This window comes from Bacillus sp. SORGH_AS_0510, assembly GCF_030818775.1.
Taxonomy (GTDB): Bacteria; Bacillota; Bacilli; order Bacillales; family Cytobacillaceae; genus Neobacillus.
Genome location: NZ_JAUTAU010000001.1, coordinates 484,450 through 540,612, shown reverse-complemented (window position 1 = coordinate 540,612; position 56,163 = coordinate 484,450). Strand labels below are relative to the sequence as shown.

Genomic DNA, 56,163 nt, shown 5'->3' with positions numbered 1-56,163 from the left:
CTGTCCTCTGTCAGTATCCGCCCCTTATTCGTAGGCAACCTCATAGTCAGGTAATTCCTTATTTGCAATTTTCATTATTAGCAACTCCTATAGAGTAATTTCCTCCTGCGAATACCATTTCAGAAACGCATCTTTCTCGATCACATTCAAAATACACGGCGCCTTTACAAGTGCTTCTAATTTCGCATGTTCCTCCGGAAACTCCGCTTGCACGTCTAATCTCATGTACGGCAGCTTTTCCTGTGCTTTTTGCGAGCGGATATTGGCTAATTTCGCCCCGGCAAATACGTATTCTAAATCCAAATCCCCAAATGCTGTAAATAAAATCTCTGCCTTCGCCGCAGCATTATAGCCTTTGCCCCAATACGGATGCCCGATCCACGTCCCGATATGACTCGTTTTATTGGTCTTATCAATATCCTTCAGTGTGATTACCCCAATGACTTCATCCTTCTCATTTAAAATAACCCTTGAATATTGCTGCCCCTGCCTTTCTTGTTCCAAAATAAATTCAATAAACCCTATCGTTCCCTCAACAGAAGTTTGGCTGTCCGTCAGTCCCAGTGCATCTTTTACTTGCGGTTCCGAAGATAGAGCAGACATGGCTTCCGCAAACTCTCTTTGATGTGGGACTAATCTAACACGTTTCATACAAATCCCTCCTAACTGTCAATGAATTCCATAATTCGATTCAAATGAAAAAATTCCTTCTTTTTTAGAAAAAGTTCAGGCACACCAGGCATAGCCAATCTTAATTCAATACCCACTTTCAGCCAGATGCCTTAACAGTTCCTTCTGTATCCGCAGCAATGATTGAATGTCTTTTTCTGGCATTTTTTCTAAGGCCGCCAGCATTGCTTGATAGGAAAGCGAATTTCTGCTTATTTCCTTAGATACTTTTTCCCCTTCCATGGTAAGGGCTAGCTTAACTTCTCTCCGGTCCGCCTCGGAAAGCTTGCGTTCCACTAATCCCATTTTTACTAACTTATCCACGCTCACACTAATCGTACTCTTTGATGAGATTAGCCTTTCCGTCAATTCTTGCTGCGACAATCCCGGAAAGGACAGTAACGTATTTAGGATGGACAACTGTTGCAAAGTAAGACCAAAGCTCTCCGCGTTCTTTTTCGTTAATTGCGCTGTCGTTTTGTTAATCGCCCATAATGATTGGTAGACTTCCATTACCTGCTGCACTTTTGTGTCATTAAAATTTAAGGCCATTTAAGTCACTCCCTAAAAATAGTTCATTTATGAACTGTTTAATTATGAACTATTATACTTTAGAAGACTCCAAAAATAAACTTTTACGGAGTAGGGCATAATTTAAGTGAACATTTATTGGGACTGAAAATGGAGGAACCCTATGAATCATGAGCTCGTGAAATTTCTCCCCTTACTTTTATCCATCATCCTTCTTGGGCTAGCAGTAAAATTCGTCGATTGGAAAAAACGGGAGACCTATGCCCGAACGGTACTATTTGCTATTTGTGTGGACTTTTTTATCTCTATCTTGACCTATAAGCACTCACTCTGGTATTTCCACCCGGCATTTTTAATCCCTAATCATACCATCGCTGATTTTATGATCGCATTTACCAACATCCCGTTGATTGTTTTACTTTTTCTATCACATTACCCATACGGCAATTCCATACTTAAACAAAGTGCATATATTACCCTTTGGAGTGTCCTATTTACCATCATCGAAACTATCTTTTTATTTACAAATCTTTTGTCTTACCACAACGGATGGACCTCTTGGTGGTCGTTCATAGTATGGATTTTCACTTTTATAAGTCTCATCCTGCATCAGAAAAAACCAATCATTGTCTGGGCCCTTTGTTTTTCCTGTACAATCTTTCTGATTCTTTACTTCCATTTACCTGTTTTAAAAATGAAATGACCGTTTTGGGAATTTATCAGCGGATTTCGGCTATTTATCAGCGAATTTTCGATTTTATCAGCGAATCGGCAAGCTTTATCAGCGATTTTTAACTTTTATCAGCGAATCCAACCATTAGCCATTATTCATTCACTTTTTTTAAAACTTGGTAAACCTTATCTTCATTCCTTTTAAGATATTCTTTTACTGTTTCAACATCCTTTGAGATTTTGAGTATTTTAATTGTAATAAACATGAACCAAATTAATATCCCTATTAAAAAAACATATAATAACATTGTCTATGTACTCCTGTTTAAGAAATAGTAGTTGTTGCCTTTTTTCTTACTTGGATCCCGGTAAATGTACATACAATAAAAATAATCCACATGATGACTGTGAGAGGTAAGATCATCATTCCCACTCCATAATTATCATCTTCCATTGGAAAATAGGTGCGGATAGGGGTTGTGTAAATGGCCATAAGATACAGGATTTCGTTAATAAATGGAATGAAGAATACGTATTTCCAGCGGCCAAATTCAAAGTGACGAGCAATCAAGTAGCATGCTGGCCCATAAGCCAGGAAAGAAATACTCGTAATCGTTGCTGAAAAAAGCGTCCCATGGTCTAGACTGAACATGGCCCCTTCATTAAATATTGTGTATATCAGCGTTGTCATTACTAGATGGAAAATCGTTCTTATCAAATTTCTCATCATGATTTCACCTTTTTACTATTTTTATAGTTATATAGAAAATTCTACTCTCAAGAACGACATTCCTGTTTTTACTAAAAAATGATATTTTTCAATTAAGTAAACTTAATATACACTTTAGTTAACTAATAATCATCAAACTGGGGGGTTAGACGATGTATAAATTACGCGGACATCATCTGTTTTGCCTGTTGGGCTATCGGGGAATGGGGTATTCCGAGGAATATGTGGAGAATATGACGCGGTTGCATCAGAATTTGCGGCACAACCCAGAGACACTGATTGAGCTTGTTAAGGGGCCAGATCAATTGTGTGAAAAGTACCCGAACTCTGGTGATTACCACTGTCAGGACGCCAACCTCTATGAGAGGGATGCGGTTATTTTAGAAAAAATGGACCTTCATATCGGGCAAACCCTGAAATGGAAGGACATTGAGTCCCGCATTAAAAAGCACGTCATCCCCACCGATATTCAAACCGTCTGCGAAACCTGCCACTGGCGTACCTACGGGGTTTGTGAGGAAGGCATTCAAGAGATTATAGACGGGAAGGGCTTGAGAGAAGTGAAATAAGCCCTTCTTGTTTTTTTATGTTCGCTCCCTTATTCAAACACTTCCACTCTTGTAAGTTATATTAAACCCCTCATTTAAATTTCCTTTTTCCAAATGTTTCATTTTATGATTTTCCTTTTTAAAAAGTTTCATAGTCTTAAGTAAAAACTTGTTGACTTGAGAATCATTTTCAATTAAATTTAAATTAATTGAAAATGATTCTCATAATCAACAGGAGGTATGAAGATGCTAGATAGTTTATTTCTGTCTCTTCGGGAAGGGCTCGAAGCTGCACTTATTATTGGAATTATCCTTGCTCACCTAGTACGAATTGGACGAACGGATTTAAAGAAAGTTGTATATATAGGGGCAATCGCAGGAATTGTCATTAGTGCGGTGGTAGGCACAATTGGGTTCAGCGAAGCCAAAGAGGCCGAAGAAGCGGGAGAAGAACTAATCGAAGGCATCATGATGTTGCTTTCTGCTGGATTGATTGCCTATTTCATCCTATGGATTCATAGAAACCAAGGCAGTACAGCAGCGGTTACACAAAAGGTAACTAAAAACACGAGTGCCATCGGGCTGTTAGTATTATCGTTTCTATCGGTTGTCCGTGAGGGAATAGAACTGATGGTGTTTAATATGACAAAGATTTCAGAAAGTGCCTTCACTGTAGCATCAGGTAGTATCATCGGGATTCTACTCGCTGTATTGATTGCCTTCGCTGTATTTAAAACGTCTGTTAAACTTAACCTATCATTAATCTTTAAACTATTAGGCGTTGTCCTTATCTTTGTTGGTGGAGAACTATTTGGCGAAGGCTTGGTTAAGCTGTTTGAGGGTGGAGAACTCCTCGAAGAAGTCGGAATGGCTACATTTATCCTCGTTGCTCTTTTCGTATTTTTAAAGAACGATATCCAGAAGTTCCGTAAGCAACGCGTTGTGCCTAAACCATAAGTTATTAAAAAGAGTCGGCTCCTTTTAAAAGGGACCGACTCTTTTTACATTTAAATCCATGGGACGGATCCTGTGGATTTCTAACCTTTCTATTATTTCCCCTTTGCCTCCAGGATTTCAATTCTATAGGTAATTACCCTCACCAATAGGAATGCTCCTATTAAAAAGAAGATGGACCCAGACACTCCAATGTGCTTGACCAATGAGCCCGTTATAATCCCCACACATACAAAGGGTGACAATCTCCATTTCAAAAATTTTTCTAACAATTTAATAGCCTCCAATATTTGCTCTGTCTTTCTAGATTGATCCCGGTTCCTCAGCAATTTTTTTCAAGGCTTCGGCACGGGAAATAATAAATTTCTTCATATATTTTTCCAAGAATAGCTTGTCAGCCGCCATCCCAATTAAACCGAATGGTGACTTATACTGGAAATGATCGATCATTAGGGTTCCGCCAGCTTCTTCGACAAAATGATGTGTATGAGTGAAGGAATGAAAGGCTCCCTTCACCATAATATCTTCAAACATATTCGGTTTCTCCATTCGTGTCACTTTGGCGGTCAGCCTTTGCTTTAGACCGAAATGAACAGCTTCCCACGTCACCGTATCCCCTACCACTAAAAGCCCTTTCGTCACTCCACTAATGGCTTTTTCCTTAGTTTTAGAGGTCGTTTGCGTATGGACTTCGACATTCCTCGCCAGGTCAAAACATACTTCAATAGGTGCTTTAATAAACTGCTGATGCACAATAACTGGCATTTCCCTTCTCCTTGAAAAATTTTCTTAAATAGCTATTGGCAAACGCCTAACGGATTACAGTCCGGGTCATAGAACGTAAAAAACTTCTTCGTTCCTTTCCCATCCATCGCACTTACTTTAACATTTTTTTCAAGTAAATACTTGTGGGTTTGTTATATATCGTGTGGGATAAAGTTATAATATTTCCCCACCCCAAATTTATTTTCAGGAAACTTCATTGGTTGATGATCGACTGTTCGCACTAGGCATACCACGGTTTGAGCACCTTCTTCAATCCGCATAACTGCCGCCTCTTCTTCGATATAAATGAGTGTAAAACCAAGGATCTCTTCATACCATTTTGCTGACAATTTAGGGTCTTTCACCGGAATAAATACCGCTTCCATTCCTTTTAAAAGTGGTTTAGTCATTTATTTTCTCCATGTAAAATTTGTATTATATTTACAATTCTACAATTCCCCCGACAATTCCTTGCTTACGCTGGAAAAACAAGGCCAACAAAAAATCACCGTTTCACACAACGTGAACGGTGATTTTTTTCAAGAAGGTTTATTTAATGGATATCAATCTTTCTGAAATTGCCGCCCTTTACTTCGGCTACGTCATACACGGTAACGAAAGCCTTCGGGTCAATTTCATTAATGATTTCTTTCAGCTTGGTTTCTTCCAAGCGGTTAATCACGCAGGTGATTTCTTTAAACATTTCATTGGTGAATCCGCCGTACGCTTCCTTATACGTTGCCCCACGGCCCAGGCGGTCACGGATGGTCTCGATCATGGCTTCAGGATGAGTGGTGATAATTTGGAAGGTTTTCGAGCCGCTTAAACCTTCTTCGACAATATGTATGACTTTCGAAGCGATAAAGTAGGCAATAGCCGATAGAATGGCGCCTTGGAGACCGAACACGGTGGAAACGAAGATAAATACAAAGGTATTTAAGAAAAGAATGAGATCACTTGTCCCAAACGGCAATTTGCGCGAGAGCAGGACGGCCAGCATATCAATTCCATCTAAGGCACCGCCATTACGCAGGGCAAGACCCATCCCAAAACCGAGGATAATCCCTCCAACAACGGTAATGAGCAAGGTATCCCCTTCAATAATCGCCGGGGTATGGTGCATAAGGCTTGTCCCCACTGCTAAGGATATGATTCCTAACACCGAAAAAATCGCGAAGCTTTTACCAATTTGTTTGTAGCCTAACCATACAAAGGGCAGGTTCAGCAAGGCAATGAGAATGCCTAGTGGTAAACCAAACAGCTCGGAACCAACGATACTAAGACCCGTCACGCCCCCATCCGATACATTGTTTGGAATTAAAACCGTCTCGAGTCCATAGGCCGCAATAAATCCACCGAGGATGACCATCAATCCTTTTAAAATCAGTCTTGGTTTTTTCGTCTTGTTCTTTTTAATTTCTCCCATCAAATTCCTCACTTTATTTGTTTATTTATTTTAGTTTACCATAAAATTCTGTTTTCATGACTTTGGGTGGCCTCCGCCTTTTTAAAATCTCCAACACAAAAAGGACCGCTGCTCTGCGATCCTGGTCCATGCTATTGGGAATCTACTATTGTTGTAATGCTTTTTTATTTCTAAAAAATGTAAACAAAGCCACAATGATTAAAACTGGAATTGCATATATTTGTCCGACAAACAATTTCCAGCCTACTGTATTATAGCCTTCAGATGCAGGAAGGAAGATGGCTATTAGACAAACAACCAAATAGGCTATTAGTGGAGGCATTATTTTTTTCATTTGTGCACCACCTTATTATAGATCTAACTACATAATTATCTTACCAATTATTTTTAATATTGTAAATATTACCATTATACCCAATTTATATTACCTACTATGAAAAAGCTGCCGAGGCGTCTCAGCAGCTTTTAGGATTCGTTCAGTATAAGTTGTTCGCGTTTTTGTCTTCGAGTATAGACCATTTTTGAAAGTAACACACTGATTTCAAAAATAAGAATAAGTGGGATGGCAACGGAAATGTGCGAAATAAATTCTGGCGGTGAAATCATCGAGGCGATGATGACCAGAATCAGATATGCATACTTTCTAAGTTTCACCAATGTAAAAGGATTGACCACTCCGAGAGTCGTTAGAAGCATGATAACTAGCGGTAATTCAAATGCGACCCCAAACGGCAACGTCATGTCCAATAGAAAACTAAAATATTTTTCCGCTGTGAACGAGGTTTCGATTAATCCGTTCCCCAAATGCGTGAGAAATCTCATCACGTTCGGAAAGATGAAGAAATAACCGAATGACATTCCCCCCAAAAAAAGCAAAAACAGCGCTGGTATGTATGCTAAAGTTACTTTTCTTTCCACCGGCTTTAACGCTGGCTTGATAAACAACCAAATTTGCCAAGCCGCTACGGGAATGGTCCCCACTGCAGCAACCACCGTGGCCAAATGGAAATAAATCCACATGATATCACTTGGCCCCAACACCATTAACTTATATCCCAGGTTCCCCATAAAGAAAAGATAGATTTGCTTGTCATAAATTAATCCTACTACTAGAAAAAGCAGGAATGCTATCGCTATAAAAATTAATCGTTTTCGTAATTCATTCAGATGCTCACTTAAGTGAAGTTCCTTCTCTCTCAACTAGCCCCGCCTGCCTATCAATAATGTTGTAATGACCATCACTCTCGCCATTATACCTCTTTGGCAGGATAAAATCAGCCTTTTGACAATGTTGCTAGGTTTTCTGCCATCTCTGTCCGAAGTTTCCTCACCTTCTGACAATGTTACCTCTTTTTCCGTCTACTCTGTCAGAAGTACCTCGGTCTTCTGACAATGTTACTTGCTTTTCAGCCACCTTTGTCCGAAGTTCCCTCACCTTCTGACAATGTTGCTTGCTTTTCATCTATCTCTGTCCGAAGTTCCTCAGTCTTCTGACAATGTTGCTCGCTTTTCCTCCGACTCTGTCCGAAGTTCCTTCGCCTTCTGACAATGTTACCTCTTTTTCCGCCTACTCTGTCAGAAGGCCGCCTGTCTTCTGACAATGTTGCTCGCTTTCCTCCGACTCTGTCCGAAGTTTCCTCACCTTCTGACAATGTTACCTCTTTTTCCGCCTACTCTGTCAGAAGTACCTCGGTCTTCTGACAATGTTGCTAGGTTTTCAACCATCTCTGTCCGAAGTTCCCTCACCTTCTGACAATGTTACCTCTTTTTCCGCCTGCCTACTCTGTCCGAAGTTGCTCGGTCTTCTGACAATGTTACTTGTTTTTCATGCCACTCTGTCCGAAATTCCCCCGCCTTCCGCCAATCTCACCCGCTTCTCAGCCAAGACAAGACAAACCCACTCTTATAAAATCAAAACAATCGTCCCAGCCGTGATCAGCGCTCCGCCTACAATCTTATGCTTGGCCAATCTTTCTTTTAAAATAATAAAGCTCAACACCATCGTGAGCACGACACTAAATTTGTCAATGGGAGCGACGACAGAAACATCGCCCAATGCGATCGCGGCAAAATAGCATAGCCAGGACAAACCCGTGGCCATCCCTGATAGGACGAGAAAAAAATAGCCTTTCTTGGAAATCCCCTTTAATTCCTTCACCCTGCCCTGGAAAACGACAATCCCCCATGCAAAAAATAGGATCACAATGGTTCGCAAAAAGGTACCCAGGTTCGAATCAACGCCTTCCAGACCAATTTTTGCTAAAATTGCCGTTAGCGCCGCAAACACAGCCCCTATAATCGCGTGCACAACATAGCGTTGCGACCCGGAAAATCGTTTCTTCTCTTCACTTTTTCCAATTAAAATAAACGTCCCAATGGAAATAATCGTTCCACCTGCAATCACTAGGGGTTTCGCGGGTTCCCCCAAAACAAGTACAGACAAAATGATGGTCAGCACAATACTCGCCTTATCAATGGCCACCACCTTCGACACTTCCCCAATGGCCAACGCCCTGAAAAAAAACAGCCATGACAAGCACGTGGCCACCCCCGAAAGCCCTATAAACAGCAGGGCTTTATGGGTAATCGAAGAGATTGTATGAAGCTGACCGGTCACAAGGACAACGATAAAAGCCATCACCACCACAACGATGGTGCGGACCGCCGTGGCTAAGTTAGAATTGACATTCTCCATGCCGATCTTGGCTAAAATCCCGGTAATTGCCGCAAACAGAGCTGCTAATAATGCTAAGACGATACTCATTTTGGTATCCCTTCTTTTCCTTAAAAATACGTCTAATCAATAGGGTTTCACCTAATCTATACTATTAAACATTTCTGCGTGTTCACCCTCCTCATCCATACAAAATATAGTAAAATAGCAGGTAAGCATACGCATGCAAATTTTAGCAAAAGGGGTGACTACCCTTGCCAGATTGGTCGTACCATACCCTATTCAAGCCGATTCTTCACAAACTGCCCCCGTCCTTTAGCCGGGAGTTTATTCACCGCGGGATTAGCCTGTTATCTTCTTCCTTCATCGGCGAAAAAGTAATCGAATTTCTCGGCCACATGACCCCTTCGAAAAAACTGGAGAGGCACCTATTCGGTACACACTTTCCTTCGCCAGTTGGTCTAAGCGGAAAAATTGATCCGCAATTATCTGGGCTCCAAGCCTTTCAAAACCTTGGGTTCGGTTTCATCGAAATTGGTCCGGTAACCCTTCACGGTTCAACCAGCGCGGAAGAACTGTACATAGATCAGAAGCAAGAACTGATACAAGGTACGGCCGATTACACTATCAAACTATCAACCGTTAAGGATAAACTTCATTCTTTGAAAAAAAAGAAAGTACCATTTTTTATAAGGGCCGAGGGTACATTGCCGGAACTCACGCAGATTTGCGAAGAACTCCACCCTTTCAGCGCTGGGTTTATCATCGACGGGCAAGCATTTGAAACAGCGGGCCAGTATCAACTTTTTCAAAAGGCAGTAAATAAACCCGTTATATTAGTTTATTCAGCTGAAAACATAACTAAGCTAGAAAACTTGCAACAACAACCTAGCGGAATCCTCCTTGAGGAACCTCGCTTGCTCGAATCTCTTGCTGTAGCAAGGAAATTGCTTGGTGATGGCGTCCCCATCCTTACGTCAGGTGGAATCCGTGAACCAATAGACGGAGTTGCCTTACTGGAGAACGGCGCTTCGCTTGTCCTATTAGGCTATGAGTATGTTTTTTCCGGGCCTGGTCTACCCAAGCGGATTAACGAGGCCTACAGCGATAAGCTCCCAAAGGAGTCCGTAAAGATTGAGGGCTGGCTGTGGTATTGGCTGTTCGGCCTGGCCATTTTTGTCGCCGGATTCATCGCCTTATTTTTCAGCATGACGTCAATTATTCTTCCATACGACGAATCGTTTTTAGGCTTACTCCGAAACGACCTTCTCGTGTTCAATCCGGCCATTCTTTACTTCATGGCCCATGACCGGATGACCCTTTCCGGAACCATGATCTCGGGCGGAATCATCTACATGCAGCTGGCGAAGTACGGGGTGCGGTATGGACTCCATTGGGCCAGGAAAGCCATAAATATCGCGGGAACGGTTGGGTTCCTGGGGATTTTCCTATTCATCGGTTACGGCTATTTCGATTGGCTCCACGGCTTGTTTTGGCTGATTTTACTACCGTTATTTATTTTGGGTTTTGTAAAAACAAGAGCCGCCATCGATACTCCGTCAAGTATCAACCGAACGAATCATCGGCAGTGGAAATGGAGTCTGATTGCGCAATTGTCTTTTGTCTTATTAGGGTTCGCTTTAACTGCTGGTGGAGTCGTTATCTCGGTCGTTGGCGCGTCGACTGTTTTTGTCCCGACCGACCTTACTTATTTATGTCTCACACCAGACATACTCAACGAGTTTAACGACCGCTTAATCCCAGTGATTGCCCATGACCGGGCTGGGTTTGGCAGCGCCTTGCTAAGTGTCGGCTTACTTGTGTTGATGCTGGCGTTATGGGGGATTCGCGAAGGGGAACGCTGGGTCTGGTGGACGTTCACGCTCGGCGCCATTCCGGCGTTTTTATCCGGACTTGTCACTCATTTCGTAATTTCCTATACGGATTTTGTGCACCTACTACCTGCCTATTTTGCCGTCGTCCTTTACCTAATCGGCGTCATCGGCACGGCTCCATATTTATCTAAAAAGCCAGGCGTTTAGCCTGGCTTAAGTATTCTCCTTGAAGTACGGGGGACAGTCCCCCATTCAAGTAATGCTTCACCGCGCCAGGGGACTGTCCCCCAATCAGCTAATGCATCACCGCGCCAGGGGACTGTCCCCCAATCAGGTAATGCTTCACCGCGACGGGGGACTGTCCCCCCAGGCATTCTTTAACAACCGAATACCCTCATCAATTTCTTTTTCCGATAAGCCGCCAAAACCTAACAAAACGCTAGGCTGCTGCCCACTCGCCATTTCCCCGTCACAATAAATGGATAACGGGTACACTTTTACCCCCACATGCAAGGCCCTTTCGATTAACTCCGTTTCGGTCAGAGCGGTCTCCACCTTCAAAACGATGTGCAGTCCGGAATTTTCGCCGATCACTTCAACCTTGCTGCCGAAATATTTTTTAATAGAGGCCAGTAAAGCCGCGTGCTTTTTCCGGTATAAGGTTCTCATCTTATTCAAATGACTTTGCCAATGCCCTTCCTTCATAAACCGGTACAGCGTATCTTGATGCAGGCGGGAAACCGTCTGCTTATAAATCGTGAACTTTTCCTGGTACCTCTTCAATAGCGACGGCGGCAGCACCATATAACTTATTCGAAGCGACGGAATCAACGACTTGGAAAACGTCCCTAGGTAAATCACCGTGCCGTTCGTATCCAGCCCCTGTAACGATGGGATCGGCTGCCCTTTATAACGGTATTCACCGTCATAATCGTCTTCAATAATGTAGCCTCCCGTTTCTTCCGCCCAACCCAACAATTCCATTCTGCGGGAAATCGGCATAATCATTCCATTTGGGAACTGATGCGACGGTGTAACATACACCACTTTGGCCACACTATTTTTTAATGGAGTCATTTCAACGCCATCTTCATCGAGTGAGATAGAAACCGTATCGACACCTAAATCATGCAACACCGCTTTTGTCCGGTGGTAGCCCGGATTCTCAAGCGCGTAGCTGTGCTCCTTACCGATGACCAAACATAGTAACCCCATCAACACTTGCGAACCTGCCCCGATGATGATTTGGTCGGCCGAGCATCGAACACCCCTGGAGGCATAGAGGTGAGAGGAAATTTCCTCTCGTAAAAGCCGCTCACCTTGGGGATCGCCGATATTAAACAAGTCCCCCTGGTCCTCATATAACGCTTGAACGGTTAATTTCCGCCATTGGGCATAGGGAAAAAGCGCTAAATCTATCTTCCCCGAATTAAAATCGATCGTTACCTTTTCCTTCTCCAACACCGCCTCACGCTTTGCCCCTACATTCGGCGGACCCACTTGCATCGTTAAGGACCGGTCATCCTCCAAAGTGGTCACAAATAACCCTTTACGCGGCTTGCTTTCTACATACCCTTCCGCACTTAACTGTTCATAGGCAGACTGAATCGTATTTAAGCTCAAGCGAAGGTAATCGGCTAATTTTCGCTTGGAAGGCAATTTTTCGCCGGGCTTCATTTTTCCCGCTAAAATTTCCTCCTTAATGTAGTTGGCTAACTGAATATACAGCGGCGTGTGATCTTTGTTGTTTAAAATGGGGGTCATTTCAATCATACGCTTCTCCTTCTGGTACCATTAAATTTAGCAAATCTGATACTTTTGATTATACCAGTTTGTGATTAAATGAAAGTATACTTTTTCAAGGAGATGACGAAATGGAAATCAAGCTGCTGGAAAATCAAACGGACTGGAAGGAAGCCTTCTCTGTCATGAAGCAATTACGCACACATTTGTCTGAGGATGCGTATCTGCAATTAGTGGAGGAAGCCGCAGAAAAGGAGCATTATCAAATGGCCGCATTGTATGACAATGGAAAAATCGTGGCCGTGACCGGATTTATGCCGATGATTACGCTATATAACGGCCGGTCCGTTTGGGTCTCTGACTTAGTGACCGATGGTGAAAACCGCTCGAAAGGATATGGTCAAGTTCTACTCGAGTTTGTCCATACCTGGTCCAAGGAAAACGGGTACGACCTCGTTTCACTCTCATCTGGAGTTCAAAGAGTAGATGCGCACCGTTTTTATGAGGAAAAAATGAAATACGACCGAGTGAGCCATGTTTTTTTAAAAAAGGTGTAACTTTAATAAGAGTAAAGGACCTTACAAGAGGTCCTTTACTCACCCAAATCATAAAAGAGTTGCATTAAATCTTTTTGCAAGAGTGAGAGAGGCTTCTTCAGGGTTCAGGTCATACACCAGCAGCTCTTCCTCATTCGGTTTTGCCGATAACAATCTTTCACCCGAAGGCGATATGAGGGCAGTTGTACTTTTTTGATTTTCTAATGCGTAGTTGACACTTGCGAAAAAAATGGAATTTTCCAAGCTTCGACAAACCATGGCATAGTTATAAAAATCCGGATTGCTCACATCACCCGTAAATTGGGGATGGAACACAATACGCGCCTCTTTTCTGGCCGCCCAACGAACTGTTTCAGGATATCTCCAGCCTTCATGGCAAATGACGACTCCAAACTTGACCCCTTCCGCTTCAAATAACGTTCTCCCTTTCCCAGGGATGTAACCGAAGCAGTCCTCCTCCGGGTCGATTTGATTTTTCGTCTGATAACCCACGATTTCCCCCATCTTATTGATCACAAATGCCAATAGATGCATGCCCTCACTGCTTTTCCACTCCATAGGTAAAATCACATGAAGCCCCAACCTATTTGCCCATTTACATACTTTATTTAGAGCTTCTTTTTGCACAAGGTGATCGTATCCCTCGATTTCATAACCTACCCCTCTAAGACCCGGAATAATGGACTCAGGGAAACAAATGAGGTCACACTTTGCGGTACTTGCTTTCACCATCATGCTCTCCACGACTTGCAATCCTTCTGAGACCTTCGTGGAGAACCTTGTTTGCGCTAAACCAATTCTCATCTTTCTCTCCTCTAAACATGTAATTCTAAAAACTCATCCGTCTCCTGAAAACCAAACTTTTTATAGACGGGTCTCCCTAATTCTGAGGCTGCCAGCCACATCTTCGTTATCCCTCTAGTTTTCGTTTCCTCTACCAATTTTGTTAACAGATTCGTAGCAATCCCTTTTCCACGGTACGTTTCTCTCGTATACATATTGGCAATATACGCCTTTTTACCAGACTTATTCGTGAAGCTTGGCGGAAAATCGTAAAAAATGACGGCCCCGCACGCGATAATCTCTTCCTGATCTTCTACGAGCCATTGAATCAAACTGCCATCCGTTAGTTTATTTTTAAAAAAGGCTTGTAGTTCCAAATCAATATCGATAGTGGGCTCCAATCCCTCATCAACTAATTGCTTTTTCCGTAGACGGACCAATTGCTTAACATCATCGGTTGTTGCCATTCGATAGTTCAGCATTACACCACTCCATTAGTTTTTAAATCAACTATTCTTTGAAGGTTCGCCTTAAAATAAGTCGTAAAGTACCAATCTTGGTAGGCTTCAGGGACAGCAATATCCTCGATGCTCCCGTTCGTTTGGAGCGCCTCCTCCACCAATGCCATGATGTGCTGTATGTACCCTTTCACCTCATGCAGTTCTGCCATAGAGCAAACCTCCCCGTGCCCCGGGACAATCGTTTCAATCTCCAGCTGCTCCACCCGCTCCAAAATCGCTAACCATTCCTCTGGATTCGCAGTGAACAAGACAGGATGATGCTTCGAAAGCACCAAATCGCCCATGATGGCTATTTTTTCTGTGGGAAGGTACACGAATGTGTCACTTTGCGTGTGTCCTCCCCCATATGAGTGGAGCTGCACGATCCGATTTTCCCCGTAAATCGTCAGTTGTTGTTCAAAAGTAATGGTTGGCAGCGTATTGACCAAGTCAGGAAGCGTCTCCATATAAGCACGGTCACTCGCAATCTCCCACTCTATTTCTTGCTTTAACTTTTCGTCCGTCTCTTGCTGCAGCTTCCCCTCTGCCTCTGCAATCATCTGATACACCGGTTCCGGATCCGCTTTAAACTCTTCCATCCTGTCATTTACAATGGTCGCCATTAATTCGCGCGTTGTCGAGGTGGAAATAATCTGCGCTTCAGGGGCAAATACTTGATTCCCGCTAATATGGTCACTGTGCCAATGGGTATTAATTACATAAGCGACCGATTTTCCAGTGAGTTGTGTCGCGGCAGCCTTTAAATCCTCTGCAGCCTGGATGGTCGTGAAGGTATCGACCACTAGGGTAGAATCCCCTAAATCAATGATAGCTGCGTTCCCCACCGAACCCGTGCCCGGTTCGGAGATGGCCGCAAACACACCCTCAGCCACGCGTACCATCTTAAAATGCTTCGATTCAGTTAATGTATCTAATTGACTTTTCATATACTCCCTCTCATTCTATTAAAATGTTACTTACCTATAGACAATAGACGATATTAAGGTGGGTTGGTTTCACTTAGTTTAAGAGATAGATTGTCCTTCCTGTGGCCTGGCCGGCTGAAAGACAAAATTACATCGTTTATCAGATATATTGTCCTTCATCAAGTAACCCCCAACAAATCAAAAAAAGGTTACCGCAGTAACCCTCTTTTACCAAACAAACGGAATGATTCTCGCTGTCTTTTGAATGTACCCAGGATATTCCTCAGGGAAGTTTTCGGACAAGGCCTTTTCTTCTACACGAATACGGTAACTAAACACCACGATGAAAAAGACCACCATAATGAGAGAGCCCACCCAAGTATTAAACGCAAGACCCATCCCTGCAAAAGCTAAAAATAAACCGGTATAGGAAGGATGACGCAGCACTCGATACGGACCACGCTGAATCAGCTTCTGCTTGGAGTCAACAGAGACAACCAAAGAGAAATGCCTGCCTAACACCGCAACCGCCCAAAGTCGAATAGCTACTCCAACGATCATTAACACTGAACCCACATTCGAAAAGGTGGAATCGACGTAGCCGAGCTTCATCGAATTACACACCTGATTCACGAACACACAAGCAAATATGCCAATCGTAATCAACCAAAAAGATCCCTTATCTTTATTCTCCGCATCCACATTTTTCCGCTGGCGCTTCGATACGATAAATATTCCAATCTCCGAAAACAACCATAAATAAAAAGCAACCTCTGCAAACGAACCTATATCCATCTTCATTTTATCTTCCCCCTCTACTCTCCCATTGCCCTATCTGTTTCTTATTCTAATCCGAAGAAATTTCATTTATATTAACCAAACCTTACGAAATTCTTAAGAAAGTTAATGGGGGACTAATGGGGGACAGTCCCCCGGCTGGGCAAAGCGTTAATGCACCGGGGGTCTGTCCCCCAGAGGGGCAAAGCATTAAATCACCGGGGGTCTGTCCCCCAGTGGAGTTAAGCGTTAAAGCGCCGGGGGTCTGTCCCCCAGTGGAGTTAAGCGTTAAAGCGCCGGGGGTCTGTCCCCACCACTTATGTGTAGGATTTCGTATAGGGTTATGCCGCTCACGGGGGTGATTTCTGGTTTGTTTTTATAGAAGCTGAAGTGGCTGTATCCCCATTTGTCGGGGTTATAGATTAAGAAATCGCCTAGTTTTTGTTCTGCATTATTAACGTATTGGTCCGCCCTAGTGAATGTAACATCGGTTAATGATTTCTGTTCCGGAATGCTCCCAGCGTATTCAACTGCGTAGCTACTTTTTACAAACTCCTCTTCCAATGACACACTCAAAGGGACGCCAATGTTAATATGCTGCCAGCCAAATGAAGCTAATATGTTGTCATAATAACCATCAAATACAAACGAATTCATTCCTTCTGCTGTATTCCAGATATATAAAGGTGCATAGGAATTGTTCAGGCCTCCGTTTTTCCCGGTTTCTGTAGTTAAATAGGCTTTAAACAACAATCCTGGAAATCCATCGGTCTTATGTCCGTTTTCATGTACTCGCCGTCTAATAATCTCCATATCATAATCTGTTGGTAAAATAATCTTATATTGCATTCCTATCATACGTTCCACTCCTCTTACACTCTATAAAATAATGGTAACTTTTGGTTTCTATAATGTAAAATAGGTGTTAGTGATTGTTGGTATCATTTTAAATGATGGGGGAAGGGAAGTTACATGGAGTTAAACGATCTGGTTATTTTTAAAACAGTAGTAGATGAGGGATCCATTTCGAAAGCCGCTAAGGCATTAGGATATGTGCAACCAAATGTATCGGAAAGAATCAAAAAACTCGAAGATGAGCTAGCGACCCCCTTATTGCATAGGAATAACAAGGGCATTTCGGTACTTCCATCTGGAGAGATCCTGCTGGAGTATTCGAAGCGAATATTACATTTAGTAGAAGAAGCCAAACGTGAAATTACAATGAGCAGCGAGACGTATCGGATTGGCACATCCCAATCAATCTTGTCCTCCTTTTTAAAGAATCGCATCGAAGAAGATTTTATGAAGTATCAACTCATTATTGATCAAAGTAGCCATTTGCTGCCATTGTTACGTCAACAAAAAGCCGATATGATCATTACCTACACGAACCATTCGGATCCTGCCCTCGAAGAAGTGTATCGTACCCACCTTTCGATGAGCTTACAAAAGGCAGCTGGCAAAGCTGTTCATGATTATTCCAGTGAGTATTTCTTCGTTAGTCATGACCCGCATTGTCCTTTTCGCAGTCATACCGTTACCTTTTTAGAGAAGCATGGACTCTCCCTGCGAAAACTCCATCATGTGGATTCCTATTCACTGATTAAGGAGTATGTCACGCAAGGAAAAGGATTAGCCTTCCTGCCCAGTCCCACTATGGCTGATGATGCTATTGATGAGTTATGGACTGGCGACCTTCTCATCTATTTTTATATAAATCGTTCTTCACAGAAACGAATTCCTAGTGAAATGTTTGAAAAAATTTAATAAAAAGGGCTGCCAACAAGGCAGCCTTTTTTATAGATCTTTCTGGTCCACATTCAATTCAATCAGATTGCCATCGGGGTCGGCGCAGAAAATCTGAGCGAAGCCGCTTTTGGAGGTTGGTTTTTCAAGGACTTCTACTTCGTTCTGTTTTAACCACTGAAGCGTGTCTTTGTAGTTCGCGACTCTTAGCGCAAAGTGGCCTTCTCGGCTGGACAACCGTTTATCCTGGCGAATCGTCTGTGAAGAAGGGTCGACGATTAAGTGAAGCTGTTGTCCCTCGATTTCGTACCAGGCACCGGGAAAATCAAAATCGGGCCGCTGGATTTCCTTTAAACATAAAATCCCACTATAAAACGCTTTTGCTTTTTCCAAATCAGTTACTGTCAAACTTACATGATGGAGGCATTTGTAGGTAATCAAATCCAGCCCTTCTTTCGTTAGGATGTGGGCTCGAATGGTAAGCTGCTCAATTGCACTTTCTTATTGGCAATTTCCTTTAAGCCCCTGCGAATCATGAGAAAAACTACAACCCATGATACGAGCATCAGGAAGATTTGTCCAACAGGAAACATTCCTGGTATAGGAGTGTCCCATAAAGCATGCATCAACACAACAAGTGCGAAGACACGGATAAACCTTGGTTTGAACAGCATGTTCATTTCAAAGGTTTGGTTCCCTTGTACTCGGCAGAAGGCAGCCCCCGTTAATGCCGCCCAAGCAACATGCCCGCCGGGAGCCAGGAAACTGCGCACCAGAATGGTGGAATACAGACCAGGAAAACTGCCCGATAACAAGGCTCTTAGCGAATAACCCGCCGTTTCGAACGCCGCAAATCCCGCTCCCACCGCAGCCCCTAACAAGAGTCCATTGAGAATATAGCGATATTTTCTCGTTCGCACGAAAAAAATGACGACGAGCGCTTTGGCCAGCTCTTCCACAATCCCAATTGTAATCGGATTAATGTTGTTTTTTAGAATGTTAAAAAACACTAGGGCAACCAGCATCGAGAGGATCCCGCCGATGAAAACTACATAAATGATTCGATAAATAGCAATATTCTGCGGAGCGTTCATTTCCCAAAAGAAGATGAGTGTTGAAATGGGCACCGCAAACGCGCCGACAATGATTAGCCCCGGAATAAAGTTGATATTTTTAAAATAGTTCACCCCTACGTACAAGCCTACGAATGCAAGCAAAGCAAATAGAAAGACTCTGGCAAACAACCAGGGTTTGGGCCATGTTTCCTTCACTTCGCCAATTTTAGGCGTGGTAAGCGCCGTTCCGACGATAAACAGCCGTTCTGCCTCTAGCTCACTATGCTTACGGAACACGCGTGAGAAAATATTTTGGAATTTCGGCTCCACCGAACGCAGCTGTTTCGGAACCGCATCCACATAGGTGGCAAATTCATAAAAAAGGCTGCTTGAATCTTGTTGCGTTTCACCTTCCTTTATATAGGTGTGGCCGCAATTGATACAGTAGCGCCCCTCATTCTGACTGACATAATCACATTCCGGGCATTTCATTTTGGATTCCCCTCTTTTCAAAAAACAATTTATCCTTTACTTTCCCCTTTTTGCCGTTGTTATATTAGGTTTTTGTTGATTCGCTGATAAAAGTAAAAATTCGCTGATAAATTGCCAGATTCGCTGATAAAACGGAAAATTCGCTGATAAGTATCCAAAATTCGCTGATATTTACCCAACAACGTTAAATCAAGGTGTAATTTTACACTAAAATCATGCAACTGTGCGTTTGAAACCATAAAATGAAGGGTACTTTACTACTGAAACTGATATAAGGAGTGATTGTAATGGGTAAACGAATTGCTGTTGTGGTAACGGATCATTTCGAGGACTCCGAGTATTCAGATCCGGTGCAGGCCTTTCAGGAGAAGGGCCATACTATCACTGTCATCGAAATGGAAAAAGGGAAAACGGTGAAGGGCAAGCAGGGACAGAGTGAAGTCACCATTGATGAAAGCATTGATGATGTCTCTCCAGAGGACTTTGATGCCCTCTTCATTCCAGGTGGATTTTCACCGGACATTCTCCGGGCGGATGAGCGTTTTGTCACTTTCGCCAAGTCGTTCATGGATGCGAAAAAACCGGTGTTAGCGATTTGCCACGGACCACAGCTGCTGATTACAGCAGAAACACTTCAAGGACGCGATGTCACAGGCTATAAATCGATTCATGTAGATTTAAAGAATGCAGGCGGGAATTTGCATGACAAGGAAGTCGTCGTCTGTCAGAATCAGCTGGTCACCAGCCGACAACCGGAAGATATACCGGATTTTGTCGAAGAGAGCTTGCGAATATTAGGTTAGTATAGAGGCAGTGGGAATAAAAATTCCCTCTGCCTTTTCTATTTTTATACATAATTGAATTATTTTAAAAAAAGTTTCGTCTAAATCAAAGGACTCCACGTCAAATAGTGTAGAGAAAGAAAAAGGGGTGGAAAATGGTGAATTCGCAGCAAAATGAAGAGGTCTTAGATGAGGAACGGTTTATCCGTTTATTTGAAACACATAAAGCTTCCATCTATCGGATGGCGTATTTCTATGCAAAAAATCAAGCGGACGCATTGGACATTGTGCAAGAGGTCGCCTATCGAGCGTTTAAAAGCAGGAAATCTTTGAAGGAATTGAATTATTTTAAAACCTGGATTATTAAAATTACGATCAACGCTTCGATCGATTTTCTTAGAAAGGCCAAAAAAGTAGTCGAATTAAGCCTTAACGAGGAATGGATCACCGGGCACAAGGAAGAAAAGTACGCCAGTTTATTTTTACAAGAGCTAATGACTATGTTAAATGAAGAGGAAAAGAAGTTAATTTGCCTAAAGTATTACCAAGAATATACCTTCCAGGAGGTTGCGGACATTCTCGAATCCCCTATCAGTTCAGTGAAATCTAAGATTTACCGAGCGTTAGAGAAAATCAGATACGAGTATCGTAAGGAGGAATTGTCATGAATCCAATCAAACAAGAATTTGAGAATATTCCTGTTCCGGATGAAGTAATGGCTGCGATGTATAAGGGAATCCAACAAGCCAAAAAAGAAGAAAATGTAACCGAAATGAACCCGGTAGTGAAAAAGAAACGCAAGAAACTAATCGGCACACTCGCAGGCCTTGCAGCGGTTGGCACCCTCCTGTTCGGATCAACCTTTGTCACTCCTGCAATGGCTAAAATGGCGGAAAAAATTCCATTTTTAAAAGATGTGTTCCTTAAAACAGAGACTCAACCATTAGGCACACTTCCAGAAAAAAATCAGAAACCTGTCTTTGAAACCTTAAGGGAGGAAGCTCTGAAAATGGGGATTAACATCCAAACTATGGGCATGGGCTGGGAACAAATCGGCGATGATCCCGATACCGTCGTCATCCAATTAGAAGACACGAGCTACAACTTAGAAAATAAAACAAAAGTGGAAAAGCTTTTAAATGACATCCTAGATGAAAAAGGATACTATGCAAAATCAATCGAAACCATTCCTGTTAATGAAGATTTATATAAATCGATGATTCGGATCAACCTGATCATAAAACAACAAGCGAAAGAAATGGAAAAGCTAATTAAAGAAAAAGGATATCAGGTGGACTTCGTAGGAATGAACAGACAAATGAAAGAAATTTTCGTGATCCTTCCTGAAACAGAAACACACGTAAATGAGATTCGTGCGATTATTCAAAGCTATCAAAAAGAAAATTACAATGAGTTTCCTCTGGATATTCGCACACAGATGGATGCCGACACCAAGCTAAAACGTGATCTTTATACCATTTTTGAAGACTTGGTTTCCAAAAAAGACTATCAAGTAGAATATTTTAAATTCTCAACTGAGGGTCAACTCGTAATAACTATCAAAGCATCGATTGACACCTTTGATAAGGAGCAGTTGAAAAAAGCTACCCAGATTCGAAATGAGGTCAAAGCCGCGCTGGATAAGGAATATGCACAACCATACACCCTTCAGATTTTAGGCATAAATGACGAACAAATTAAATAGATCTGCACCTCCCTAGGAAGCACGCGCCCACGTGCTTCCTTTCCATTTCTATTCTCAGTATAATTTTTCACAAAATTGCGATACTAATTTCGAAATTATTTGTCAAAAGTAGGCTATAATAAAAGATGGTGCTACATACTTGACAATGCAATAAGTACTGTATAATAATAGTTATTGAATTAGAATTATTCTAATCAACAGAATAGCCTTGCAGGTTATTCATTCAAACTATTAAAAAACAAAACCAAGCAAATTTTAGGAGGAAAAAATCATGGCATTAATCGGTAAACAAGTCCTACCATTCACAGCACAAGCTTTCCACAACGGAGATTTCATCACTGTTAGCGAAGAAAACTTAAAAGGTAAATGGAGTGTTGTTTGCTTCTATCCAGCAGATTTCACATTCGTATGCCCTACTGAATTAGAAGACCTTCAAAACGAATATGCAACTCTAAAAGAGCTTGGCGCTGAAGTATATTCTGTTTCAACTGATACTCACTTCACACATAAAGCATGGCATGACCATTCAGAAGCTATCAGCAAAATCGAGTACGTAATGATTGGTGACCCATCACAACGTATCTCTCGTAACTTCGACGTATTAAACGAAGAAGATGGCCTTGCTGAGCGCGGAACATTCATCATCGATCCAGACGGTATCATTCAAACTGTTGAAATCAACGCAGGCGGCATCGGCCGTGACGCTAGCACTGTTGTTAGCAAGCTTAAAGCTGCTCAATATGTACGTAACAACCCAGGTGAAGTTTGCCCAGCGAAATGGAAAGAAGGCGCTGCAACACTTAAGCCAAGCCTTGATCTTGTAGGTAAAATTTAAGGAGTTTTTCATATGTTATTAGATGCAGATATAAAAGCCCAATTAGCACAGTATCTTCAACTGTTGGAAGGCGATATTTTACTAAAAGTAAGCTCAAGTGACGATGAAGTCTCTCGTGACATGACCGCTTTAGTAAACGAATTGGCTTCAATGTCTTCCCACATTAAAGTTGAGCATGCCACATTAGACCGGACGCCTAGCTTTAGCGTGAACCGTCTCGGTGAAGATACAGGAATCACTTTTGCCGGTGTTCCACTAGGACACGAGTTTACTTCGTTAGTGCTTGCTCTCCTTCAGGTGAGCGGAAGAGCGCCAAAGGTTGATCAGAAAGTCATTGACCAGGTGAAAAGCATTAAGGGTACCTATCACTTCGAGTCATATATCAGCCTAAGCTGCCATAACTGTCCTGATGTTGTACAAGCATTGAACGTGATGAGTGTCCTCAATCCTGGCATTTCTCATACCATGATTGACGGTGCTGCTTTCAAAGATGAAGTCGAAAGCAAAGAAATCATGGCTGTACCTACTGTATTCCTGAACGGTGAAGCTTTTGGCAGCGGCCGTATGTCCCTTGAAGAGATTCTTGCTAAGATGGGCACTGGTCCTGATGCATCGGAATTTGCTGATAAAGATCCGTACGATGTCCTTGTTGTCGGAGGCGGACCAGCCGGTGCAAGTGCAGCCATCTATGCAGCTCGTAAAGGAATTCGTACGGGTATTGTTGCTGAGCGGTTTGGCGGTCAAGTGATGGACACTTTAGGTATTGAAAACTTCATCAGTGTGAAGCATACCGAAGGCCCTAAGCTTGTAGCCAGCCTTGAGGAACATGTAAAGGACTATGGCATTGATGTCATGAATTTACAACGTGCCAAAGGTCTGCAAAAGAAAGACCTAATTGAAGTGGAACTCGAGAATGGTGCAGTGTTAAAGAGTAAGACTGTTATCCTTTCAACAGGTGCCCGCTGGCGTAATGTCGGTGTCCTTGGTGAAGCCGAGTTCAAAAACAAAGGTGTTGCTTACTGTCCACATTGTGACGGTCCATTGTTCGCAGGTAAAGACGTTGCCGTTATCGGCGGAGGGAACTCTGGTGTCGAAGCCGCGATTGACCTTGCAGGGATCGTGAATCATGTGACCTTGCTTGAATTCAATCCTGAGCTGAAGGCGGATGCTGTCCTTCAAGACCGTCTGCACAGCCTGCCTAACGCGACTGTCCTAACCAACGTTCAAACGAAAGAAATTACCGGTACCGATAAAGTAAACGGCATTTCTTACGTTGACCGCGCGACAGGTGAAGAGCATCACGTAGAATTACAAGGTGTCTTTGTTCAGATCGGCCTTGTACCAAACACAGAATGGTTAGGTGAAACGCTTGAGCGCACTCGCTTCGGTGAGATTATCGTTGATAAGCATGGCGCGACCGACCTACCTGGCGTGTTTGCTGCCGGTGACTGTACGAACAGCCCATATAAGCAGATCATTATCTCGATGGGATCAGGTGCAACCGCCGCATTAGGTGCGTTTGATTACCTCATCCGAAATTAATGACTAAGAAAGTCGCTATTTAAGCGGCTTTCTTTTTTTGTAAAAAAGCTACTTCCCACCCTGTATAAAAGTCTTCTTTGATGAAAAAAATACCATTAACTATGGTTTTCAGGAGTTGTTATACAGATGGCATTTGAGGACGGAATCGCTCTATCAGAAAAAGCGTATCATCAATTAACAGAAGTCAGTTCGTTGTTTGCAAAAGCAGTGAGAGAGGATTTCCTTTCCACCTGGCAATGGTGGTTTGGATTGGCCTTATTTATTGTCCCTTGGATTGCGTGGTTCATTTTCAGGGATAAGGAGCGAACGGCACGTCTTCTTTTAGGAGGATTATTAACCGTCATCTTGTCGCTGACGATTGATCTTGCAGCATTGTCTCTTGGGCTGTGGTCGTATCCCATGACGATTATTCCCCTAGCCCCTTTTCTTTTTTTACCTTATCACTTTTCTCTAGCACCCGTTGGCGTCATGTTTGCCCTACAACTCTTTCCAAAGATGAATACCTTTTTAAAAGGGGTTATCTTTTCAATCCTAGCCGCTTTTGGTGGCATGAAATTTTTTGCCGCCATCGATTTTTATGACCCGAAGCATTGGTCGTCTTTTTATGATTTTATTATCTTCCTCACTCTTTATTATTTAGCCTTTTGGATTTCAAAGGTTAAGGGGTATGAACCAGTAGGGAAACGTTCTAGCTAAGAGACTTTTTTTTTTCAAAAAGATTGGGCCATAAATAAGATTCGCTGATAAAATTGTGGATTCGCTGATAAACAGCTGAAATTCGCTGATAAAATTAAAAATTCGCTGATAAACAGCTGAAATTCGCTGATAAATTCTTAGTAGCGTCAAAATGAGTGTAATCTTCACCAGTTTACATACTTTAAAATTCACAGTTTAGGTAAAGAAGCAATTCTAAGCATAAAAACTAGTCATTATCCCAGACATTTGTGGGTAAACAATCATAGTCTACTGTTAGAACGAATGAAAGGATGATCATTTTGTATTATTACATCATCCATCATTACCATCCCCACTATCATCCATGGCACAACGCCATGATGGTTCCGATTATCCCCCCACCACCGGTACCACCGGCCGCTGTGACGTACCGGCGGAATGGATTTTGGTTCTCTATCCAATGAAAAAGCCTTCCAACCGGAAGGCTTTTCTTTTTGAATTGGTGATAATTCTACAAAATGGGGTGGAATTCTACAATAGTTGGAAAATAAATTCTATTTTCACTTTAAAATGACTCATTTCCAGAAGAATTCTACAAAATAAGGAGCGAATTCTACAAAGTGTTAATTTATTCTACAAAATCAAGGGCGAATTCTACAAAAGTTGGAAACAAACTTCCAATCCGACTGCTCATAAAAAACGACTGCTCATACCGCAATCGCCTAGTTCATTCCCTATTGCTCGTGTAACAATTTTTCATACTCGTTTAACACACGGTTTAGCTCCTGACTTAATGATAAAACTTCTTGATCCAGGAAATCTAAATCCTTTTCCGAAGCAACTCTAACCATTTCTTCACGCAGGTGTTTGATTTTATCCCAAAGTTCTCGCTCTGTATCCAGCTTCTTATTCATTTCCACACCAACTCTATGATTAATTATTCATATTACCAGTATGTCAATGATTGCTAGTGTTTATGTATAGATTCCTTCTCTCATGCTGTAAAAGCCATTCCTTCCGCCAAAGCCCTCCGGCATAACCCGTCAATTTTCCATTAGAGCCAATGATTCGATGGCACGGAATCACAATGCTCAGCTTATTTTTTCCATTCGCACTCCCAACGGCCCTTATCGCCTGATCGTTTCCGATAGAAACGGCAATGTCTTTATAGGACGCCGTTTGGCCAAAGGGGATCTCTTGTAAGGATTCCCACACCTTTTTTTGAAAAAGTGTTCCGTCGACCGTAAAAGGAAACGTAAACGTCTGCCGTTCTCCTTTGAAGTATTCATCCAGTTGCCCATAAGCATCCATTAACACTTGCGGCGTTGCCGGCTGTTTCACATGAACAGGCTTTTCCGTTTCCGTAAACAGGATAGAAACAACCGCTTCCTCTGTTCCAATCACCTCAAGCACACCAATCGGAGAGAGATAGTCTAATTTATACATACAACGACCTCCATAAATAAAACACCGCGTACGCCTCCCAGCCTGTCCAGCCGGATGACATTTCTTCAATCTCTTGAATCGTTGGTTTCTTATCGAGCCCCAACTGAACCCTTATTGCATTGTGTAAACCAACGTCCGCAATAGGAAACGCAGTACTCTTTTGTAGACACTTCATCATTACATAATCCGCCGACCATGCCCCGATTCCTCTCAACTTGGTTAAATCGTTGTGGATTTGTTGGTCGTCTTGTTTTTGGAGGAGAATTTCTTTGGATAGCTCGCCTTTCGCCATGGCCTGTGCTACACCAATCACATATTCTGCCTTCCTGGCCGTGAACTGGAGCTTCCTCAATGCTTCTATATCTATTTCTGCGATTTGACTAGCGGGTGGAAACAACCAGTAGGTTTCCCCTTCAAACGTCAAACTTTCTCCAAAACGTTCCACGAACCGCTTCTTTAACGTGTAGGCAAAAGTCAGATTAATTTGCTGGCCGATAATGGCCCATGTCAATGCCTCAAACAAATCTGGTATGCCTATAATACGTAAACCTCTATATTTCCTTACGATGGGATTCAAAATCTCGTCGGTTTGTGCCATTTGATAAAAACCCATCAAATCCCTGTTCAAGTCGAACCATTCCACCACATATTTCATAGCCATTTTTTGAGCGTTCGCACTGGGCTCACCCAGAGGGAATTCAACCTGGATCGCCTCATTCTTGTATCCGATTTTTATTAAAAAAGGCTCTTGGTCTACCTTAAGTAATTTATACACATAGCCATCTCTAATCTTGTGCAGCAATTCCTGGTCAGATCTCCCGAGAAAAATAAGGCACTCCTCAAAATGATAGTCCTCTGAGGTTTTAATCTCCATCTTCATTTGCACCCTCCTCCTGAGCCTGGTTTCTATATTCACTAGGTGTACAGTTTTTCCGTTCTCTAAACACGCGATAAAAATTGGATGGGCTTTGGAACCCCACTTCATAGCAAATATCCAGGTTTGTGAGCCCCGTGCTTTTTAGTAAAAATGCAGCTTTATCTATTCTTATTTTTTCCAAATACGTTCGCGGTGTTTCTTGCGTTTCCTTCTTAAATAGCCTTTCCAAGTAGAAGGGGCTCACGCCGATTTGAGATGATAGCTCCTCCAACGTGAGGTTTTTGCGATAATGTTCGGCCAGATATATCATGACCGTTCTGACAAGGGTTTCGTTAGGGGAATGCTCCGCTTCTGGCTGACATCTCTTGCATGCCCGGTAGCCCGCAGTTTCCGCTTCCCGCATTTCCGCATAGAATTCTACGTTCTTTTTCTTCGGCTTTCTCGAGCGGCAGGAAGGCCTGCAGTAGATCTTCGTTGTTTTTACCGCGGTATAAAAAAGCCCATCATACGACCGGTCACAATCAAGGATTTTCTCCCACATTTCCTCAAAAGAAAAAGTAAGCTTTGCCATCAGGGACACTCCCCTTCTTTGGATTTTTCCGTAATTGACTTCCATTTTACAAGAAGTACTGTACGCAATCATCCTCATTCTTGCTCTTAGTGTCTCCTAATTATCTTACCATTAGAAAAAGCTGCTAGTGTAGCAGCTTTTACATGTGTAGCCTTTTTATCCGACGCAAGTAAACGATTGGATTTGGCGCAGGCTGATCCCGAAATACATCCATCTAAATCCGGTCCAGCGATACCCTGCGACGGAGTCTCGGCCAACGAAGATTGGGAAAAACCAGAATTGCTGATTGCCTCTTAGCCATACATACGTAAATCGGAACATACATCGGCGAATCCCGCCTGGGTCAACGGCAAATGCCGCGGCTTGTTGTTGAGGGACATACGAAGGCGGGGGTGTTGTCGGCGGCCCGGAAGTTGGTCCTCCTTGGCCTGGTTGCCCGGATGGTCCTTGACCAGGCGGTCCGAATGGCGGTTGGAATCCTCCTCCTTGGCCTGATCCTCCAAACGGCGGCAAGAATCCTCCCCCTCCTTGGCCTGACCCTCCAAACGGCGGGAAGAACCCTCCCCCTTGGCCTGCCTGCCCAAATGGCGGCTGAAATCCGCCAAACTGTCTATCATCATAAGTAACATAGTGGTAATCTACCTGTTGGACTGGAGTTGAGTAACCATACGCTTGCTGATTATACGGTTGAGAATACATAAATTGCACTCCTTACTTTTTCATCTCCCCTCATCCTATTCAATAGTCATGCGCCTAACAACTTGTTCACACATAAATGGGCCAATGCCCATGGTGGGGACAGTCCCCCGGCGCTTTAGCGCAACGGGGGACTGTCCCCAAATTGTCAAATAGGCTTTCACCTACATATACATGTTAGTAGGGGATCATAGGTCCACCGCCATCTGGAGGTATGAACATGATTAATTTTTATTCTTTCCATGGGACCGTCACCATGATCAGTGATTTTTATACCGGGCAAACTGGAGAAGGAGAAGGCTGCTATCAATTAATGACGATAGAAAATGAGGTAGGTAATATTGTCAATTTTGTAGTTTCACCTACAACCTACTTTGTGGACCACGCTATGGTGGCAGTCGGGGATCGAGTCACCGGATATTATGATGGAAATGCACCTGTACCGCTTATTTACCCACCACAATATCGAGCCCTTGTTATGGTAAAAGATAGCCCATATCAAAATGTAAAAGTAGCCTATTTTGATAGTCAGCTAGTGAGTAGTGATGGGCAATTGCGATTAAATCTTTCTCCATATACCCAAATGCTTTTAACCAACGGGCAGCATTTTTCAAAAAGTCCTGCAAACCGTAATCTCATAGTTATTTATGGACCGGCGACGAAAAGTATCCCAGCCCAAACCACGCCTTATCGAATAATCGTTTTATGTTAGAGGTTCTCACGAACAAAAATAGCAGCCAAACACGGCTGCTATTTTATTATTTATCTATTTTTTATATCTTGAAAGTTTAATAAACACACCTAACCCCGCAAAGAAAAAGCCCAAACAGAACAAACTCGCCGGACTACCCCAAACGATCTCACTCATCCCCACTACCCCCTATTAATCTTTATAATCATTGTAATTTCTTCTTATAATTAGTATTCTATCAACAGGTAAATATTCCCTCTTACAAATCACCCACATTTGGGATTTGTAGAACAACCATAGTTCCTTTACCCGGGTTGCTGTCTACTTTAATTTTTCCATGCATCGATTTTATAATACTATAAACCACCATCATGCCAAGACCGGTCCCATTTTTCCCTTTCATCGAGAAATACGGTTCTCCTAATCTTTGAATTTGCTTACTATCCATCCCGATCCCCGTATCAGAAATATGAATTTCAACCATAGTTCCCTTTATTTGAGACAAAATAACTAATGAACCACCGTTTTCCTCCATAGCTTCGATTGCATTTTTCAAGATATTCATGACGCATTGATGAAATAAAGGCTTTTCACCCTTTACCATCCCTTGGTTAAAATTAGTTTCCATTAAGACCGAATTCATATTTGCCAGAGGATACATCACTTCAACAATATGCATCAACTCGTCCCTAACATCGAAAATTTCTAGTTTGTTTGCAGCAGGCTTCGCAAAAGTCAAATAATCCCGGATGATTCCTTCTGCACGATTAAGTTCCGATTTGGCAAGAGAAAAAAATTCTTGCTTCTTCTCTGTTGGATAATCCTCATTCTCCAGTATTTGCAAAAATCCTTTCGTTACAGTTAAAGGATTTCGGATTTCATGAGAAATCGAAGCCGCTAGATGGCTAACAATTTCGAGTTTTTCCGCTTGTTGGATCCTAGTTTTGATGGCAATAGAATTGCGCGCCCATTCCAGGGCAAATATTATAAGAAGAATACTCACTCCATAGATTGAAATAATGAAAAAATCATAACCGGTTGTAAAATGATAGATGTATTGCACGATTTTCATTACGGTATAACCTACTAAAATAAAAGTGAATCCAGTTAACGCCATTTTTTTTCGCAAGCGCCATTTGTGATACGATTTTGATAAAAAAAATATAACAACTGATTCGATAATAATCGTCATACTATTGGCCATGGCTTCATGGGGTGAATACACACCTATATAAGCAATACCAAAAATGGCCAATACAGGTAACGTATATTTTCCCCCGTATAATCCGCCAATAAGAAAAACAGTATGTCTTAAATCCATCATGAATTTCCCATCTATTTGGACTGTAAAAATGAAATTAATGAACAATGCCAATGTGTAGGAAATCATATAGACGACCGTCCGACTTTTCTTGGAAAATTCCTTCGTGTCCAACAACATTTCCGTAAAAAGGGCAATTAATAATATAAACAACAAGTCAACCATGAGCATTTCAAAAGTTTTGAGCATTCTCTTAACCTCATACCGAAGTAGTAATTACCCTTTTTATTATATTTGATATTTACATTTTCAGTAAGTAGTGGATTTACTATCTAGTGTCGTCAAGCGCGTGAGTTTATCAAAGACTTTAGAAAGTAAAATAACCAACTCTTAGTTTCAGTTGGTTATTTTTGTGGTGCTCCTGGTGGGTAGTAATATGGCGGTACCTTAAGCCATCCTCTTTTACGCATAAGTGTTTTTAAGGTTGTTCCAAAGGTTGCCCATTCTAAATAGTATTGTAACCATAAAACCCCGACATCATTTCGAACAGAATCGGCTTGACCCTTTGAACATGCTTGTAAACATGTAACGAGCTTAAAGGCAATACCGTTTGCAATTTCATTATCCGTCAGCTTTACTCCTAAAGGTACATCATTTGGATCCGAGTTCGGTTTTGTTGAAGATACATCTGGAAAGGGAATTCCTTCATGCTTCATAAAATTACTTAATGTTTTTACCTGTGACTCACATAACTTTATCACATCTGTTAACATTTCTTTGAGTTCATCATCAATGGTCGTATTCAATCCTATTTCCTCATAACGAATGAACTCTTCCATCAACGTCAAATAGGTCCAACAGTCTCCAGCTTCAATGATATGTAACGGTGATTTAGGTTCGTTAGTTACATCAACCGATATTTTCAGCATGCTCCAAATCGCTTCAAAAGGATTAGACATTCACACACCTCCTATATCATCATTATTCCAAACATACTAGAAAATAATGTATTTATTAGAGGTTTTTTGTTAATTCTTGACTATTCCCGCTCTCAATTTGGTCACGCCAAATTCCATATATGCCTTTAAGCAACTTAGCATATAAACCCAGCCTTCTTTATTATCGATTAATTTATTGATTAGCCCGCCATCATCCTCTTTGAAGCCTTCTTCGTTCACTTCAATAATGGTACTCCCATTCTCACTCTCGTTGAGTGTGATCGTGACCAGATGATCTTCCCCCCATGAGAACACAATTTTCTCATTTGCTTGGATTTCCAATACTTTGATTAGCACTTCAGCATTGTATTCTTCATATTTCAATGTAATGGCCTTCCCTTGTTCCCATCTTTCAGAGCTTGAGGAAAACCAAAAATTCCCGATTTTCGAGGGATCCACGAAGGCTTCAAATACTTCATTTGCCGGCTTCAAAATTATAAATTTTGTTACGTTGTTCATCTACATCATCCTTCTTTCACTTATTAAATAATCATCATTCATCTACAACATCTTTACTATCGTTTGGAATGCAACTGCGCATTTGCATGATTCACATCTTCGTCTTTAACATATATTTCGTAATGCCTTTGGCGAATTCCTCCAAACATGGGCGTGTTGGTTTGGTTAAATGAATTTTTGGTCCTGTAGCGAATCCCCGCCTGCTTTAGTTTACTAATTGCTCGAAAATAACTTTTATCGTCTAGCGCAATATATATTGATGTCCAATTTTTATAATATAAATAATTGATCAGTGCAAAAAACAATAATATAGGCACAACCATCATTAAAAATGGGATTAAAACATTCATTGTTTGGCCTCCTATTTTAAGCATCTATACTATCATTATATCTCATTCATCTTCCAAATATTTCATGTATAATAGATTTATATCTTTTACAAACGGGTTGTTTTTAAAGGGGATGTTGATTTGGAGAAAAAGTTAGAAAAGGGTGGAACGAAAACCACTTGGGGAGTCCTTGGTACGATTGCTGCCCTCTTATTAGGTAAATTAAAATATCTTTTGGTTATTTTAAAAATCCTTAAGTTACAAACGCTCATTAGCATGTTTATTTATCTTGGAACCTATGCACTGATTTTCGGTTGGAAATTTGCTGTGGCACTCGTTTACTTATTGTTCGTGCACGAAATGGGACATCTATACGCAGCAAAACGAATCAAGCTGCCAGTCAGCCCGGCAATCTTTATTCCATTTATGGGTGCTGTTATCGGAATGAAGGAAATGCCCAAAAATGCCAAGGATGAAGGGTTCGTCGCCTACATGGGACCATTATTCGGACTGTTGTCCTTTTTGCCTGCCATTCCGTTGTATCTCTTTACACACGAACCATTCTGGGCATTGCTGATCATTTTAGGCGGGATGTTGAACCTGTTCAACTTAATCCCCATCACTCCATTAGACGGTGGAAGAATTGCGGCAGGGATTAGCACGAAGCTTTGGGGACTAGGGATTGTCTTATTATTGGCCTACTCCATTATGAATCCAAGTTTCATTGGCCTCTTCATTGTCGTTATAGGTTCAATAGAATGGTATAAATTATTCAAAAAACAAAAAAATTTGCATACCGACCAAGCTGAAATTGAGGAACTTGAATACGTCGTCGAAAAATTAAAGCAGGGGTCGCTTCCTCTCGAAGGAATGCAAGGCATCGTTACGAAGGCCAAATGGAAGATTAAAAACATGCAGATTATCGAAGCACTCCAAGCCATTATTATGGAAATTGAAAAAAGGAAAAAGGAGCTGTATCTGCAGCAGTTAACAGGTACGTATTCTTTTAGCGAAGAAGGGCAACCCGACCATCATGATGGGATGGAAGATTTGATCCGAAATTTAGAGGAAAAGCTTGCAGTCTATAAAAAAGAGGTTCACACAACGGCAACCTACTACAAAACTGATAAAAAAACAAAGGTGCAATTATTTCTCATTTATATGGGCCTAGTCATCGCCCTGGCCCTAAGCTATTATTATGGCAACGAGATTCTCATGAACCATCCGGAAGTGCAGAGAATGATGAATCGCTAAAGGTAAATAAAATCTGCCGCTTTCCAGGCGGCAGATTGATTATGATCTTATCCATCTTTCCTTTTTGACACAAAAGATTGAAAATCATCCGTTTCAGCGATTAGATCTCCCCACGACATAAGATCCTCATCAGAGATTTTCCAAGTGTGATTTTCTGAGTTATGCCTGATGGCAGCAAAATCATACCTGTCCGTTGAGTAGATGGTAAATCCTTTCTTTTTGCTTTCATCAATAAAAAAGTAATCTTCAGCCCGATTCACTTTTTCAAAGCGAATATAATAAAATATTTCCTTTCTAAACATTAACGTCGCACCCGCTACAGAGTCGGTCAAGGTGTTCTCATTTCCTTTTACATGTATGAGTGCTTTCCTGTTTTTAAAATATATAAAACACGCGCTTTTACCTATAATAGAAACGTTCGTATCCTTAAATGCCGGCATAGAGTTCGTAATATAATCAGGGCCGTAATAGTCATCATCGTCAAATTTAGCAATGACATCATAATTGGCTAGTAACACCCCATAATTTAAACAATCTCCTAGGGTCGCTTTTTCATGTAATTGATAGACTCTGACATTCGGATAGTTCCTGGCCTTTTGAATCCATCTATCCATGTCCATCGAATCTCTATTCAAAATAATGATTAATTCTTTTTCCTGCCACGTTTGCTGCTGGTAATTAGTAAACACATTATCCATGAACTCTTCTCTAATCGTACAAGTAATGATCGATACCACTTTCATACTCCTCCCATTAGTTCTCGTTTATAACCTTGTCTAAAAATTCTGTTAAATTAGGGTATTTTTTTAGTTTATTTATTTGTTTCATCTCATTTTTCAAATCGCTTCTTGCTTTTGCACTAAAGCCTGCTGCACCTAAGAGATTAAAGTGGCGAACATCGACCTCAAGAAGGAGGATTATGGTTTCTAAAATACAAATGAATTTATCACTGAAATTCTGGAACTCCGTTGGATTCGTTTGTAACAGTAATTTATATTCCTTTAAAATATGACTCATGGTTAGTAAATCTGTCATTCTAGCAAGCTCTAATCCCAAAATCAATACATCCATGTCATGATGTTTGATTGCAAACAAACCGAAGTTGCCAACGGCCTCTTTCCATTTCCTTTCCTCCACCGGATGCTCTTGGTGGTATGTGACGATTTCATTACTGATTTTGTATTGAGCTCCCATTTGATATAAACGATAGCCTAATTCCCAATCTTCATATCCGTAATGGTAAAATTCTTCATCGAACATGCCAGCTTGTATGATTAATTCCCGGCGGATTGACATGTTCCCTGTTAGAAAGGCCATCCAAGGAAAGGCAAAGCCTTCTAAATCCTCATTAAAGTTCCTCACTATTTGTTGGTACCATGGGTATGCATTGAATGATAGTTCTTTAAAACTTTTTTGGGCTATTTCCTGTTTATCTATTAATGGGTACGGTTGGTCAAGGGGGAATTTACACTGCTTATATCTCGAATATAGTGCTTGATTTTGTTTTGTTGAATCTGCAATTTTGTTCAACTGTTGCTCGGAGAAAGTAGGGAAAATACTTGAATAGATTGCCCTTAAATACATAGCGCCCGATAAAATGAGATGGTTTTGGTTCTGATGACTTTTATAATGATTTTCAACGAAATTGGGCTCAGTCAGCATTTCTGCATCGAGAAAAATAAGAACACTACCTCTTGCAGCTTGAATGCCTACATTTCTGACTTTAGCTCTACCAAGCCTTTCAGTACTACGAATATATTTAAAATGATAAGGGGGTTGATAGGTTTTTAATTGTTCTTCCGTTTCATCCGTTGAAGCATCATCAATTAGAATCACTTCCATTTTAGCTAGATCAAAGGTTTGATATTCGAGTGAGTAGAGGGTTAATAAATTTAGTGGATATTTGTTTTGGGATGGAATAATAATGCTAACCTCAATATCTTCGTTTGGAATTTTTGCTGTTCCTATGCTAGCACTGACTAGTGGATTATTGTCTGTATTTTTCTTTGCCCTTTCTCGTATGATACTTTTTGACCATGGAAAATCATTATTTTTGGTTTTTTTACTTTTGATATCTCTTGACCAGTTAAAATGATTATTCATGGTTTTCATATCTTGAGATAACTTTTCTAATGACTCCAATGAATTAACGATGGAATTTATCCTTGTCTGTATCTGTTCATCCAAATGACGTCCAAACATAAAGCACCCCTTTACCTTTCTATAAAACTGACTCGTCCAATTGTTTTGGCTTTTATAGAATATGAGTAGGAATGGAGTGTGACTAGACTTCTTCCTAGTATTTGATAAATTTGTACAAATTTTTGGGGACAGTCCCCCGGCGCTTTAGCGCAACGGGGGACTGTCCCCAAAATCTTAGTGTCCAGCGACTTTCTCTAGTCCGCCTGGTTTATTATGAACGGCAATTTTTTCAAGGAGGTTATTACTTTCCTGATTGACTCCTTTTAGATTTACCTTTACCCCGTTTTGGTGGTACTTCATGACCACTTTATCGATGGCGCCCACTGCTGAGTCGTCCCAAAGGTGTGCATTGGATAAATCTAATTCAATTTCATCTACGTTCTCTTTATAATCAAAGCTATTAACAAAGTCTGTGACAGAAGCAAAGAAGATTTGTCCAGAAACGTGATACACCTTCTTATGTGAACCTTCTGCTGATAGACTTGTAACCTTCACTTTTGAAATTTTCGCTGCAAAGAAAATGGCACTTAAAATGATCCCAATTAAAACACCCTTCGATAAATCATGTGTTTTAATTACCGTCAAGACGGTGACAACCATAACAAGTGTGTCTGTCACTGGCACCTTTTTAACGGACTTTAGGCAAGACCAATCAAACGTACCGATCGATACCATGAACATGACCCCGACAAGGGCTGCCATTGGAATCTGCACAAGGAAGCCTTTTAATGAAACGATTAAAACCATTAGAAATACACCGGCAACCAGTGTCGAAAGACGACCACGTCCTCCTGATTTCACATTAATCACCGATTGGCCAATCATCGCACATCCAGCCATACCGCCAAAGAAAGCAGAAACAATATTTGCCATCCCTTGACCGCGCGCTTCCTTATTCTTATCACTTTCCGTATCTGTCATATCATCGACAATCGAAGCCGTTAATAATGACTCTACTAAACCTACAATGGCAATGGATATGGAATAGGGAAAAATAATTTGGAGCGTCTCGAAGTTCAATGGAATATCCGGAATCATGAATACAGGCAGCCTTGATGTTAATTCGCCCATATCTCCTACCGTACGCACATCACTTCCTGTAAAAATGGCAATCGCCGAGATCACAAGAATAGCCACTAATGGGGATGGGACCGCTTTTGTAAAACGAGGCAGAATATAAATGATCGCAAGCGCGCCCGCCACCATCGCATACATTTGCCATGATTCACCCACAAAATGAGGCAACTGTGCCATAAAAATTAAGATGGCTAGTGCGTTAACAAACCCAGCCATAACCGAACGCGGTACAAACTTCATCAAGCGCCCGAGCTTTAATACACCCATAATGATTTGGATAACACCTGTTAACACTGTGGCTGCAAGTAAATACTGCAACCCATGGTCTCTCACCAACGTCGTCATTAATAGTGCGGTTGCACCAGTAGCTGCTGAAATCATTCCAGGTCTCCCACCGACAAAAGCCGTGGTTACCGCAATACAGAATGACGCGTATAGGCCGATCATTGGATCTACCCCCGCAATAATAGAGAAGGCAATCGCTTCTGGAATTAAAGCCATAGCAACCACAATCCCTGCCAACACATCTCCCCTGATGTTTCCAAACCATTCATATTTAATTGTATTTAGATTCAAATCTATTACCTCTCCCTTTGTTTTGTTTGTGTGTTTGACTTTCAACTCTCATGAAAGTCGGGGCCGTTGATAACAGAACAAAGTATAATAGAATGTGACAGATTTGTGAAACACCATGTAAGCGGACACAAATTACCTCTTCTTGAAATCCCTCACTTTTCCTTCGGTTTTCGTTATAACCCGTGAAGTTAATCTGGAAGTTACATCCATGCAAAAAAAGACCCCTTCACATGGGAAGGGATCTCTAAATTCAGACATGGGTTGTTAGCCATTTTCCGTCTCTCTTCTTAATGCCAACCACCCATTCACCACATACCATGCCCCGGCAAGGTAAAACAACATATGAACAGAGAACCAGTCAAAAATGAATCCTGCCCCAAGAATGCTCGCGACGATGATGAGCTGCAAAAAAAACTGATGGAGGTTTTCCTTCTTCCAGCTTAGATTGTCTTTCTTATCAAACTCTTTCTCCGCTAGTTTGTAAATTGCTTGAAAAATCCCCATTACACATTGGATGAAACACACATGGAGGACCGTTTCGGCAAACGGCACCACAATCATGGCTAAGCCGAGTCCGAACAACGAGACACTGTACATTTTTCGAAGCGGAAGTGCATGTGGAATCCAGGTTAAGGCATAAAAACAAGCCGCTGATGATAGAGCGAACATCGCGTATAACAAAGAGAACGCGCTGTAGGTTTCCCCGATATTTTTCAAAAAAAGCAGGTAATACGGGAAGACCGCCGTCTGAATAACAAGCACACTCCCGCGAATCATCAATTTAGTCTTCATGGCGGCTGTACCTCTCATAAAACAGACTCGTGAAATCCCCATTCGGGTCGACCTTCTCCTTTTCCTTCACAAACTCAGGAAAGTTCGGATAGGCCTCAAGCAATTGTTGTTTGGTTGCGTATGGATAATACGGCAAGTAAAAGGTTCCGTTGTGCCTCAAGGTAATATCAATCATTTTTCGAATCGACGTTTGCGCCTTTTCGACCTCCTGCTTTTGTTTTCCGTGATTGAACAAGGCGACAAGGGCGATCATATCTGTCTTGGCATAAGAAAGCCTCGATAACTCGTCTTTCGAAACATAACGAATCGTGAAGTTCAGCAGGTTGATGTCGTCTTTTTTCAAAAAGACTTTCATGTCCTCGACATAGGCCGGATACTCATCGATTGGGACGAAAAATTCCTGCAGCGTATCCGTATTCTTTTGGTTTTTATACAGGAGAAAATCGCTTTCTGAACGCATGGCGTTGTTTCTTGAAATCAAGCGATGATCAAGCGAAAGGAAGTATTTTTCCTGCAGGTCCCACAACCAATCCTTGCCGAAGCCGGTCTTGCGAGATAAGTTGAGTAGAGTATAGGTCAGATAGGGCTGCTCATCTTCCTTCAATTCACGAAGTTTTTCCGTCAGAGGATACTCGGTTGTATGGTACTCGACGACAAACATGCTGTTCATCGATGTCCGAGGTGCCACGGAAACCCGTGCATAGGCCATCTTCACCCCCGGGTTTTCCCTTAAGGCATGGACATACGCCGGAAATTCCTCCACACTCACCTTTTTTGTGCGAATCTCGTACACCTCATCGTCGGTCACCTGCAACTCGACATCTAAGATGACACCGAATAGACCATAACCACCCAGGACATCCTTAAATAATTCTGGTTCGCTGATACGATCCACTTTGACGATTTTTCCGTTAGGAAGCAATAGGTGGAACCAGTTAATCGTTTGACCAAGGGATTCGTTTTTGATATCCCTGCCATGCACATTGACGCTGATGGACCCTCCGACGGTAAAAATATTCTGGCTTTGCATGACTTTCACTGCGAGTCCTTGTAGGGCAAGGGCTTTTTGGATCTCGTCCCATGTGGCGCCGCTTTCGACATGAATGTTCTTTCTGTTTTTATCGATGTCTAGAATTTTATTAAAACTGGTCATATCCAGGACCACCCCGTCCGGGTAATAGGTATGCCCGCCCTGGGAATGCCTTTTTCCAGCGATGCTCACCTTTAAGCCGTCTTTCCGGGCTTCCTTTAGAATATGAACAATCTGCTCTACTTCTTTTCCTTTTTCGATCCGTTCAATTTTCGTTGGCAGGAGTCGGCCGACATCCTGGATGGTATGCTGTTCGTACAGGTCATCCGAATAGTGGTTTAACGAATACCGGAAAACCGCATAGGAAACCGAGCAAGTGAAGACAACAAGCGCGAGGATCACTAGTATAAGTTTCTTAATAATAGGAAATCCCCCTTACTAAGTAGTGTAATTTTACACTTATTGTATCATATATCTTTTTTCTATTATAGAAAAATTTTCTAATATTTCCCTTCTCCTGCATAATTAAACGAATAATAAGCAATCTAATTATGTTTAGGAGGTGAGCAGAATGTCTAATCAAAATGAAAAGCAAAAAGGGACTGCGGCCGAAAATCGTGTAGGTTCGGGAACGGAGTATCACAGAGAACATGCGGGGAATGTGGAAGGATACGGGCAGCCGCATCCAGTGAACGGTGAAGGCAGTATGGCAACAGAAAATGAACAAACCGAATAAATATCCAAGAGTGAATTAGCTGCTAATTCACTCTTTCGATACAAAAAAAAGCGATGCTGTCCTCAAGCATTGCTTACATTTTTTTATAAAGAACGCTTTGTTAAACTTGTCTGTTGATTTGCACTCCAGGCACGAGCGGTTCGTGGGCGTTTCGGCGAGCCTCCTCGGAGAAACGCCCCTGCGGGGTCTACCCTGACCCGCACTCCCAAAGGAGTCTTCGTGCCTTCCGCTCCAATCAACAGGGTATAAAAATCAACAATGTTCTTTAACACAGCCATAAAGAAAAACACCTGTTAATAACCGACAGGTGTTTTTAGTACACTATGCTCCCATAACATCCTTCAGCTGCTTATTATGATTCCTCAAAAACATCCAAACTACCATTAGCACACTGCCTATAGCAAAGAACAGAATTGGTAGCAGGAATATACTCCAGACGCTTGGACCATAGTATTTTAATTGATGGTGCCGCTCGATCTTCGGTTCATATGAATTTTTATATTCATATTGAATGACCCATTTGGTATTCGCCATTACCACTGTGCCAAAATCATAATCACTTGGTATAATTCGATCCTTCGCTTCAATTATTCCTTCGGTTCCGATGACCTTGGCTGCCTTTTTATAATCAATTGGAAAAATGGTGGTAGGTTCATGGGTAACAGAAGGGTTTTCCTTTATCCAATCCTCCACATCTTCCGTTGGAAAAATAGCCAACAAATTCAGCTTATCTTTGTATCTATGAAATACGTCCATCAATTGTTTTTCTACTTGTGTTGTTATTTCAGGAGAGGAACCTAAGACATCAAATACGTCCGACATGATGTCTGCCCTCTCTTTTTCTACCACTTCCAGCTTGTTAGCCTCTTTCTTCGCTTCGTTCCATTCCACCATAGAGTTGAACAGAAAACTGGCCCCTGCGACCAATGACAGGAGTGCTGCAATAAGTACATATTTCGTCAATTTCTTCTGTGCCTTGAAAAAATCCGCTACTTTTTGGAAGGGATTCTTCGCCACCTGTATCTTCACTTGGTCTAGTTCATCTGCCCCCTCCACTTCCTCTTTCATGGTATCGAGGACATTTTTACAATCGCTACAGGATCTAATATGCTCTTCAATAAACTGATTGCTTTCATAGCTGCACAGCTTGTCTATATAAGACGGCAGTAAGTCGCGCACAATGTAGCAGTTATTGTTCATTTTCGCCCGTGCCCCTTTCTCGTAATTTCAGTTTTGCCCGGTAAAACGTCACTCTTGCCCAATTTTCATTTTTCCGCTGGATGTCTCCTATTTCTTTAAAACTAAGACCGCCTAAGAGCCTTAGGAGTAAAACCTCTTTATATGGCTCTTCAAGTAGGTGGATCATTCGGTAAAGAGCCATTTTGTCTTCCGCATGAATGAGTTCTGCTTCAGGTGATGTATGTACAATCTGTTCTTGAAAAATCTCTGTAGGTTGACGTTGCTTCTTACTTTTTTCAAGGTGCTTATAATAGGAATGCTTTGCGATTTGGCAGAGCCAAACGGACATTTGCATTCCCCGTTGTATCGATCAATCGATTTCACCGCTTGATAAAATGTCTCTTGTGTTAGTTCTTCTGATAAATCGGCATTATGACATAGACACATCAAATATTTAAAAACGCCCTCCGCATATTGGTGATACATTTCATCTAGTTCCCCCAAGGCTTAGCCTCCTTTCGCACTATATATCCGATTGACGTTGTTTTCGTTACAAAAAATATAAAAATATTTTTTCCCACAAAAAAAACCGCCAACAAATGGCGGTGAATTAGCAGAAGACCAAAGTCATTTTGATTATATCCAATATTTTCTAATTGTGATACAATAATTTATATCAATTAAAAAGGAGAATGTCCATGGTGAACAATGTTTTCGTTCCTATTTTTGTCGCTTTCCTTGGCGCTGCCGTTGTGTGGATTTCTGTTACTGTTGTAAAAAGAAAGAAACGCCAGTAATTATGTAACTTACTTATTAATCAACTTGTTTACCTTTTTATTAATTTTATATACATAAAGGAAAAGTATCGTTGTATAAATTGTGGTGAGTATCCCAGCTCCAATAGCCATAAAAAAAATCGTAGCGAGTTTTTTCTTTAATCCATAAAACATAAGGTACCACCCCAATATCATCTTATTTGTTTTGATTACGGACCGATTCTCTGTCAATCGATTGTGGTGGCTTTTCAAACCAGCCGTGATCAATTAAGAGATTTGCCCCTTCTTTCACATAGGCCCCTATTTTAAGTATATAACCTTCATATCCTAGAATTAAATCCTTTCGAAACGATGAAGCAATGGCAAGTCCAAAATCCCCTAAACCAATAGCACTTTGGGCATTTGTGTGAAATAACATCAATTTATCTGAGAACGGTGCATCTGTACTGTTTGTAACTGTTGAATCCCATGTGGATGGATAGGAATTATCGTCCTCTTTTAGTTTGATCATAAAATCTTCGACCATTTTTTTCCCTAACTCGTATCCATCCTTAAAGTAGTCACTTAACTTTTTTGACTGAGCCACTTGGCTAAAGCCTAAAAGGAGTGTTTTTGCAACATTGGCCACTTCGATATTCACTCCTAAATGGGCAATTTCTACTCCAAGAAGCGGCCGGGGAGCACCTATTAGTCCCCCAAGGAATTTTCTTTCCGTCACATACTGTATTTTATCAGGATAGGAAATATAGGGGGATCGAATATAGACTCCTTTTTCCTGCATGAGTTCTGCATTATCATCATATAGGGCTTCAGTTTGACTGTAAAACTGTTTGAACAAGGCACGGATATCTTTCCGTGAGGAAACCGACTTCGCTAGGCTGTATGAGTTCAATCCAGTTCTCCCCATATGTTGCAAGTAACGCATGTAGGTAACATCGGAAAAAAGCTTCTTTGCCTGCAGGTTCACATCTTGTTCGCCAAACCCATTTGGGAGAGGAATCCCTTCCTTAGTAAATAAGTCGGTAATTTGTGAAACATGGTCATAGGAATAGTTAAGTGCCTGCTGAATAATTGGCTTAATGTCCTGATCTTCACAGGTTTCAAAAAAATGCCTTAATACACAAATAGACATCGTGTCACCAATATAGGTACTCCACAGCATCGATAATTCTGCTGACGTTAATTTTGTTAAATGTTCGACCATTTTTTCATCCTCAAATCATTTTTTTAGGTTATTTGAATTTCTCCTTAATTTATCCATTTCATCCAAATGTATTCTTATTTCATGGAAACAAGAAAAAGGGGTCGCTCTTGCGATCCCTTTGCTATCTTGATCGAGTTATTCTACAAATTAGAGGAGGAATTCTACAATTGGGATAAGGAATTCTACAAAATTTTAATTAATTCTACAAAATCGGGGAAGGATTCTACAAAAACTAGAAATCAACTTCCAACCAACCCTTCCTCACCTGTGTGCTGTTTTTCCCTTAGATTCCACCCAGCCGCCTAAAGCGATAAGAAACATCACTGTCCAGAAGAGAGTCTTCCAAATCGGCCCCTCTACAAAATTCTGTGAAATGATGCCGAGGGATGGGTGCGCAAGAGTATGTATGAATAGCTTGACCCCCACCCACCCGACAAGCAGCATGGCCGCGGTTTCAAGGCTGGGACGTTGAGCCAACACCTTAACAAAGTAACTTGCAGCGAAGCGAATCACGGTTAGCCCCGCAATCGCCGCTAATAAAATGACAATAAATTGAGCGGCATCCATTCCGCCGATTTCCCTCAACGGCGTATCCGGCAATGCGATGACAAGGGCAACAGCGGCTAAAATGGAATCCACCGCAAAGGCAATATCGGTAAAGGCGATTTGCACAATTGTCAGCTGATAGCTATTTCCTTTGTGCCCTTTTTTACCGTGGTCCTTTTTCAATATATGTTTGATGGAAATGAAGATTAAATAAGCGGCCCCAATTGCCTGAATCTGCCACACATGAAATAAGTGTGAAATGACAAAGATGGCGCCAATTCGAAAAATAAAAGCCAAACTCAATCCAATATTAAGTGATTTCCTTTGTTGTTCCACTGGTAAATGCTTTGCCATAATGGCTAGCACCAACGCATTATCCGCCGATAATAAACTCTCAAGTAAAACCAAAATAAGTAAAACCCAGCCGTACTCTAGCAATAGTGAAAGCTCCATAACATCCCCCTACTTTTTGTGGGGACAGTCCCCCGCTTGGTTAACGCGTTACCACGCTGGGGGACTGTCCCCCCCACTAGTCATTACTCTAGTCCTCTACTTAACTACAAGCATATGATGGAATGAGACAACCTATGAAGGTTGTTTCTAATTCTATTAAAATAAGGTGATGCTATGGGCAAAAAGCGATATAAAAAGAAGTGTGTGATTGGTCCTTTAAACGCAGAGAAGCGTAATGTGAGGGCCTATAAGGTTCGAAATAAGGCAGCCAAGGTTCAGGAGGAAGGTTCTTCTTCAAAACAGCAATGTAACGGTGACGAAGGATTGTATTCTAACAAACTAGGCAATTTTTCAAAAGGATTGCCGCATAATACAATGGGTGAGGTGGACCTCAGCTCCTATGATCTCTATATAAAGGCATTGAAATCAGGCAAAGGAAAGGATTTTGAGTCTATACCGATGGGCGATGTGGTAAAGCTTGCAAATCCTCAAGCAGCCTATGTATATGACTTGATTGGTGCTGACTGCCATAAACTAGGGATTGCTGCCCCGCCCAGATTCAGCAGTGCCTGGGCTGCAGGTGAAATGGTAGAGCTGTACTGGCAGGCCCTCACTCGGGATGTACCTTTTGCCGAGTATGATACCCATCCTCTGACAACAGCGGCAGCATCAGAACTATCGGTTTTATCCGATTTTCACGGTCCAAAAGTGAACGGCTACGTAACCCCAGGTACTTTGTTTCGTGGAAATACCCCTGGTGACCTTGCCGGCCCCTATCTCTCACAGTTCCTTTGGATGAATATTCCTTTTGGGGCAAAAACAATTACTCAACAATATCGCACAACACCGGCCGGCTCCGATTTTATGACGAACTATGATGATTGGTTGAAAATCCAGAATGGTGTACCGCCTGTGGTACCGGAATGGGAACCTACATCCCGTTATATTACTAATGGCCGCGATCTGGCTGAGTATGTTCATCTAGATTTTTCCTTCCAAGCATCCCTTTCTGCTTGTTTGATTTTACTTGGTTTAGGAAAAGGTGCCATTGCTGCATCTAACCCATACCTTCAGTCGGCAACAGAGGGAGGATTTATTACTTTTGGCGCCCCACATATTCAGGATTTAGTCACCAAGGTCGCCCGTGTTGCTCTTGAGGCCGCTTGGTATCAAAAATTCCTCGTTCACCGGAGACTTCGACCAGAAGAATTCGGGGGCCGCGTCCATCTTCAAAAAGTTCATCAAGCAAGTTATCCCATCCACAATGACCTTTTAGATTCTCACGCGCTTTCCGAAGTCTTCAAAAAGTTTGGCACCTATTTATTACCCATGGCGTATCCGGAAGGGTGCCCTACTCACCCTGCCTATCCGGCGGGGCATGCTTGCATTATTGGTGCAGGAGTGACGGTTCTGAAAGCATTTTTTAATGAATTATTTGTCCTTCCGAACCCTGTTGTGGTGCATGCGGATGGACAAACTCTTATTCCCTACGAGGGGGATCTATTGACCATCGGTGGGGAGTTAAACAAACTTGCCTCCAATATCGCTCTAAGTCGCGACACAGCCGGAGTGCATTGGCGTTCAGATGGAAGCGAGGGGCTGAAATTAGGGGAAACAGTAGCCATCGAGGTGCTTAAGGATTTTAGTAAAACCTACAACGAGAAGTTTAGTGGATTTACGCTTACTAGATTCGATGGAACAACCATTACTATAAATTAACTTGATACTTTTGTTCGGATCAAACAAGGAGCCATTTAGATGGCTCCTTGTTTGATTGTATATCTTATTTAGAAGTTTATCTAAATATTTAAAGGAAACCATTTACAGTTTAGTTGGTTGGAGTTATTATATATTTAGATAATTTTCTAAATACCTAAATTCATGGACTAAATGTGCGGGGACTTTTGTGGGGACAGTCCCCCAGGAAGGTAACGCGTTACAGGGCCGGGGGTCTGTCCCCCTGAATGGTAATGTGGTAAAGCAGCGGGGGTCTGTCCCCCTGAATGGTAATGCGGTAAAGCCGCGGGGGTCTGTCCCCCACCACAAGAAAAGAGGGTTTATTATGAATGATGCTTTTAAGGCGTTGTCTGATCCGAGTCGGCGGAAGATTCTTCATTTGTTGAAGCAGAAGGATTTGTCTGCGGGGGAAATTGCGGAACATTTTGATATGGCAAAGCCGAGTATTTCTCATCATTTGAATTTATTGAAACAAGCGAACTTGGTGGATGCGGAAAAGAAAGGGCAGCAGATTATTTATTCTTTAAATACCACTGTGTTTGAGGACGTAGTGACGTGGTTTATGGACTTTCTAAAGAAGGAAGAAGAGGTGTAGAGCAATGAAAAAACAGTGGTTTGGCCTAATTTTATTGGCTTTGATTATCATCGGAACAGCGATTTCTTACCCATACCTGCCGCAGCAAGTGGGCATCCATTGGAATTATAAAGGAGTCCCAGATGACTTTGTCCAAAAATCCTACGGAGCCATCTTTTTACCAGGAATCATGCTGATTTTATATATTCTCACCATCCTGCTGCCGAAAATTGATCCAAAGAAAGCGAATTATCAACGATTTCAGGATACGTATTATCTAATTATGAACATTATCCTTACTTTCCTATTTTTACTGCAGATTGTGCAAATTGCCACGAGCTTAGGCAAGCTTAATCCAGCCTATGTGGTGCCGGAACTGGTTGGATTGTTATTTATTCTCATCGGTAACTTTAGTCCTAAGTTTAAGCATAATTATTTTATCGGCATTCGGACACCATGGACTTTAGCGAGTGAAGATGTATGGAAAAAAACGCACCGCTTCGCAGGGAAAGTCTTTGTGGTCGCAGGGGTGCTATTATTACTTGTTCCAGTCATCCCAGCTGCCATCCAACCGTATTACACCCTAACCGTGATCATTTTTTGCCTAGGCCTGACAGTCCTTTCCTCCTATTACTTTTTTGTCAAAGGCTAATGAAAAGGCATGGTTATTCAATTAAGAATGACCATGCCTTTTTTGCAAAATCGCCCCCTACACTCAGTTGCCGATGAATTTGGTTAGAACGTGTTATAGACATTTTCACAGGTCTCTGCTGTGGGTTGGTAGAAGCAGTGGTTTTTAAACTTTCCTACAAAGGGTTGATTATACCAGGTCGACGGGCACTCACCCGGTGGTTTGAAATACCATAAACTAAATTTTGCCGGCCAGAAACGCTCTCCATTCACTGTCCTTCTCGCTAAGCGCCTTTCTCGTTCCCTTGGCCTTTGATAAAAGTAACCGTGTTGGACGGCTTCAAATGCATGAGGCTGATAGATCATTTCTGGGATGGTCCTTATCCCTTTAAAATCACTACAATTCGCTCGAATTCGGTTAATCCCTACGTTACCCACGAGCAACATCCCCTGTTCCCCTTCCCCTTCTGCCTCTGCCCGAAGTAATCTTGCTAACAGATCGATATCCGATGTTCTAGCTTTTACAACAGCCATTGTATTCTTCCTTTCAACTAGCCATTATCCTTACCATATGTGAATGGGGTATCTTGGGTGCCAGTATAAAAAATGGCTTAATCACAAATAATGAGACAAAATTCTTGTTTTATTTGGAGGCCATTTGCATGACAAGCAAACAGATACAGTTAACATCGGCTGAAATCGCAACCCTCTGGACTTCTTATATGAATAATAGTATGTCCATACAATTTCTAAACTTCTTCTTAAGTACAGTAGAAGATCCTGATGCGAGAAAAATCTGTGAGTTGGGTCATGGGATTGCTACAAAAGTTCTGGCGGAAATTACGGAGTTTTTTCAGCAGGAAGAAATCCCTGTACCTAATGGGTTTTCTCCCAGCGATGTGAATTTGAATGCACCCAAACTCTATACGGATTCCTTTATGATTTTTTACATAAATCATATGTCGAAAGCAGGTATGGCGGGATATAGTGGATTTACCTCGATGTGTGCAAGAAAAGATGTGCGAAAATGCTTTAAAACGGCCCTTATTCTCACTACTGAATTGTTCGATGAAAGCACAGAAGTCTTATTAGAAAAGGGGCTTTTCGTCCGTCCTCCTTACATCGATTATCCCCATCAGAAGGATTTTGTGGATAGCCGGAGCTATTTGAGCGGATTAAACCCTTTTACAAATAAACGCCCTCTGAACACGGTTGAACTCTCGCATTTGTTTATGAATATCCAAAACAACCTGATTGGCGCTAAACTATGTCTTAGTTTTGCTCAATGCTCTCCTCGAAAAGAAGTGCAAAAGCTGATGCTGCAAGGAAAGGATATCTCTGAGAAGCATGTGAGAATCTTTACTTCTACAATGTTAGAGAATAATACACAGCCCCCTATTTCTGCAGATGTTGCCATAACCAATTCCACAGCGGAAGTCTTTTCGGATAAGCTGATGATTTTTCATAATGGATTATTAACCGCTGCTGGAACGGGTAACTACGCAACGGCCGCTGCTGCAAGTCAAAGGACTGATTTAATCGTCAACTATGAACGTCTGTCTCTCGAAATTGCCCAATACGCGAAAGACATTGCCTATTTGATGATTGACCATCAATGGCTCGAACAGCCTCCAGGAACAATGGATAAGGTGAAGTTAGCTCAACATAAGAAGCAAAATTAAGGCATTTTTCAAAAGCAACTAACTAGGATTAGTTGCTTTTTTCATAAAAAATACTTATGACAGTGTTGCAAAAATGGCACGGCTTATCAAAATCATCCATAGAATCACTAGTTCCATATACCCGAAATATAGGATGATAGAATAGTACTTGCAAAGAAATTTTTACCATTTATTAAGTTGGTTTGAAATATACTATAGGTAGTTTCATAGAAAAATTTATGGAAGCGGGAATGCTAATGTTTCAAGCGATTGAAAAAAAGTTCGACAAAACCGTTGATACTGATTCCAAGGTGGACAATGCCTATTTGCTCGTTCACTCGGATTCTCTTAATCTCCATTTGAATTTGGCTCGTGTAAAAATAGGCGACGTACCTGCTACTCCTGAACAGCCCTTCCATACGGCCAGCATCGGAAAAACCTTTACAGCTGTGTTGATTGCGATGTTAGTAGAAAAAGGGAAAATTAGCTACGAGGATCGGGTGGCGACGTTTTTGCCGGCGGAAATGGTTCAAGGCTTGCACGTTTATAAGGGAACCGATTATTCAGAGGATTTAAGTATCTGGCATTTGTTGAGCAATACTTCTGGTTTGCCGGATTATTATGAACTGAAGCCTAAAAAAGGACCTTCATTTCAAGAATTGCTGTTTCATGAGCCTTCCCGATTCTGGACACCGGAGGAGACGATTGAATGGACGAAGCAGCATTTGACCCCTAAGTTCGCACCGGGCAAGGGCTGCCACTATTCGAATACTGGCTTTAATCTGTTAGGGCTGATTATTGAAAAAGTAACCGGGCGGGTGTATCAAGAGGTGCTGCATGAGTACATTTTTGGGCCGCTTGGAATGAAGCATACCTATCTATGCCATTACTCGGAGCCTGCGGTAGCGAGTGATTATCCTGTAGCCACAGTTTATATGAACGATAAGCGAGTCAACGTGACCGAGCATAAGAGCTTCAGCAGTATTTATGCCGGCGGACAAACGGTAAGTACCTCTGAGGACTTGCTTCTTTTCATGAAGGCATTGGTCGGCGGGCAACTGGTTAGCCAAGAGTCCCTGGCTGCCATGCAGAAATGGACAAAAATGTGGCTCGGCGTCGAGTATGGCCTCGGGCTCATGAGGGTGCGAATGCAGCCTTTTACGGAGAAGTACAATGTGTGGGGTCACTTAGGCTCGACGGGGTCGTTTATGCTCTACAATCCTGGCTTCGATGTGTATGTGATCGGGAGTTTTAATCGAACCGGCTATGTGGGAAAAAGCATTCGCTTTGTTTATTCCATTCTGAGGAAGATAGCGAAGGTTGCTAAGAAGTAGGCACTGGCTGAATGTATTTTTCGTCTAGAATTGGTTAGAATCAGCTGTTTGTTGGTGTAAAATTACCCTATTTTAGAGGACTTTGAAATTTATCAGCGATTTTTTGACTGTTATCAGCGAATTAGAGTGGTTTATCAGCGAATTTACAATTTTATCAGCGAATCTGAGCTTTTATCAGCGAATTAAAAAAAGGTAGCAATTCAGCTACCTTTTTTTAATATTAGAAATCAAAGTTATCAGGATCTGGACCGACACGACGGTCTTCGTTCAGGCTGTCGATAGCACCCATATCTTCAGATGTTAACTCGAAATCAAATACTTGTGAGTTTTCGATGATACGGTGTTCTTTGATTGATTTAGGAATCGTCACGACGCCGTTTTGCAGATCCCAGCGCAGGATGACTTGTGCCACAGATTTGTTGTGTTTTTCAGCAATGGTTTGAAGGACTTCATTGTCTAGTAATTGTCCTTGCATTAATGGTGACCATGCTTCAAGTTGAATGCCTTGCTCTTGGCAGAATGCGCGTAATTCTTTTTGCGCTAGACGTGGATGGTATTCCACTTGGTTCACCATCGGCTTGATTTCTGCATCCTTCATGACATCTTCGAGGTGGTGCACATGGAAATTACTTACGCCGATGGCCTTCACGCGGCCTTCTTTGTAAAGTGTTTCTAAGGCTCTCCATGCTTCCTTATATTTACCTGCAACTGGCCAGTGGATCAAGTAAAGGTCCAGGTACTCTAATCCTAATTTCTTTAGGCTTGTTTCGTAAGCTGCAATGGTGGATTCGTAGCCAAGGTCAGCGTTCCACACCTTTGATGTTACGAATAGTTCCTCACGAGCGATTCCTGATTCGCGGATCGCTTGTCCCACGCCTTCTTCGTTTTGATAGATTGCCGCAGTATCGATGCTGCGGTATCCGTTTCTTAGTGCGGCTTTCACAGACTCCACTACCTCAGAGCCCTCTTCCACCTTAAAAACCCCAAGACCAAACCAAGGCATCTTCACGCCATTACTAAGCGTCGTTGTATCCTGTAAACTCTTAACCATACTAAAAAACCTCCTCTAGTTGTAAAAATTGATATCGATGTGCGCTAATGGGGTCAGGCACCACCATGTCCACTGTAGAAATCCAGTTGTCCACGAAGAGTGCCTGACACCCTAATTGTCTACTGCAGAATTACAGGTGTCCACGCATGGTGCCTGACACCCTAACCTCTTGCATTTTACCTTTAGCCTGCTTGTTTTGCAAAGGCTTGGGCTTGTTGGTCTTTCTTTTCGAGACTGCGGCTCACGCCTGTAAGGATGACGGCGCCGAGGACCATTAGGGCTCCAATCCAAGTGGTGTGGATGAGGCCGATGGAGTCGGTGATGGTTCCACCCAAGTAAGAACCGATGGCAATTCCGGCATTAAAGGCCGCGATGTTGATTGCTGAGGCCACGTCGACCGCACTTGGTACAAAACGTTCTGCCAGCATCACGACGTACACTTGTAATCCTGGTACGTTCATAAAGGCAAGCAACCCCATGAAAATAATCGTAATCAGTCCCGCCACTTTAAATGGTGCTGTGAACATAAGGACAAAGAGCACGACCGCTTGAACGATGAACATGTAGAACAAGGATCCAATCGGGTTGCGGTTGGATAGCTTACCTCCAATCATGTTTCCGATGGCAATGGCCACACCGTACGCAAGTAGGATGATAGCAACGGTGCCTTCCTTAAAGCCAGTTATATCTTGTAGTAAAGGTGCTAAATAGGTGAAGACAACAAATGTACCGCCATATCCAAGCGCCGTGATGATGAACATGAGTAACAGACGTCCATTGGTCAGGAGCTTGAACTGGTCACCAAAGCTTGATTTCGTTCCTTTTTTCAAAGAAGAAGGAACGAGCACGCTGTTAGCGATGAGGCCTATGATGCCGATGACTACGATTAGGATAAAAGCGGTTCTCCAACCAAATTGTTGGCCGATAAAGGTGCCGAATGGTACGCCGGTGACGGTTGCGACGGTGAGTCCTGAGAACATGATGCTGATGGCGCTCGCACGGCGGTTGGCCGGTACAAGGTCTGCGGCGATGGTACTGCCGATCGACATGAAAACTCCGTGTGATAATGCTGAGATAACGCGGGCGGTAAGTAACACGCTAATGGTGGTTGCGCTCGCGGCGATGCTGTTGCCGATGATGAAAATAATCATGATCCATAGTAATAAGGTCTTGCGTGACATGCTTGATGTGAGAGATGTTAGGACCGGCGCTCCGAATGTGACGCCGAGTGCGTATAATGATACGGTTAATCCTGCGGTTGTCACAGGAATGTGTAGATCGTTTGAGATCAGCGGCAGTAAGCCGACGCTGATGAATTCGGTTGTCCCGATAGCGAACGCGCTGACTGCTAAGGCGATCAGTGCGAGTGTACTTTGTTTTTGATTTAAAGACATGATGTGTTTCCTCCTTATTTTGTAGGGTTGTATGTGATCTGTAAAAAAGTGTATGATTATTTTCGACCGGCAAGTGTTATTATGGATGATAGATAATCTATTGAGAAGTACGCACTTTAAAGTACGATAGGTACCTATGGGTGCGATAGGCACTTTTTGGTGCCTATGAACGAGGAGGAAAGACTGACGATGGAAAAGAAGAAATATAATATATCGGTGGAAGCAACATTGGAGGTCATCGGCGGGAAATGGAAGAGTGTGATTCTTTGTCATTTAACGCACGGGAAAAAGCGGACGAGTGATTTGAAGCGGCTGATGCCGAATATTACGCAAAAGATGCTGACTCAGCAATTGCGCGAGTTAGAGGCCGATGGGATTATTAATCGGATTGTGTACAATCAGGTGCCGCCAAAGGTTGAGTACGAGCTGAGTGAATACGGCTGGACGCTGCAGGGGATTTTGGATTCGCTGTGTGCCTGGGGTGAAAAGCATATTACCAAGGTGTACGGGGACAAGTTCTCCGTGCTCGAGGAGAATATTTTGAATGAGCCGTTGAAGGAATAAAAGATTTGGGGACAGTCCCCCACTGCTTTAAAGCGGTGGGGGACTGTCCCCATTTTAGTTACTAACTGATAAATTGTTCGAATTCTTCTGCGTGCATGGTTGGGATAAATTCGACGATGTCGTAGGTGGCGATTTCTTTGCTGTAAAACGGATCTTCCTGGATGATGGCTTCGACTTCTTCACGGTTGTTCGCGTTACATAGGATGACCCCACCGACTCTTGGGTTTTGCCTGCCGGAACAGATGAATTTTTGCAAGGAGTAGTATTTTTCTAAGTAGGCTCTGTGCGGCTCTAGTTCTTTTTCTACTTCTTCTAGTGGCTTGATATATTTTAATAGTAAAACAAACATATTAGCATGCTCTCCTCTCTTTTTTTATCAGTATTTCACCACTTCCCCATTGTTTTCCTCTTTTCATATGAAAAATGGGAGCACCGTAGTATGAAGGACATAAAAAAAACAGTTCGCCTCCCCAACCCATTGAGTTGATCAGCAAACCGTTTTTACCCTGTAACATCGGCACTCCGCCCACCTTTTACGACTGAATAAACGGCCGCTCCTTGAGGTGATCCGTGTGCTCTTTCATATGCGCGTAAAACAAGCCGTAGTTTACCCAGCGAATCGGGAACGATAACGTGACCTCGTTTTTCTTGTTGTAAACAAGCACATTCTTTTTGTTATACTCCACCTTTTTGATCTCAGCGATTTCCACCGCGGTCTGCTTCGAGCCATCCACCTTCACAAGTTGCTGGCCGACCACTTGAACTTTTCGTTGTTTATTTTTCGTCAACTCATACAAACAGAGCCCGGCACCAACCACCGTGAGCACCGCCAACACAGGTATCGAATCCTCCCGAAAACCAGTGAATACGGCCTTCACCCAGTGCACAACCGCCAGACCGAGGAAGAACCAGGCCCCACGGCTCAAGCGCGGCGAGCTTTCATAATACACGCTCGTTTCATGTTCCTGCCACTCGGCATCTCTCTTTTTGAAAAAAGCAGCCTTATGCTCTTCGACACTCACTGCATCCCACTCAACAAACTCCGTATAGCTGCCGTCCCAAAGCTCCGCCGTATCGTCGCCGTCCTCAAGCGCATAGCCGCCTGCCCAACCGGCATAGCGAACCCCGTTCTCCACAAAGCTCATCAAATAATAGCGGACCTGTTGGCCGTACATATTTTCCGTTTCGAGCTTATCCATAACCTGGATGTCTTCTGGATAACGAATAACACCCTCTTCCTCCTCCGGCAGGTTGATAATCGTGGAGAAAAACCTTGTTTTCGCTAAATGAGGCTGCTTCCCTTCCTTGATTGGATACAAGTGCTCGAGATTTTTCTCCTTCAACTCCCAATAGACCATTTCTGCCGTTTCAATCTGTTGGGCCGCTGCTGAAAGAGCAGCCGGATGATAGGGGATATTTTTACCGATGCACACCAACAGCGCCTCTGTTTTTATAAAAGGATCGGAGAAATTCATCGCCTGCTCCAGCTCAATCCTTACGTCTTCCGAAAAATAGTATTCCATCAAACTAATAAACAATCGCATCCGCGCGCGGACCGTGAAATAACTCTTCTTCCATGCCGTATACACAAACTTACTGGAAAAATCGGCGTCAAATTTCAAGTATTCTTCTTTTTCCACCCGGTAATCCTTAAGTAGAGCTGGGAGAATGGTCTCCTTTTTATAGCCCTTTTCAAAGCCCGAGGAGTTAAGCGACAAGACCAGATCATACAGCATAAATTTATAATATCTATCACCCAGCTTGTCCAACGTTTTATCAAGGATTCCTTTGATAAGCATTGGATAGGCTGCTAACTCACTGATTGGAATGAGGAAGTTTTCAGTTTGGATTAAATCGACGATTTTTTCCTCAAGGAAATAAAAAATCTCTTCGTCCTCTGTGCCCAGCAAAAACTCAATGGCGCGCTCCTTTGCCTGCAGATCGAACCCGTCGAAATGTTTGAGAAGGCCTTCTATGACTTCCGGCATCGGAAAATCACAGACAAAGTCGATGAGATAATAGGATGGGTTGTCCCAGTTATCCACTCGGTCCGGAAAGCGGGACGCCGCCGTTTTGATTATATCTTTGATCACATCTATTTGAACTTCGAGCCCTTCCTGACGCTTGTATTCGAAAAGCTGGTCAAGAGCCTCGTATCTTTTTTGCGGATTTTCATTTTTAACCTGTTTTAAAATCGAACGCAGCTTTAATTCGATCACGTAATCCCACCCTATCTACAAGTTTATAACTATATCAATTTATTTTATTTCATCCCTATTTTTACCGTCAATTCAAATATCAACCTTTTATGAAAACACTGCTATCCAATGGGGGAAAATTACTATTTTCGCCTTTTTCACTTTCCTATCACAACCAAACCTGTTATTTTTTACTATATATACATTTCAAAGTTCCTTAAAAAAGGAGGAAACCATATGAATGACCTATCTATTGTATCCATTAACGTGCGGACACCGCAGGCGTTTACATATGGAGAGAAAACATTGCTTTCAGCGATTGATAAGAAGCCGGTCCATGGAAAAATCTATCTTTCCACATTGAATTTGGACGGTGACCAGCAGGCTGACCTTCATTTTCATGGCGGTCCTGATAAGGCTGTTTGTGTCTATTCGCATGATCATTATTCGTTTTGGGAAAGCGTGCTCGATACCAAGCTTGAAGTCGGTGCTTTTGGTGAAAATCTAACTGTAACAGGAATCACCGAGGAAGAAGTCTGGATTGGTGATGTCTACGAATTAGGGGAAGCGATCGTGCAGGTTACACAGCCACGACAACCTTGCTTTAAATTAGCAACGAAGCTGAAACAGCCCAAACTGCCGCTCATGGTCCAGCATACAGGCTATACCGGATTTTATTTTCGTGTCTTAAAAGAAGGCACGATTTCGAGTGAGGATTCCTTGAAGCTTCTCGAACGGAATCCCAAAAATGTCAGTATTTCGTATGCCAACAAACTGAAGTATAAAGACAAGACAAATCTGGATGGAATCAAGAAAATGCTGAGTCTTAAAGAGCTTTCGAAGGATTGGACGGAGACCTTCACCAATCGCCTGAAGGAGCTAGAAACATAGACTTAGAAGATTAGGGGAACCCAACATGAATATATTTAAGTTTCACCGGACAAT

Annotated in this window: 63 protein-coding genes and 1 pseudogene (1 of these 64 only partly in view); 23 read left to right on the top strand and 41 right to left on the bottom strand. The window is 42.2% G+C overall.

All coding sequences use genetic code 11. The features are described from left to right. Nucleotides 1-87: 87 nt before the first annotated feature. Together QE429_RS02850 and QE429_RS02845 are read right to left on the bottom strand one after the other, a co-directional pair. Entirely contained in the window at nucleotides 88-651 is a 564-nt protein-coding gene (locus tag QE429_RS02850; protein WP_307283810.1) for a GNAT family N-acetyltransferase, read from the bottom strand. Nucleotides 652-756: 105 nt separating this feature from the next. Further along, the gene (locus QE429_RS02845; protein WP_307283806.1) at nucleotides 757-1,221 is read right to left on the bottom strand and encodes a MarR family winged helix-turn-helix transcriptional regulator; all 465 of its coding nucleotides are present in this window, start codon (nucleotides 1,219-1,221) and stop codon (nucleotides 757-759) included. Nucleotides 1,222-1,363: 142 nt separating this feature from the next. Between QE429_RS02845 and QE429_RS02840 the strand changes: the two genes are divergently transcribed. Next, entirely contained in the window at nucleotides 1,364-1,903 is a 540-nt protein-coding gene (locus QE429_RS02840) for a CBO0543 family protein (protein WP_307283804.1), read from the top strand. 294 nt (nucleotides 1,904-2,197) lie between these two features. Here the strand turns inward: QE429_RS02840 and QE429_RS02835 are convergent, their stop codons facing one another. Further along, entirely contained in the window at nucleotides 2,198-2,599 is a 402-nt protein-coding gene (locus QE429_RS02835; protein ID WP_307283801.1) for a hypothetical protein, read from the bottom strand. A 155-nt stretch (nucleotides 2,600-2,754) separates the two neighbouring features. Here QE429_RS02835 and QE429_RS02830 point away from each other — a divergent pair, with 155 nt between their 5' ends. Both QE429_RS02830 and QE429_RS02825 read left to right on the top strand, forming a co-directional pair. After that, nucleotides 2,755-3,171, top strand: a complete 417-nt coding sequence (locus QE429_RS02830) for a DUF1284 domain-containing protein (protein WP_307283798.1) — start codon at nucleotides 2,755-2,757, stop codon at nucleotides 3,169-3,171. Between the two features lie 225 nt (nucleotides 3,172-3,396). After that, entirely contained in the window at nucleotides 3,397-4,107 is a 711-nt protein-coding gene (locus QE429_RS02825; protein WP_307283796.1) for an FTR1 family iron permease, read from the top strand. Nucleotides 4,108-4,407: 300 nt separating this feature from the next. Here the strand turns inward: QE429_RS02825 and QE429_RS02820 are convergent, their stop codons facing one another. The 6 genes and pseudogenes from QE429_RS02820 to QE429_RS02795 form a co-directional block, all read right to left on the bottom strand. After that, nucleotides 4,408-4,869 carry an SRPBCC family protein gene (locus tag QE429_RS02820; RefSeq protein ID WP_307283794.1) on the bottom strand — a complete coding sequence of 154 codons (462 nt, stop codon included), beginning with the start codon at nucleotides 4,867-4,869 and terminating at the stop codon, nucleotides 4,408-4,410. A 32-nt stretch (nucleotides 4,870-4,901) separates the two neighbouring features. Beyond that, nucleotides 4,902-5,279: pseudogene (locus tag QE429_RS02815) on the bottom strand (VOC family protein). A gap of 143 nt (nucleotides 5,280-5,422) precedes the next feature. Continuing rightward, nucleotides 5,423-6,295 carry a YitT family protein gene (locus QE429_RS02810; RefSeq protein ID WP_307290715.1) on the bottom strand — a complete coding sequence of 291 codons (873 nt, stop codon included), beginning with the start codon at nucleotides 6,293-6,295 and terminating at the stop codon, nucleotides 5,423-5,425. 145 nt (nucleotides 6,296-6,440) lie between these two features. Further along, complete coding sequence (locus QE429_RS02805; protein WP_307283792.1) at nucleotides 6,441-6,629, bottom strand: DUF4017 family protein; 189 nt, start codon at nucleotides 6,627-6,629, stop codon at nucleotides 6,441-6,443. 131 nt (nucleotides 6,630-6,760) lie between these two features. Continuing rightward, the gene (gene tatC / locus QE429_RS02800) at nucleotides 6,761-7,495 is read right to left on the bottom strand and encodes a twin-arginine translocase subunit TatC (RefSeq protein WP_307283789.1); all 735 of its coding nucleotides are present in this window, start codon (nucleotides 7,493-7,495) and stop codon (nucleotides 6,761-6,763) included. Between the two features lie 703 nt (nucleotides 7,496-8,198). Further along, nucleotides 8,199-9,059, bottom strand: coding sequence for an EamA family transporter (locus QE429_RS02795; RefSeq protein WP_307283786.1), 861 nt, complete (start codon nucleotides 9,057-9,059; stop codon nucleotides 8,199-8,201). Between the two features lie 164 nt (nucleotides 9,060-9,223). On the opposite strand from QE429_RS02795, the gene QE429_RS02790 reads away from it, so the two are divergent. Continuing rightward, on the top strand, nucleotides 9,224-11,011 hold the full coding sequence (locus tag QE429_RS02790) for a dihydroorotate dehydrogenase (RefSeq protein ID WP_307283784.1): 1,788 nt from the start codon (nucleotides 9,224-9,226) through the stop codon (nucleotides 11,009-11,011). Between the two features lie 135 nt (nucleotides 11,012-11,146). Here QE429_RS02790 and pdxR read toward each other — a convergent pair whose 3' ends face one another. Then, entirely contained in the window at nucleotides 11,147-12,577 is a 1,431-nt protein-coding gene (gene pdxR / locus QE429_RS02785) for a MocR-like pyridoxine biosynthesis transcription factor PdxR (RefSeq protein WP_307283782.1), read from the bottom strand. A gap of 101 nt (nucleotides 12,578-12,678) precedes the next feature. Here pdxR and QE429_RS02780 point away from each other — a divergent pair, with 101 nt between their 5' ends. After that, nucleotides 12,679-13,104: a GNAT family N-acetyltransferase gene (locus tag QE429_RS02780; RefSeq protein ID WP_307283779.1), complete on the top strand. Its 426-nt coding sequence runs from the start codon at nucleotides 12,679-12,681 to the stop codon at nucleotides 13,102-13,104. A 48-nt stretch (nucleotides 13,105-13,152) separates the two neighbouring features. On the opposite strand, the gene QE429_RS02775 is transcribed toward QE429_RS02780, so the two are convergent. The 5 genes from QE429_RS02775 to QE429_RS02755 all read right to left on the bottom strand — a co-directional run bounded on the left by QE429_RS02775 (nucleotide 13,153) and on the right by QE429_RS02755 (nucleotide 16,948). Continuing rightward, nucleotides 13,153-13,908, bottom strand: coding sequence for a carbon-nitrogen hydrolase family protein (locus tag QE429_RS02775; RefSeq protein ID WP_307283777.1), 756 nt, complete (start codon nucleotides 13,906-13,908; stop codon nucleotides 13,153-13,155). 11 nt (nucleotides 13,909-13,919) lie between these two features. Continuing rightward, the gene (locus QE429_RS02770; RefSeq protein WP_307290714.1) at nucleotides 13,920-14,366 is read right to left on the bottom strand and encodes a GNAT family N-acetyltransferase; all 447 of its coding nucleotides are present in this window, start codon (nucleotides 14,364-14,366) and stop codon (nucleotides 13,920-13,922) included. 2 nt (nucleotides 14,367-14,368) lie between these two features. Beyond that, nucleotides 14,369-15,334 (bottom strand): MBL fold metallo-hydrolase, encoded by a 966-nt coding sequence (locus tag QE429_RS02765; protein ID WP_307283775.1) that lies wholly within the window; start codon nucleotides 15,332-15,334, stop codon nucleotides 14,369-14,371. Between the two features lie 207 nt (nucleotides 15,335-15,541). Further along, nucleotides 15,542-16,114 carry a methyltransferase family protein gene (locus tag QE429_RS02760; RefSeq protein ID WP_307283770.1) on the bottom strand — a complete coding sequence of 191 codons (573 nt, stop codon included), beginning with the start codon at nucleotides 16,112-16,114 and terminating at the stop codon, nucleotides 15,542-15,544. A 264-nt stretch (nucleotides 16,115-16,378) separates the two neighbouring features. After that, nucleotides 16,379-16,948 (bottom strand): DUF4865 family protein, encoded by a 570-nt coding sequence (locus tag QE429_RS02755; protein WP_307283768.1) that lies wholly within the window; start codon nucleotides 16,946-16,948, stop codon nucleotides 16,379-16,381. A gap of 114 nt (nucleotides 16,949-17,062) precedes the next feature. Here QE429_RS02755 and QE429_RS02750 point away from each other — a divergent pair, with 114 nt between their 5' ends. After that, nucleotides 17,063-17,857, top strand: a complete 795-nt coding sequence (locus tag QE429_RS02750) for a LysR family transcriptional regulator (RefSeq protein ID WP_307283764.1) — start codon at nucleotides 17,063-17,065, stop codon at nucleotides 17,855-17,857. 30 nt (nucleotides 17,858-17,887) lie between these two features. On the opposite strand, the gene QE429_RS02745 is transcribed toward QE429_RS02750, so the two are convergent. Next, the gene (locus QE429_RS02745; RefSeq protein ID WP_307283761.1) at nucleotides 17,888-18,277 is read right to left on the bottom strand and encodes a VOC family protein; all 390 of its coding nucleotides are present in this window, start codon (nucleotides 18,275-18,277) and stop codon (nucleotides 17,888-17,890) included. A gap of 17 nt (nucleotides 18,278-18,294) precedes the next feature. Then, nucleotides 18,295-19,383 carry a PrsW family glutamic-type intramembrane protease gene (locus tag QE429_RS02740; protein ID WP_307283759.1) on the bottom strand — a complete coding sequence of 363 codons (1,089 nt, stop codon included), beginning with the start codon at nucleotides 19,381-19,383 and terminating at the stop codon, nucleotides 18,295-18,297. 287 nt (nucleotides 19,384-19,670) lie between these two features. On the opposite strand from QE429_RS02740, the gene QE429_RS02735 reads away from it, so the two are divergent. From QE429_RS02735 to QE429_RS02710, 6 genes are all read left to right on the top strand, one after another. After that, nucleotides 19,671-20,186, top strand: a complete 516-nt coding sequence (locus tag QE429_RS02735; RefSeq protein ID WP_307283755.1) for a type 1 glutamine amidotransferase domain-containing protein — start codon at nucleotides 19,671-19,673, stop codon at nucleotides 20,184-20,186. 134 nt (nucleotides 20,187-20,320) lie between these two features. Beyond that, nucleotides 20,321-20,833 carry a sigma-70 family RNA polymerase sigma factor gene (locus tag QE429_RS02730; RefSeq protein ID WP_307283752.1) on the top strand — a complete coding sequence of 171 codons (513 nt, stop codon included), beginning with the start codon at nucleotides 20,321-20,323 and terminating at the stop codon, nucleotides 20,831-20,833. Further along, nucleotides 20,830-21,870 (top strand): DUF4179 domain-containing protein, encoded by a 1,041-nt coding sequence (locus QE429_RS02725; protein ID WP_307283749.1) that lies wholly within the window; start codon nucleotides 20,830-20,832, stop codon nucleotides 21,868-21,870. Before QE429_RS02730 ends, QE429_RS02725 begins: the two co-directional genes overlap by 4 nt. Before the next feature lie 271 nt (nucleotides 21,871-22,141). Next, nucleotides 22,142-22,705 carry an alkyl hydroperoxide reductase subunit C gene (ahpC, locus tag QE429_RS02720; RefSeq protein ID WP_307283747.1) on the top strand — a complete coding sequence of 188 codons (564 nt, stop codon included), beginning with the start codon at nucleotides 22,142-22,144 and terminating at the stop codon, nucleotides 22,703-22,705. A 12-nt stretch (nucleotides 22,706-22,717) separates the two neighbouring features. Next, entirely contained in the window at nucleotides 22,718-24,247 is a 1,530-nt protein-coding gene (gene ahpF / locus QE429_RS02715; RefSeq protein WP_307283745.1) for an alkyl hydroperoxide reductase subunit F, read from the top strand. A 126-nt stretch (nucleotides 24,248-24,373) separates the two neighbouring features. Beyond that, nucleotides 24,374-24,943: a CBO0543 family protein gene (locus tag QE429_RS02710; protein WP_307283742.1), complete on the top strand. Its 570-nt coding sequence runs from the start codon at nucleotides 24,374-24,376 to the stop codon at nucleotides 24,941-24,943. 260 nt (nucleotides 24,944-25,203) lie between these two features. Here the strand turns inward: QE429_RS02710 and QE429_RS02705 are convergent, their stop codons facing one another. From QE429_RS02705 to QE429_RS02680, 6 genes are all read right to left on the bottom strand, one after another. Continuing rightward, nucleotides 25,204-25,383 (bottom strand): hypothetical protein, encoded by a 180-nt coding sequence (locus QE429_RS02705; protein WP_307283740.1) that lies wholly within the window; start codon nucleotides 25,381-25,383, stop codon nucleotides 25,204-25,206. A gap of 273 nt (nucleotides 25,384-25,656) precedes the next feature. After that, nucleotides 25,657-25,836, bottom strand: coding sequence for an aspartyl-phosphate phosphatase Spo0E family protein (locus tag QE429_RS02700; RefSeq protein WP_307283737.1), 180 nt, complete (start codon nucleotides 25,834-25,836; stop codon nucleotides 25,657-25,659). Nucleotides 25,837-25,879: 43 nt separating this feature from the next. Continuing rightward, a complete protein-coding gene (locus tag QE429_RS02695; RefSeq protein ID WP_307283734.1) occupies nucleotides 25,880-26,368 on the bottom strand; it encodes a methylated-DNA--[protein]-cysteine S-methyltransferase in 489 nt (162 codons plus the stop codon). Then, nucleotides 26,361-27,248 (bottom strand): DNA-3-methyladenine glycosylase family protein, encoded by an 888-nt coding sequence (locus QE429_RS02690; protein ID WP_307283731.1) that lies wholly within the window; start codon nucleotides 27,246-27,248, stop codon nucleotides 26,361-26,363. The genes QE429_RS02695 and QE429_RS02690 overlap by 8 nt, the downstream gene beginning before the upstream one ends. After that, a complete protein-coding gene (locus tag QE429_RS02685; protein ID WP_307283727.1) occupies nucleotides 27,232-27,816 on the bottom strand; it encodes a bifunctional transcriptional activator/DNA repair enzyme AdaA in 585 nt (194 codons plus the stop codon). The genes QE429_RS02690 and QE429_RS02685 overlap by 17 nt, the downstream gene beginning before the upstream one ends. A gap of 156 nt (nucleotides 27,817-27,972) precedes the next feature. Next, nucleotides 27,973-28,515: a hypothetical protein gene (locus tag QE429_RS02680; RefSeq protein WP_307283726.1), complete on the bottom strand. Its 543-nt coding sequence runs from the start codon at nucleotides 28,513-28,515 to the stop codon at nucleotides 27,973-27,975. A gap of 217 nt (nucleotides 28,516-28,732) precedes the next feature. On the opposite strand from QE429_RS02680, the gene QE429_RS02675 reads away from it, so the two are divergent. Beyond that, entirely contained in the window at nucleotides 28,733-29,224 is a 492-nt protein-coding gene (locus QE429_RS02675; RefSeq protein WP_307283724.1) for a hypothetical protein, read from the top strand. A gap of 238 nt (nucleotides 29,225-29,462) precedes the next feature. On the opposite strand, the gene QE429_RS02670 is transcribed toward QE429_RS02675, so the two are convergent. The 4 genes from QE429_RS02670 to QE429_RS02655 form a co-directional block, all read right to left on the bottom strand. Then, entirely contained in the window at nucleotides 29,463-30,713 is a 1,251-nt protein-coding gene (locus QE429_RS02670; RefSeq protein WP_307283722.1) for a sensor histidine kinase, read from the bottom strand. A gap of 155 nt (nucleotides 30,714-30,868) precedes the next feature. Beyond that, complete coding sequence (locus QE429_RS02665) at nucleotides 30,869-31,423, bottom strand: DUF3231 family protein (RefSeq protein WP_307283720.1); 555 nt, start codon at nucleotides 31,421-31,423, stop codon at nucleotides 30,869-30,871. A 69-nt stretch (nucleotides 31,424-31,492) separates the two neighbouring features. Continuing rightward, nucleotides 31,493-31,921: an SRPBCC family protein gene (locus QE429_RS02660; protein ID WP_307283719.1), complete on the bottom strand. Its 429-nt coding sequence runs from the start codon at nucleotides 31,919-31,921 to the stop codon at nucleotides 31,493-31,495. 56 nt (nucleotides 31,922-31,977) lie between these two features. After that, nucleotides 31,978-32,271, bottom strand: a complete 294-nt coding sequence (locus tag QE429_RS02655; protein ID WP_307283718.1) for a hypothetical protein — start codon at nucleotides 32,269-32,271, stop codon at nucleotides 31,978-31,980. A gap of 120 nt (nucleotides 32,272-32,391) precedes the next feature. On the opposite strand from QE429_RS02655, the gene QE429_RS02650 reads away from it, so the two are divergent. Further along, on the top strand, nucleotides 32,392-33,504 hold the full coding sequence (locus tag QE429_RS02650; RefSeq protein WP_307283715.1) for a site-2 protease family protein: 1,113 nt from the start codon (nucleotides 32,392-32,394) through the stop codon (nucleotides 33,502-33,504). A 47-nt stretch (nucleotides 33,505-33,551) separates the two neighbouring features. Here QE429_RS02650 and QE429_RS02645 read toward each other — a convergent pair whose 3' ends face one another. From QE429_RS02645 to QE429_RS02625, 5 genes are all read right to left on the bottom strand, one after another. Continuing rightward, nucleotides 33,552-34,241, bottom strand: a complete 690-nt coding sequence (locus QE429_RS02645) for a glycosyltransferase family 2 protein (protein WP_307283713.1) — start codon at nucleotides 34,239-34,241, stop codon at nucleotides 33,552-33,554. 16 nt (nucleotides 34,242-34,257) lie between these two features. Then, the gene (locus QE429_RS02640; protein WP_307283712.1) at nucleotides 34,258-35,706 is read right to left on the bottom strand and encodes a glycosyltransferase family 2 protein; all 1,449 of its coding nucleotides are present in this window, start codon (nucleotides 35,704-35,706) and stop codon (nucleotides 34,258-34,260) included. A 174-nt stretch (nucleotides 35,707-35,880) separates the two neighbouring features. Continuing rightward, on the bottom strand, nucleotides 35,881-37,359 hold the full coding sequence (locus QE429_RS02635) for a SulP family inorganic anion transporter (RefSeq protein ID WP_307283710.1): 1,479 nt from the start codon (nucleotides 37,357-37,359) through the stop codon (nucleotides 35,881-35,883). Nucleotides 37,360-37,623: 264 nt separating this feature from the next. Further along, a complete protein-coding gene (locus tag QE429_RS02630; RefSeq protein ID WP_307283707.1) occupies nucleotides 37,624-38,151 on the bottom strand; it encodes an MFS transporter in 528 nt (175 codons plus the stop codon). Beyond that, the gene (locus QE429_RS02625; protein ID WP_307283705.1) at nucleotides 38,141-39,583 is read right to left on the bottom strand and encodes an FAD-binding oxidoreductase; all 1,443 of its coding nucleotides are present in this window, start codon (nucleotides 39,581-39,583) and stop codon (nucleotides 38,141-38,143) included. Before QE429_RS02625 ends, QE429_RS02630 begins: the two co-directional genes overlap by 11 nt. Before the next feature lie 169 nt (nucleotides 39,584-39,752). Here QE429_RS02625 and QE429_RS02620 point away from each other — a divergent pair, with 169 nt between their 5' ends. After that, complete coding sequence (locus tag QE429_RS02620) at nucleotides 39,753-39,917, top strand: hypothetical protein (protein WP_307283702.1); 165 nt, start codon at nucleotides 39,753-39,755, stop codon at nucleotides 39,915-39,917. Between the two features lie 321 nt (nucleotides 39,918-40,238). Here QE429_RS02620 and QE429_RS02615 read toward each other — a convergent pair whose 3' ends face one another. From QE429_RS02615 to QE429_RS02600, 4 genes are all read right to left on the bottom strand, one after another. Further along, nucleotides 40,239-41,117: a zf-HC2 domain-containing protein gene (locus QE429_RS02615; RefSeq protein ID WP_307283699.1), complete on the bottom strand. Its 879-nt coding sequence runs from the start codon at nucleotides 41,115-41,117 to the stop codon at nucleotides 40,239-40,241. Then, complete coding sequence (locus tag QE429_RS02610) at nucleotides 41,107-41,445, bottom strand: RNA polymerase sigma factor (RefSeq protein ID WP_307283697.1); 339 nt, start codon at nucleotides 41,443-41,445, stop codon at nucleotides 41,107-41,109. The genes QE429_RS02615 and QE429_RS02610 overlap by 11 nt, the downstream gene beginning before the upstream one ends. A 623-nt stretch (nucleotides 41,446-42,068) precedes the next feature. Then, nucleotides 42,069-43,076, bottom strand: a complete 1,008-nt coding sequence (locus tag QE429_RS02605) for a DUF3231 family protein (RefSeq protein ID WP_307283694.1) — start codon at nucleotides 43,074-43,076, stop codon at nucleotides 42,069-42,071. 261 nt (nucleotides 43,077-43,337) lie between these two features. After that, on the bottom strand, nucleotides 43,338-44,075 hold the full coding sequence (locus tag QE429_RS02600) for a TerC family protein (protein WP_307283691.1): 738 nt from the start codon (nucleotides 44,073-44,075) through the stop codon (nucleotides 43,338-43,340). Nucleotides 44,076-44,249: 174 nt separating this feature from the next. Between QE429_RS02600 and QE429_RS02595 the strand changes: the two genes are divergently transcribed. The 3 genes from QE429_RS02595 to QE429_RS02585 all read left to right on the top strand — a co-directional run bounded on the left by QE429_RS02595 (nucleotide 44,250) and on the right by QE429_RS02585 (nucleotide 47,038). Next, nucleotides 44,250-45,794 carry a vanadium-dependent haloperoxidase gene (locus QE429_RS02595; protein WP_307283689.1) on the top strand — a complete coding sequence of 515 codons (1,545 nt, stop codon included), beginning with the start codon at nucleotides 44,250-44,252 and terminating at the stop codon, nucleotides 45,792-45,794. Between the two features lie 343 nt (nucleotides 45,795-46,137). Beyond that, complete coding sequence (locus QE429_RS02590) at nucleotides 46,138-46,407, top strand: autorepressor SdpR family transcription factor (protein WP_307283686.1); 270 nt, start codon at nucleotides 46,138-46,140, stop codon at nucleotides 46,405-46,407. A 4-nt stretch (nucleotides 46,408-46,411) separates the two neighbouring features. Then, on the top strand, nucleotides 46,412-47,038 hold the full coding sequence (locus QE429_RS02585) for an SdpI family protein (protein ID WP_307283683.1): 627 nt from the start codon (nucleotides 46,412-46,414) through the stop codon (nucleotides 47,036-47,038). 83 nt (nucleotides 47,039-47,121) lie between these two features. On the opposite strand, the gene QE429_RS02580 is transcribed toward QE429_RS02585, so the two are convergent. Further along, on the bottom strand, nucleotides 47,122-47,550 hold the full coding sequence (locus tag QE429_RS02580; RefSeq protein WP_307283682.1) for a cell wall hydrolase: 429 nt from the start codon (nucleotides 47,548-47,550) through the stop codon (nucleotides 47,122-47,124). A gap of 128 nt (nucleotides 47,551-47,678) precedes the next feature. Between QE429_RS02580 and QE429_RS02575 the strand changes: the two genes are divergently transcribed. Beyond that, complete coding sequence (locus QE429_RS02575) at nucleotides 47,679-48,698, top strand: DUF3231 family protein (RefSeq protein ID WP_307283679.1); 1,020 nt, start codon at nucleotides 47,679-47,681, stop codon at nucleotides 48,696-48,698. Nucleotides 48,699-48,934: 236 nt separating this feature from the next. Then, nucleotides 48,935-50,011: a serine hydrolase domain-containing protein gene (locus QE429_RS02570; protein ID WP_307283676.1), complete on the top strand. Its 1,077-nt coding sequence runs from the start codon at nucleotides 48,935-48,937 to the stop codon at nucleotides 50,009-50,011. Between the two features lie 220 nt (nucleotides 50,012-50,231). On the opposite strand, the gene QE429_RS02565 is transcribed toward QE429_RS02570, so the two are convergent. Continuing rightward, complete coding sequence (locus QE429_RS02565) at nucleotides 50,232-51,062, bottom strand: aldo/keto reductase (RefSeq protein WP_307283674.1); 831 nt, start codon at nucleotides 51,060-51,062, stop codon at nucleotides 50,232-50,234. A gap of 182 nt (nucleotides 51,063-51,244) precedes the next feature. After that, complete coding sequence (locus tag QE429_RS02560) at nucleotides 51,245-52,456, bottom strand: MFS transporter (RefSeq protein ID WP_307283672.1); 1,212 nt, start codon at nucleotides 52,454-52,456, stop codon at nucleotides 51,245-51,247. Nucleotides 52,457-52,645: 189 nt separating this feature from the next. Between QE429_RS02560 and QE429_RS02555 the strand changes: the two genes are divergently transcribed. Continuing rightward, complete coding sequence (locus tag QE429_RS02555) at nucleotides 52,646-53,020, top strand: winged helix-turn-helix transcriptional regulator (protein WP_307283669.1); 375 nt, start codon at nucleotides 52,646-52,648, stop codon at nucleotides 53,018-53,020. A gap of 61 nt (nucleotides 53,021-53,081) precedes the next feature. Here the strand turns inward: QE429_RS02555 and QE429_RS02550 are convergent, their stop codons facing one another. Both QE429_RS02550 and QE429_RS02545 read right to left on the bottom strand, forming a co-directional pair. After that, on the bottom strand, nucleotides 53,082-53,369 hold the full coding sequence (locus QE429_RS02550; RefSeq protein WP_307283667.1) for a YciI family protein: 288 nt from the start codon (nucleotides 53,367-53,369) through the stop codon (nucleotides 53,082-53,084). A gap of 184 nt (nucleotides 53,370-53,553) precedes the next feature. Next, a complete protein-coding gene (locus QE429_RS02545; protein ID WP_307283664.1) occupies nucleotides 53,554-55,239 on the bottom strand; it encodes a hypothetical protein in 1,686 nt (561 codons plus the stop codon). Nucleotides 55,240-55,455: 216 nt separating this feature from the next. On the opposite strand from QE429_RS02545, the gene QE429_RS02540 reads away from it, so the two are divergent. Next, nucleotides 55,456-56,109 carry an MOSC domain-containing protein gene (locus tag QE429_RS02540; RefSeq protein WP_307283663.1) on the top strand — a complete coding sequence of 218 codons (654 nt, stop codon included), beginning with the start codon at nucleotides 55,456-55,458 and terminating at the stop codon, nucleotides 56,107-56,109. Between the two features lie 25 nt (nucleotides 56,110-56,134). Further along, nucleotides 56,135-56,163, top strand: partial view of an MDR family MFS transporter gene (locus tag QE429_RS02535; protein WP_307283660.1) — the 5' portion only. The gene runs 1,246 nt beyond the window's last position; the window shows 29 of its 1,275 coding nt (coding positions 1-29); it begins with the start codon at nucleotides 56,135-56,137; its stop codon lies off the right edge, out of view.

Excerpts from the sequence above, each read along its gene's own strand:
- QE429_RS02850 (WP_307283810.1), bottom strand. The coding sequence starts at position 651 with ATGAAACGTGTTAGATTAGTCCCACATCAAAGAGAGTTTGCGGAAGCC.
- QE429_RS02845 (WP_307283806.1), bottom strand. The coding sequence starts at position 1,221 with ATGGCCTTAAATTTTAATGACACAAAAGTGCAGCAGGTAATGGAAGTC.
- QE429_RS02840 (WP_307283804.1), top strand. The coding sequence starts at position 1,364 with ATGAATCATGAGCTCGTGAAATTTCTCCCCTTACTTTTATCCATCATC.
- QE429_RS02835 (WP_307283801.1), bottom strand. The coding sequence starts at position 2,599 with ATGAGAAATTTGATAAGAACGATTTTCCATCTAGTAATGACAACGCTG.
- QE429_RS02830 (WP_307283798.1), top strand. The coding sequence starts at position 2,755 with ATGTATAAATTACGCGGACATCATCTGTTTTGCCTGTTGGGCTATCGG.
- QE429_RS02825 (WP_307283796.1), top strand. The coding sequence starts at position 3,397 with ATGCTAGATAGTTTATTTCTGTCTCTTCGGGAAGGGCTCGAAGCTGCA.
- QE429_RS02820 (WP_307283794.1), bottom strand. The coding sequence starts at position 4,869 with ATGCCAGTTATTGTGCATCAGCAGTTTATTAAAGCACCTATTGAAGTA.
- QE429_RS02810 (WP_307290715.1), bottom strand. The coding sequence starts at position 6,295 with ATGGGAGAAATTAAAAAGAACAAGACGAAAAAACCAAGACTGATTTTA.
- QE429_RS02805 (WP_307283792.1), bottom strand. The coding sequence starts at position 6,629 with ATGAAAAAAATAATGCCTCCACTAATAGCCTATTTGGTTGTTTGTCTA.
- QE429_RS02795 (WP_307283786.1), bottom strand. The coding sequence starts at position 9,059 with ATGAGTATCGTCTTAGCATTATTAGCAGCTCTGTTTGCGGCAATTACC.
- pdxR (WP_307283782.1), bottom strand. The coding sequence starts at position 12,577 with ATGATTGAAATGACCCCCATTTTAAACAACAAAGATCACACGCCGCTG.
- QE429_RS02780 (WP_307283779.1), top strand. The coding sequence starts at position 12,679 with ATGGAAATCAAGCTGCTGGAAAATCAAACGGACTGGAAGGAAGCCTTC.
- QE429_RS02775 (WP_307283777.1), bottom strand. The coding sequence starts at position 13,908 with ATGAGAATTGGTTTAGCGCAAACAAGGTTCTCCACGAAGGTCTCAGAA.
- QE429_RS02765 (WP_307283775.1), bottom strand. The coding sequence starts at position 15,334 with ATGAAAAGTCAATTAGATACATTAACTGAATCGAAGCATTTTAAGATG.
- QE429_RS02760 (WP_307283770.1), bottom strand. The coding sequence starts at position 16,114 with ATGAAGATGGATATAGGTTCGTTTGCAGAGGTTGCTTTTTATTTATGG.
- QE429_RS02755 (WP_307283768.1), bottom strand. The coding sequence starts at position 16,948 with ATGATAGGAATGCAATATAAGATTATTTTACCAACAGATTATGATATG.
- QE429_RS02750 (WP_307283764.1), top strand. The coding sequence starts at position 17,063 with ATGGAGTTAAACGATCTGGTTATTTTTAAAACAGTAGTAGATGAGGGA.
- QE429_RS02740 (WP_307283759.1), bottom strand. The coding sequence starts at position 19,383 with ATGAAATGCCCGGAATGTGATTATGTCAGTCAGAATGAGGGGCGCTAC.
- QE429_RS02735 (WP_307283755.1), top strand. The coding sequence starts at position 19,671 with ATGGGTAAACGAATTGCTGTTGTGGTAACGGATCATTTCGAGGACTCC.
- QE429_RS02730 (WP_307283752.1), top strand. The coding sequence starts at position 20,321 with ATGGTGAATTCGCAGCAAAATGAAGAGGTCTTAGATGAGGAACGGTTT.
- QE429_RS02725 (WP_307283749.1), top strand. The coding sequence starts at position 20,830 with ATGAATCCAATCAAACAAGAATTTGAGAATATTCCTGTTCCGGATGAA.
- ahpC (WP_307283747.1), top strand. The coding sequence starts at position 22,142 with ATGGCATTAATCGGTAAACAAGTCCTACCATTCACAGCACAAGCTTTC.
- ahpF (WP_307283745.1), top strand. The coding sequence starts at position 22,718 with ATGTTATTAGATGCAGATATAAAAGCCCAATTAGCACAGTATCTTCAA.
- QE429_RS02710 (WP_307283742.1), top strand. The coding sequence starts at position 24,374 with ATGGCATTTGAGGACGGAATCGCTCTATCAGAAAAAGCGTATCATCAA.
- QE429_RS02700 (WP_307283737.1), bottom strand. The coding sequence starts at position 25,836 with ATGAATAAGAAGCTGGATACAGAGCGAGAACTTTGGGATAAAATCAAA.
- QE429_RS02695 (WP_307283734.1), bottom strand. The coding sequence starts at position 26,368 with ATGTATAAATTAGACTATCTCTCTCCGATTGGTGTGCTTGAGGTGATT.
- QE429_RS02690 (WP_307283731.1), bottom strand. The coding sequence starts at position 27,248 with ATGAAGATGGAGATTAAAACCTCAGAGGACTATCATTTTGAGGAGTGC.
- QE429_RS02685 (WP_307283727.1), bottom strand. The coding sequence starts at position 27,816 with ATGGCAAAGCTTACTTTTTCTTTTGAGGAAATGTGGGAGAAAATCCTT.
- QE429_RS02680 (WP_307283726.1), bottom strand. The coding sequence starts at position 28,515 with ATGTATTCTCAACCGTATAATCAGCAAGCGTATGGTTACTCAACTCCA.
- QE429_RS02675 (WP_307283724.1), top strand. The coding sequence starts at position 28,733 with ATGATTAATTTTTATTCTTTCCATGGGACCGTCACCATGATCAGTGAT.
- QE429_RS02670 (WP_307283722.1), bottom strand. The coding sequence starts at position 30,713 with ATGCTCAAAACTTTTGAAATGCTCATGGTTGACTTGTTGTTTATATTA.
- QE429_RS02665 (WP_307283720.1), bottom strand. The coding sequence starts at position 31,423 with ATGTCTAATCCTTTTGAAGCGATTTGGAGCATGCTGAAAATATCGGTT.
- QE429_RS02660 (WP_307283719.1), bottom strand. The coding sequence starts at position 31,921 with ATGAACAACGTAACAAAATTTATAATTTTGAAGCCGGCAAATGAAGTA.
- QE429_RS02655 (WP_307283718.1), bottom strand. The coding sequence starts at position 32,271 with ATGAATGTTTTAATCCCATTTTTAATGATGGTTGTGCCTATATTATTG.
- QE429_RS02640 (WP_307283712.1), bottom strand. The coding sequence starts at position 35,706 with ATGTTTGGACGTCATTTGGATGAACAGATACAGACAAGGATAAATTCC.
- QE429_RS02630 (WP_307283707.1), bottom strand. The coding sequence starts at position 38,151 with ATGAAGACTAAATTGATGATTCGCGGGAGTGTGCTTGTTATTCAGACG.
- QE429_RS02620 (WP_307283702.1), top strand. The coding sequence starts at position 39,753 with ATGTCTAATCAAAATGAAAAGCAAAAAGGGACTGCGGCCGAAAATCGT.
- QE429_RS02615 (WP_307283699.1), bottom strand. The coding sequence starts at position 41,117 with ATGAACAATAACTGCTACATTGTGCGCGACTTACTGCCGTCTTATATA.
- QE429_RS02610 (WP_307283697.1), bottom strand. The coding sequence starts at position 41,445 with ATGTCCGTTTGGCTCTGCCAAATCGCAAAGCATTCCTATTATAAGCAC.
- QE429_RS02605 (WP_307283694.1), bottom strand. The coding sequence starts at position 43,076 with ATGGTCGAACATTTAACAAAATTAACGTCAGCAGAATTATCGATGCTG.
- QE429_RS02600 (WP_307283691.1), bottom strand. The coding sequence starts at position 44,075 with ATGGAGCTTTCACTATTGCTAGAGTACGGCTGGGTTTTACTTATTTTG.
- QE429_RS02595 (WP_307283689.1), top strand. The coding sequence starts at position 44,250 with ATGGGCAAAAAGCGATATAAAAAGAAGTGTGTGATTGGTCCTTTAAAC.
- QE429_RS02590 (WP_307283686.1), top strand. The coding sequence starts at position 46,138 with ATGAATGATGCTTTTAAGGCGTTGTCTGATCCGAGTCGGCGGAAGATT.
- QE429_RS02585 (WP_307283683.1), top strand. The coding sequence starts at position 46,412 with ATGAAAAAACAGTGGTTTGGCCTAATTTTATTGGCTTTGATTATCATC.
- QE429_RS02580 (WP_307283682.1), bottom strand. The coding sequence starts at position 47,550 with ATGGCTGTTGTAAAAGCTAGAACATCGGATATCGATCTGTTAGCAAGA.
- QE429_RS02575 (WP_307283679.1), top strand. The coding sequence starts at position 47,679 with ATGACAAGCAAACAGATACAGTTAACATCGGCTGAAATCGCAACCCTC.
- QE429_RS02570 (WP_307283676.1), top strand. The coding sequence starts at position 48,935 with ATGTTTCAAGCGATTGAAAAAAAGTTCGACAAAACCGTTGATACTGAT.
- QE429_RS02565 (WP_307283674.1), bottom strand. The coding sequence starts at position 51,062 with ATGGTTAAGAGTTTACAGGATACAACGACGCTTAGTAATGGCGTGAAG.
- QE429_RS02560 (WP_307283672.1), bottom strand. The coding sequence starts at position 52,456 with ATGTCTTTAAATCAAAAACAAAGTACACTCGCACTGATCGCCTTAGCA.
- QE429_RS02555 (WP_307283669.1), top strand. The coding sequence starts at position 52,646 with ATGGAAAAGAAGAAATATAATATATCGGTGGAAGCAACATTGGAGGTC.
- QE429_RS02550 (WP_307283667.1), bottom strand. The coding sequence starts at position 53,369 with ATGTTTGTTTTACTATTAAAATATATCAAGCCACTAGAAGAAGTAGAA.
- QE429_RS02540 (WP_307283663.1), top strand. The coding sequence starts at position 55,456 with ATGAATGACCTATCTATTGTATCCATTAACGTGCGGACACCGCAGGCG.